At 71.8% G+C, this 56394-nt stretch carries 52 protein-coding genes and 1 tRNA gene (2 of these 53 cut by a window edge); 24 read left to right on the top strand and 29 right to left on the bottom strand.

The annotated features are described in order from the left end of the window. Positions 1-754, bottom strand: partial view of a hypothetical protein gene (locus tag DEJ48_RS31600; protein ID WP_150219582.1) — the 5' portion only. It extends 14 nt beyond the left edge of the window; only the first 754 of its 768 coding nucleotides appear in the window; the start codon lies at positions 752-754; its stop codon lies off the left edge, out of view. 47 nt (positions 755-801) lie between these two features. On the opposite strand from DEJ48_RS31600, the gene DEJ48_RS31595 reads away from it, so the two are divergent. Then, positions 802-990: a DUF5703 family protein gene (locus DEJ48_RS31595; RefSeq protein ID WP_150219581.1), complete on the top strand. Its 189-nt coding sequence runs from the start codon at positions 802-804 to the stop codon at positions 988-990. A 60-nt stretch (positions 991-1050) separates the two neighbouring features. Here the strand turns inward: DEJ48_RS31595 and DEJ48_RS31590 are convergent, their stop codons facing one another. The 3 genes from DEJ48_RS31590 to DEJ48_RS31580 all read right to left on the bottom strand — a co-directional run bounded on the left by DEJ48_RS31590 (position 1051) and on the right by DEJ48_RS31580 (position 3741). Continuing rightward, the gene (locus DEJ48_RS31590; RefSeq protein ID WP_150219580.1) at positions 1051-1854 is read right to left on the bottom strand and encodes a chaplin; all 804 of its coding nucleotides are present in this window, start codon (positions 1852-1854) and stop codon (positions 1051-1053) included. Between the two features lie 138 nt (positions 1855-1992). Next, positions 1993-2226: a chaplin ChpH gene (chpH, locus tag DEJ48_RS31585; RefSeq protein WP_055565097.1), complete on the bottom strand. Its 234-nt coding sequence runs from the start codon at positions 2224-2226 to the stop codon at positions 1993-1995. A 189-nt stretch (positions 2227-2415) separates the two neighbouring features. Beyond that, positions 2416-3741, bottom strand: coding sequence for a M20/M25/M40 family metallo-hydrolase (locus DEJ48_RS31580; protein ID WP_150219579.1), 1326 nt, complete (start codon positions 3739-3741; stop codon positions 2416-2418). A 188-nt stretch (positions 3742-3929) separates the two neighbouring features. On the opposite strand from DEJ48_RS31580, the gene DEJ48_RS31575 reads away from it, so the two are divergent. Next, a tRNA-Leu gene (locus DEJ48_RS31575) sits at positions 3930-4017 on the top strand. Positions 4018-4069: 52 nt separating this feature from the next. Here the strand turns inward: DEJ48_RS31575 and DEJ48_RS31570 are convergent. Next, the gene (locus DEJ48_RS31570) at positions 4070-5350 is read right to left on the bottom strand and encodes a caspase, EACC1-associated type (protein ID WP_190537717.1); all 1281 of its coding nucleotides are present in this window, start codon (positions 5348-5350) and stop codon (positions 4070-4072) included. 268 nt (positions 5351-5618) lie between these two features. Here DEJ48_RS31570 and DEJ48_RS31565 point away from each other — a divergent pair, with 268 nt between their 5' ends. Together DEJ48_RS31565 and DEJ48_RS31560 are read left to right on the top strand one after the other, a co-directional pair. Continuing rightward, positions 5619-6188 (top strand): SIS domain-containing protein, encoded by a 570-nt coding sequence (locus DEJ48_RS31565; RefSeq protein WP_190537715.1) that lies wholly within the window; start codon positions 5619-5621, stop codon positions 6186-6188. A gap of 50 nt (positions 6189-6238) precedes the next feature. Then, positions 6239-7690, top strand: a complete 1452-nt coding sequence (locus DEJ48_RS31560; protein ID WP_190537712.1) for a trehalose-6-phosphate synthase — start codon at positions 6239-6241, stop codon at positions 7688-7690. Here the strand turns inward: DEJ48_RS31560 and DEJ48_RS31555 are convergent. Next, positions 7687-10035 carry an ATP-binding protein gene (locus tag DEJ48_RS31555; RefSeq protein WP_190537710.1) on the bottom strand — a complete coding sequence of 783 codons (2349 nt, stop codon included), beginning with the start codon at positions 10033-10035 and terminating at the stop codon, positions 7687-7689. The genes DEJ48_RS31560 and DEJ48_RS31555 overlap by 4 nt on opposite strands. A gap of 125 nt (positions 10036-10160) precedes the next feature. Between DEJ48_RS31555 and DEJ48_RS31550 the strand changes: the two genes are divergently transcribed. Then, entirely contained in the window at positions 10161-11537 is a 1377-nt protein-coding gene (locus DEJ48_RS31550; protein WP_150219574.1) for a glucose-6-phosphate dehydrogenase, read from the top strand. Between the two features lie 74 nt (positions 11538-11611). On the opposite strand, the gene DEJ48_RS31545 is transcribed toward DEJ48_RS31550, so the two are convergent. Then, positions 11612-12646 (bottom strand): glucokinase, encoded by a 1035-nt coding sequence (locus tag DEJ48_RS31545; protein ID WP_190537709.1) that lies wholly within the window; start codon positions 12644-12646, stop codon positions 11612-11614. Between the two features lie 126 nt (positions 12647-12772). Between DEJ48_RS31545 and DEJ48_RS39890 the strand changes: the two genes are divergently transcribed. After that, positions 12773-13129, top strand: coding sequence for an effector-associated constant component EACC1 (locus tag DEJ48_RS39890; RefSeq protein ID WP_190537707.1), 357 nt, complete (start codon positions 12773-12775; stop codon positions 13127-13129). A gap of 32 nt (positions 13130-13161) precedes the next feature. Here DEJ48_RS39890 and DEJ48_RS31540 read toward each other — a convergent pair whose 3' ends face one another. The 6 genes from DEJ48_RS31540 to DEJ48_RS31515 all read right to left on the bottom strand — a co-directional run bounded on the left by DEJ48_RS31540 (position 13162) and on the right by DEJ48_RS31515 (position 19072). After that, positions 13162-13830, bottom strand: a complete 669-nt coding sequence (locus DEJ48_RS31540; RefSeq protein ID WP_150219572.1) for a potassium-transporting ATPase subunit C — start codon at positions 13828-13830, stop codon at positions 13162-13164. A 7-nt stretch (positions 13831-13837) separates the two neighbouring features. Then, the gene (gene kdpB, locus DEJ48_RS31535; protein ID WP_150219571.1) at positions 13838-15937 is read right to left on the bottom strand and encodes a potassium-transporting ATPase subunit KdpB; all 2100 of its coding nucleotides are present in this window, start codon (positions 15935-15937) and stop codon (positions 13838-13840) included. Continuing rightward, positions 15934-17613: a potassium-transporting ATPase subunit KdpA gene (gene kdpA / locus DEJ48_RS31530; protein ID WP_150219570.1), complete on the bottom strand. Its 1680-nt coding sequence runs from the start codon at positions 17611-17613 to the stop codon at positions 15934-15936. Before kdpA ends, kdpB begins: the two co-directional genes overlap by 4 nt. Before the next feature lie 8 nt (positions 17614-17621). Further along, the gene (gene kdpF / locus DEJ48_RS31525; protein ID WP_033264828.1) at positions 17622-17711 is read right to left on the bottom strand and encodes a K(+)-transporting ATPase subunit F; all 90 of its coding nucleotides are present in this window, start codon (positions 17709-17711) and stop codon (positions 17622-17624) included. Between the two features lie 250 nt (positions 17712-17961). Further along, on the bottom strand, positions 17962-18663 hold the full coding sequence (locus DEJ48_RS31520; protein WP_150219569.1) for a bleomycin resistance protein: 702 nt from the start codon (positions 18661-18663) through the stop codon (positions 17962-17964). A 10-nt stretch (positions 18664-18673) separates the two neighbouring features. Next, positions 18674-19072, bottom strand: a complete 399-nt coding sequence (locus DEJ48_RS31515) for a cupin domain-containing protein (protein WP_150219568.1) — start codon at positions 19070-19072, stop codon at positions 18674-18676. A 52-nt stretch (positions 19073-19124) separates the two neighbouring features. Here DEJ48_RS31515 and DEJ48_RS31510 point away from each other — a divergent pair, with 52 nt between their 5' ends. Together DEJ48_RS31510 and DEJ48_RS31505 are read left to right on the top strand one after the other, a co-directional pair. Further along, the gene (locus DEJ48_RS31510; protein WP_223832268.1) at positions 19125-20222 is read left to right on the top strand and encodes a GlxA family transcriptional regulator; all 1098 of its coding nucleotides are present in this window, start codon (positions 19125-19127) and stop codon (positions 20220-20222) included. A gap of 73 nt (positions 20223-20295) precedes the next feature. Further along, positions 20296-21861 (top strand): acetolactate synthase large subunit, encoded by a 1566-nt coding sequence (locus tag DEJ48_RS31505; RefSeq protein WP_150219567.1) that lies wholly within the window; start codon positions 20296-20298, stop codon positions 21859-21861. An 18-nt stretch (positions 21862-21879) separates the two neighbouring features. Here the strand turns inward: DEJ48_RS31505 and DEJ48_RS31500 are convergent, their stop codons facing one another. Beyond that, positions 21880-23295 carry a hypothetical protein gene (locus DEJ48_RS31500; RefSeq protein WP_223832267.1) on the bottom strand — a complete coding sequence of 472 codons (1416 nt, stop codon included), beginning with the start codon at positions 23293-23295 and terminating at the stop codon, positions 21880-21882. Next, entirely contained in the window at positions 23282-26170 is a 2889-nt protein-coding gene (locus DEJ48_RS31495) for a peroxidase family protein (protein WP_150219566.1), read from the bottom strand. The genes DEJ48_RS31500 and DEJ48_RS31495 overlap by 14 nt, the downstream gene beginning before the upstream one ends. 420 nt (positions 26171-26590) lie before the next feature. Between DEJ48_RS31495 and DEJ48_RS31490 the strand changes: the two genes are divergently transcribed. After that, positions 26591-27862 (top strand): lipase family protein, encoded by a 1272-nt coding sequence (locus DEJ48_RS31490; RefSeq protein WP_150219565.1) that lies wholly within the window; start codon positions 26591-26593, stop codon positions 27860-27862. Between the two features lie 41 nt (positions 27863-27903). Here DEJ48_RS31490 and DEJ48_RS31485 read toward each other — a convergent pair whose 3' ends face one another. Beyond that, positions 27904-28311, bottom strand: a complete 408-nt coding sequence (locus DEJ48_RS31485) for a YchJ family protein (protein WP_190537705.1) — start codon at positions 28309-28311, stop codon at positions 27904-27906. Positions 28312-28370: 59 nt separating this feature from the next. After that, on the bottom strand, positions 28371-29072 hold the full coding sequence (locus DEJ48_RS31480; RefSeq protein WP_150219563.1) for a FadR/GntR family transcriptional regulator: 702 nt from the start codon (positions 29070-29072) through the stop codon (positions 28371-28373). A gap of 138 nt (positions 29073-29210) precedes the next feature. Here DEJ48_RS31480 and DEJ48_RS31475 point away from each other — a divergent pair, with 138 nt between their 5' ends. After that, positions 29211-29735: a gluconokinase gene (locus tag DEJ48_RS31475; protein WP_150221513.1), complete on the top strand. Its 525-nt coding sequence runs from the start codon at positions 29211-29213 to the stop codon at positions 29733-29735. A gap of 113 nt (positions 29736-29848) precedes the next feature. Beyond that, the gene (locus tag DEJ48_RS31470; protein ID WP_150219562.1) at positions 29849-31246 is read left to right on the top strand and encodes a gluconate:H+ symporter; all 1398 of its coding nucleotides are present in this window, start codon (positions 29849-29851) and stop codon (positions 31244-31246) included. Positions 31247-31377: 131 nt separating this feature from the next. On the opposite strand, the gene DEJ48_RS31465 is transcribed toward DEJ48_RS31470, so the two are convergent. From DEJ48_RS31465 to DEJ48_RS31455, 3 genes are all read right to left on the bottom strand, one after another. Beyond that, entirely contained in the window at positions 31378-32943 is a 1566-nt protein-coding gene (locus tag DEJ48_RS31465) for an APC family permease (protein ID WP_150219561.1), read from the bottom strand. A gap of 43 nt (positions 32944-32986) precedes the next feature. Next, positions 32987-33949 carry a hypothetical protein gene (locus DEJ48_RS31460; protein WP_150219560.1) on the bottom strand — a complete coding sequence of 321 codons (963 nt, stop codon included), beginning with the start codon at positions 33947-33949 and terminating at the stop codon, positions 32987-32989. 198 nt (positions 33950-34147) lie between these two features. Next, on the bottom strand, positions 34148-35803 hold the full coding sequence (locus DEJ48_RS31455; RefSeq protein ID WP_150219559.1) for an FAD-binding dehydrogenase: 1656 nt from the start codon (positions 35801-35803) through the stop codon (positions 34148-34150). 208 nt (positions 35804-36011) lie between these two features. Between DEJ48_RS31455 and DEJ48_RS31450 the strand changes: the two genes are divergently transcribed. The 6 genes from DEJ48_RS31450 (at position 36012) to DEJ48_RS31425 (ending at position 39838) form a co-directional block, all read left to right on the top strand. Then, positions 36012-36905 (top strand): DMT family transporter, encoded by an 894-nt coding sequence (locus DEJ48_RS31450; RefSeq protein ID WP_150219558.1) that lies wholly within the window; start codon positions 36012-36014, stop codon positions 36903-36905. Between the two features lie 146 nt (positions 36906-37051). Continuing rightward, positions 37052-37702: a TetR family transcriptional regulator gene (locus DEJ48_RS31445; RefSeq protein WP_150219557.1), complete on the top strand. Its 651-nt coding sequence runs from the start codon at positions 37052-37054 to the stop codon at positions 37700-37702. Then, positions 37699-38481 (top strand): glucose 1-dehydrogenase, encoded by a 783-nt coding sequence (locus DEJ48_RS31440; RefSeq protein ID WP_150219556.1) that lies wholly within the window; start codon positions 37699-37701, stop codon positions 38479-38481. Before DEJ48_RS31445 ends, DEJ48_RS31440 begins: the two co-directional genes overlap by 4 nt. A gap of 46 nt (positions 38482-38527) precedes the next feature. Continuing rightward, positions 38528-39064: an NUDIX hydrolase gene (locus DEJ48_RS31435; RefSeq protein ID WP_150219555.1), complete on the top strand. Its 537-nt coding sequence runs from the start codon at positions 38528-38530 to the stop codon at positions 39062-39064. Between the two features lie 52 nt (positions 39065-39116). After that, positions 39117-39509 (top strand): YidH family protein, encoded by a 393-nt coding sequence (locus DEJ48_RS31430; RefSeq protein ID WP_150219554.1) that lies wholly within the window; start codon positions 39117-39119, stop codon positions 39507-39509. Further along, complete coding sequence (locus DEJ48_RS31425; RefSeq protein WP_223832266.1) at positions 39506-39838, top strand: DUF202 domain-containing protein; 333 nt, start codon at positions 39506-39508, stop codon at positions 39836-39838. The genes DEJ48_RS31430 and DEJ48_RS31425 overlap by 4 nt, the downstream gene beginning before the upstream one ends. 26 nt (positions 39839-39864) lie before the next feature. On the opposite strand, the gene DEJ48_RS31420 is transcribed toward DEJ48_RS31425, so the two are convergent. Beyond that, the gene (locus DEJ48_RS31420; RefSeq protein WP_150219552.1) at positions 39865-40800 is read right to left on the bottom strand and encodes an NADP-dependent oxidoreductase; all 936 of its coding nucleotides are present in this window, start codon (positions 40798-40800) and stop codon (positions 39865-39867) included. Positions 40801-40931: 131 nt separating this feature from the next. Between DEJ48_RS31420 and DEJ48_RS31415 the strand changes: the two genes are divergently transcribed. The 3 genes from DEJ48_RS31415 (at position 40932) to DEJ48_RS31405 (ending at position 43606) form a co-directional block, all read left to right on the top strand. Further along, positions 40932-41228 (top strand): hypothetical protein, encoded by a 297-nt coding sequence (locus DEJ48_RS31415; RefSeq protein WP_150166017.1) that lies wholly within the window; start codon positions 40932-40934, stop codon positions 41226-41228. Positions 41229-41362: 134 nt separating this feature from the next. Further along, positions 41363-42385: a phosphotransferase family protein gene (locus DEJ48_RS31410; RefSeq protein ID WP_150219551.1), complete on the top strand. Its 1023-nt coding sequence runs from the start codon at positions 41363-41365 to the stop codon at positions 42383-42385. A 6-nt stretch (positions 42386-42391) separates the two neighbouring features. Then, positions 42392-43606 carry an acyl-CoA dehydrogenase family protein gene (locus DEJ48_RS31405; RefSeq protein WP_150219550.1) on the top strand — a complete coding sequence of 405 codons (1215 nt, stop codon included), beginning with the start codon at positions 42392-42394 and terminating at the stop codon, positions 43604-43606. 123 nt (positions 43607-43729) lie between these two features. Here the strand turns inward: DEJ48_RS31405 and DEJ48_RS31400 are convergent, their stop codons facing one another. The 4 genes from DEJ48_RS31400 to DEJ48_RS31385 form a co-directional block, all read right to left on the bottom strand. Beyond that, positions 43730-44326, bottom strand: coding sequence for a TetR/AcrR family transcriptional regulator (locus tag DEJ48_RS31400; RefSeq protein WP_150166023.1), 597 nt, complete (start codon positions 44324-44326; stop codon positions 43730-43732). A gap of 21 nt (positions 44327-44347) precedes the next feature. Then, on the bottom strand, positions 44348-46018 hold the full coding sequence (locus DEJ48_RS31395) for a class I adenylate-forming enzyme family protein (RefSeq protein ID WP_150221512.1): 1671 nt from the start codon (positions 46016-46018) through the stop codon (positions 44348-44350). Between the two features lie 8 nt (positions 46019-46026). After that, entirely contained in the window at positions 46027-46794 is a 768-nt protein-coding gene (locus tag DEJ48_RS31390) for an SDR family oxidoreductase (protein ID WP_150219549.1), read from the bottom strand. A gap of 127 nt (positions 46795-46921) precedes the next feature. Beyond that, positions 46922-47623 (bottom strand): alpha/beta fold hydrolase, encoded by a 702-nt coding sequence (locus tag DEJ48_RS31385; RefSeq protein ID WP_150219548.1) that lies wholly within the window; start codon positions 47621-47623, stop codon positions 46922-46924. A gap of 234 nt (positions 47624-47857) precedes the next feature. On the opposite strand from DEJ48_RS31385, the gene DEJ48_RS31380 reads away from it, so the two are divergent. Both DEJ48_RS31380 and DEJ48_RS31375 read left to right on the top strand, forming a co-directional pair. Further along, positions 47858-49111: an MFS transporter gene (locus DEJ48_RS31380; RefSeq protein ID WP_150221511.1), complete on the top strand. Its 1254-nt coding sequence runs from the start codon at positions 47858-47860 to the stop codon at positions 49109-49111. A 55-nt stretch (positions 49112-49166) separates the two neighbouring features. Next, entirely contained in the window at positions 49167-50432 is a 1266-nt protein-coding gene (locus DEJ48_RS31375; protein ID WP_150219547.1) for a serine-threonine protein kinase, read from the top strand. A gap of 12 nt (positions 50433-50444) precedes the next feature. On the opposite strand, the gene DEJ48_RS31370 is transcribed toward DEJ48_RS31375, so the two are convergent. Further along, positions 50445-53285, bottom strand: coding sequence for a penicillin acylase family protein (locus tag DEJ48_RS31370; RefSeq protein WP_150219546.1), 2841 nt, complete (start codon positions 53283-53285; stop codon positions 50445-50447). A gap of 303 nt (positions 53286-53588) precedes the next feature. Between DEJ48_RS31370 and DEJ48_RS31365 the strand changes: the two genes are divergently transcribed. After that, positions 53589-54197, top strand: a complete 609-nt coding sequence (locus DEJ48_RS31365; protein WP_150219545.1) for a hypothetical protein — start codon at positions 53589-53591, stop codon at positions 54195-54197. A 12-nt stretch (positions 54198-54209) separates the two neighbouring features. Here the strand turns inward: DEJ48_RS31365 and DEJ48_RS31360 are convergent, their stop codons facing one another. Both DEJ48_RS31360 and soxR read right to left on the bottom strand, forming a co-directional pair. After that, complete coding sequence (locus DEJ48_RS31360; RefSeq protein WP_150219544.1) at positions 54210-54728, bottom strand: hypothetical protein; 519 nt, start codon at positions 54726-54728, stop codon at positions 54210-54212. A gap of 146 nt (positions 54729-54874) precedes the next feature. Beyond that, the gene (gene soxR / locus DEJ48_RS31355) at positions 54875-55345 is read right to left on the bottom strand and encodes a redox-sensitive transcriptional activator SoxR (RefSeq protein ID WP_150219543.1); all 471 of its coding nucleotides are present in this window, start codon (positions 55343-55345) and stop codon (positions 54875-54877) included. 111 nt (positions 55346-55456) lie between these two features. Between soxR and DEJ48_RS31350 the strand changes: the two genes are divergently transcribed. After that, complete coding sequence (locus tag DEJ48_RS31350; protein WP_150219542.1) at positions 55457-55921, top strand: MaoC family dehydratase; 465 nt, start codon at positions 55457-55459, stop codon at positions 55919-55921. Here DEJ48_RS31350 and DEJ48_RS31345 read toward each other — a convergent pair. Then, positions 55912-56394 carry the 3' portion of a TetR/AcrR family transcriptional regulator gene (locus DEJ48_RS31345; protein ID WP_150219541.1) on the bottom strand. Its footprint extends 156 nt past the window's final position, so the window shows 483 of its 639 coding nt (coding positions 157-639); its start codon lies off the right edge, out of view — the gene reads right to left on this strand; the stop codon is at positions 55912-55914. The genes DEJ48_RS31350 and DEJ48_RS31345 overlap by 10 nt on opposite strands.

The raw sequence follows: 56394 nt of genomic DNA, 5'->3' as shown, positions 1-56394 counted from the left end.
GCCAGGCGGCGGAACCGCCCCCCGCGGCCCCGTCCCCGTCCTCCTCGGCGTCATCGGTGTCATCGGTGTCGTCGACCGGCACCGGCACGTCCGGGTCGATGTCGATGTCGACGTCGGTGTCCAGGCCGTCGAGCCCTTCGTCGTCCAGTTCGTCGTCGAAGACCACGCTGACGTCGAAGCGGCACACCACCCGGTGCGGGTCGGCCTGGTCGAAGGGAGCGTCGAGCCACTCCCCCGGCTCCGCGGGGGTGTCCACCGCGGTGACCCAGAGCGTGGAGTCGCCCTCCTCCAGACCGAACTCCTTGTGCCGGGAGGAGATTTCGTCCGGTTCGAACTCCCCGAAGAGGACGCCGAGCGCGCTGTGCACGGTGTCCGCCGATCCCGCGCCCCCCGTGCCGCCCGCTTCGAGGTCGGCGACCCGCTGGGCCTGGGCCAGGAGCCGCTGCGGCTCCACCACGGTGTAGTCACGGCGGAGCAGCACGCTCAGCGCGTTGGCTTCGTCGGGGCCCTGGTACGGCGGGAGCGCGTCGTCGGAGCCGGGGATCTCGAAGGGGGTGACCTCGTCGTAGCGGTCGTAGAGGAGTTCGTCGTACTCCTCGGCGGCCGCGGCGAGTTCGTTGAACGCTTCGTAGACGGCCGGATCGTCCTCGCCCGACCTGCGTTCGACCGCGGCCAGGTGGCGGTCGAGCGCGGTCTTGACCGCCTCGGCGGCGGCACGTACCTCGGCAGCGGTGGGCTGCGCAGCATCAGACATAGTGCAGACGCTATCCGTACGAGGCCCGTGCCCGCACAATAGATGCGATGCCGGAATACGAATTTGTCGACGTGTATGTACCGCGCGGGGTCACCCGCAAGGAAGCCACCCGCCTGCTGACGGACCACGCGGAGTACGGACACTGGGAGCTGGACCGCCTGAGTCTGCACCCCGACGGAAGTCGCAGAGTGCGCCTGAAACGGCGCATCATCCGTCAGTTGAGAGCCACCTGGTGAAACGGAGCGGGCCCCGCGACGGCGGGGCCCGCTCCGTTCGGCGTGCTGGTGCGCGGTGGCTCAGGCGGACGCCCGGGCCCTGCGGTAGAGCACGGCGCCCGCGAGCACCGCGCCCGCGCCGACGGGCAGCGCGAGACCGAGCGGCAGCTCACTGCCGGTCGACGCGAGCTGTGACGTCCCCTCGGGCGGGGTGACGACCTGCGCCTGCGGGTTGTTCGGCATGGCGCGGTCCTGGATCGGCTTGACCGGATCGTGCGGGGACTGGGAGCCCCCGGGGGTCTCCGGGTCGCCGGGGTTGCCGGGGTGACCGGGTTCACCTGGGTTGCCCGGCTTGCCGGGTTCCTCCGGGTTGCCGGGGTGTTCCGGCTTGCCCGGCTCCTCGGGCCCGGTCGGGGGCTTCTCGCCGCCCGGCGGGGTGACCGTGGAACCGGATTCGTTGGCGCACTCGTTGCCCATGGCGGGGTTGCCGAGGCCGCCGATGGTGACGCTGTTGCCGCACACGTTCACCGGGGCGTTGATCGGCAACTGCACGTTGTTGCCGGAGCCGACGCCGGGCGAGTCACTGGCGTGACCGTGCGCCTTGGCGCCACCGGACGGCTTGTGCGAACCGCCGCCCTTGTGGCCTCCGTTGGCGCAGCTGTTGCCCATCGCCGGATTGAGGACGCCGACCACGTTCACGGTGTTCCCGCACACGTTGACCGGTACGTCGACGGGAAGCTGGACATTGTTGCCCGACAACACGCCGGGCGAGTTCGTACTGCTTCCCTGGGCACCCGAGTCCGCGTGTGCGTAACCGCCGGTCGCGGCGAGCACGCCGGTCGCGGCCGCCACGATGGTCAGGCCTTTGCGCGTGACCTGTCGCATAGCTGTTCCCTGCCTTCAACCTGCCGAAATGCGTACGGGCCCGCTGCCCGGACGCGGAATGCCCATCGGCCCCGGAGCGCATGGCACGCACTCCGGGGCCGACGGACTCAGACCCTCAAGGGGTGAGGCACAACGACGTCACTTGTTGATGCAGGTGTTGCCGAAGGCGGGGTTCAGCAGCCCGATCACGGAGACCGTGTTGCCGCAGGCGTTCACCGGAACGTGCACGGGCACCTGGATGACATTGCCCGACACCACACCGGGAGAGCCCACGGCGGCACCCTGGGCACCGGCGTCGGCGGTGGCGATGCCCGCACCGGCGAGCACGAGACCACCAGTGGCAGCCACAGCAGCGACGACCTTCTTGATCATTATTCCTCCTTGTTGGCAATGCAGTCCCAGCCGCGGACTGCATGACCTGTAACGAGGAGGAACTCGTGGGGCTACGAGCGCACGCCCCCTTTCACTCTTTTCAGTCAAGTACGCACGCGCTGACGATTGTTGGAGTTTCGTTTCAGCGCATGATGCGGCCGGTTTTCCACCGAATTCCGGCCGCGGTAGTCAGGACGCGTCGATGAACCGGTCGAGCACCCGGACCCCGAACTTGAGGCCGTCCACCGGCACCCGCTCGTCGACACCGTGGAACATGCCGGCGAAGTCCAGCTCCGGCGGCAGCTTCAGCGGTGCGAAGCCGAAGCCGCGGATGCCGAGGTCGTCGAAGGACTTGGCGTCCGTACCGGCCGAGAGCATGTACGGCACGGCGCGGGCGATCGGGTCCTCGGCGCGCAGGGCGGTCTGCATGGCGTCGACGAGCGCACCGTCGAAGGTGGTCTCCAGTGCCTTGTCGGCATGGACGTCCTCGCGCTTGACCCGCGGGCCGAGAATCCGGTCGAGGTCGGCGAGGAACTCCTCCTCGTAGCCGGGCAGGTAGCGACCGTCGACGTGCGCGGTGGCCTGGCCCGGAATCACGTTCACCTTGTACCCGGCGCCGAGCTGCGTGGGATTGGCGGTGTTCTGCAGGGAGGCGCCGATGAGCTTGGCGATGCCGCCGAGCTTGGCGAGCGTCTCGTCCATGTTCTCCGGGTCGAGCTCGGTGCCGAGGGCGTCCCCGAGTTCGTCGAGGAAGTGCCGGAGCGTCTTGGTCACGCGCACCGGGAACTTGTGGCGCCCCAGCCGCCCCACGGCCTCGGAGAGCTCGGTGATCGCGTTGTCCTTGTGGATCATCGATCCGTGGCCGGCGGTGCCGTCCACGGTGAGCTTCATCCAGTGCATGCCCTTCTGGGCCGTCTCGACGAGGTAGAGCCGCAGGTTCTCGTTGACGGTGAACGAGAAGCCGCCGACCTCGCTGATCGCCTCCGTGCACCCCTCGAAGAGACCGGGGTGGTTGTCGACCAGGTGCCGCGCGCCGTACGTGCCGCCCGCCTCCTCGTCCGCGAGGAAGGCGAGCACGATGTCGCGCGGGGGCTTGCGGCCGGTGCGCATGCGCTCGCGGACGACCGCGAGGGTCATCGCGTCCATGTCCTTCATGTCGACCGCGCCCCGGCCCCAGACGCAGCCGTCCGCGATCTCCCCGGAGAAGGGGTGGTGCGTCCAGTCCGCCGCGTTGGCCGGGACGACGTCCGTGTGGCCGTGGATGAGGAGCGCGGGCCGCGACGGGTCCTCGCCCTCGATCCGGGCGACGGTGGAGGCCCGCCCCGGGTGGGATTCGAAGATCTTCGGTTCGAGGCCCACCTCGGCGAGCTTCTCCGCGACGTACTCGGCGGCCTTGCGCTCCCCCGGGCCGGAGTGGTCGCCGTAGTTGCTCGTATCGATCTGGATCAGTTCGCGACAGAGGTCGACGACCTCGTCCTCACCGGTGACGGCCTTGCCCGTGCTGGACCCGCTCACGCTGGCTCCTCCCGCATTCGCTGCTGGTGGTCCCCCTCATCCTCTCTCTCCGCGGCTCCGCGCCCAAGGGCGGGCGGGTGTCGTCATCCGCAGTTCACGAGGGGTGGCGGGGGTGATCGGGGACCCCTGGAAGCCTGGTAATGTTCTCTGTGTCGCCGCGGGAAACGCCCCGCGAAGACAGACACCTTGTCCGGGTGGCGGAATGGCAGACGCGCTAGCTTGAGGTGCTAGTGCCCTTTATCGGGCGTGGGGGTTCAAGTCCCCCCTCGGACACCAGCCGAAGGGCCCCAGTCGAGAGACTGGGGCCCTTCGCGTTGCGTACGCGCACTCATGCCGGTCCTGCCGCGTCCCGCCAGTACACGTGGTTGCGGCGGGCCGCGCGCGTGTCGTCGTGCCGCGCGCCCAGCGAGGAACGGTAGTTCTCGGCGAGCTCGGCGAAGGCCGCCGCGGCCCGTTCGGGGTGGCCGCTCACCCCCAGCCAGTGGGCGTGCTGCCACCGGCAGCTGAGCGCGCGCACGTCCCCGGGGCCCAGCGCCCCCGAGGCGTCCACTGCGAGCTCGGCGAAGAGGTCCGCGGCGGCCGCGGCGTCGCCGCCGATGCCCGCCCAGCGGGCGTGCTCGTGGCGCACCTGGAGGGTGTCCGGGTGGCGTGCGCCGTGCTCGACGGCCAGCAGCTCGGCGAGGTGCTCGTACCGCGCGGCGGCGGCCGCCGCCCGGCCGCTCTCCCCCTCGGCGTGCGCCAGGGCGCGGTGCGTGAGGAGGGTGAGCTCGTGGTGGGCACCGAGCACCCGGCCGCACTGCTGCGCGAGGACGTCCAGGGCTTCCAGCGCTCCCGCCAGGTCCCCGGCCTCCCCCAGCTCGACGGCGCCGCTCAGCCGCTCGGGCACGTCCTCGGCGGTGAGCCTGCGGAACGCGGTGTTCGCGGCCAGGGCCAACTGGTCGCTCGTCCCGGTGCCGCACCGCTGGGGCCTCGGCTCGCCCTTGGCGGCGAGGACGCGGGCCGTGTGGCGGTAGGCCGCGCCGAGGGTGAGCAGCTCGGGCTCCGCCGCGGAACCGTCGCGCAGGAACTTGATCAGCTCGCCCGTGAACAGCGTGTGGCGGTCGCCCAGGGGCGCGCGGGCGGGGGCGTTCGCGGGGGCGGAGGCCAGGACGAACGTACCGGCGATCTCCAGCTGGCCGAAGTAGAGCGACGCGGTGTCGCCCATGGCTTCGATGGCCCGGCCGGAGAAGCAGCAGTCGAGGAGCAGGACGCGGTTCCTGGCGGGTGCCGACGCCATGGTCTGGCGGATGAGGTCGAACGGCAGGCTCGTCCAGCCGAGCAGCCGGGTCTGGGTTCCGGAGAGCAGGAGGTGGAGCAGTCCGCGTTCGTCCAGCGCGCCGTGGCCCGCGAAGTAGACGAGGAACATGTCGTCCACGCCGCTCGCCGCGCGGCTGAGCGCCGCACCGACCGTGTGCGGTTCCCGCACGTCGCGCAGGAGCGTGCAGCGCTCCTCGGGGAGTGCGACGTTGCGGGGGCCGGTGAGCAGGGACCGCAGGTCGTCGAGGTTGTTGCGGACCGCGGGGAGCGGCGGCAGTCCGTCGTCGTCGTAGCTGCCGCAACCGATGAGCACTGCATGCGAGTTCGAACCGCCGGCCAACCGCACTTGGTCCCCCTCTTGCTGCGCCGCACCGCTGCCCAAATGATAGCGACGCAACTCATTTGAGGGGTGGCGCTCTTACCGCCGTCCGAGGTTTCGGGCATGCTGGCCAATCCGAAGTCGGCTGTGACGCGTGGGGGTTGGTATGGGGCGCTCGGACGTGCGGGACGACGCGAACGCGTTAGACGGCAGGGGCGGTGCGCACCGAGCGACCGCAGTCTGTACGGCGTTCCAGAATCTGGTGGCCGACGCCGCTCTCGCGGTGGAGCCGAACGAGTTCGCGTCGGCGGTCCGGCTGCTCGACTCGGTCAGGACGAACGGCAACTGTCTCTACGCGATCGGCAACGGCGGAAGCGCCGCGACGGCGGGCCACTTGGCGTGCGACCTCGCCATGACGTCGGGCCCGCAGGTCGCGGGGCTGCGGACGAACGCACTCACCGGCAACACCCCGCTGCTCAGCGCGCTGGCCAACGACATCGGCTACGACCGCGTGTTCTCCGAGCAGTTGGCCCGCCTGCTCACGCCGGGCGACGTCGTGGTGGCCATCAGCGTCAGCGGCAACTCGCCGAACATTCTGGAGGGCCTGAAGACGGCGCGGGCGCGCGGGGTGCGCACGGTCGGGCTGCTCGGCGGCTCGGGGGGCAGCGCGGCCGCGCTCGTCGACGTGCCGCTGCTGGTCGACAGCGACGTGTACGGCGTGGTGGAGACCGTCCATCTGGGCCTCGTGCACTCCTTGGCGCTGGCGCTGGGCACGGGCAGAGGGCGCTCCCAGGACATTCTGGAGTCCTCTCTCAACGGAACGCAGGGCTGACGGTGGCCCTGCGGTCCGCGCGGGGGGCGCGTACGGCCGATGTGGTGCTGGTGTCCGACCGGGGACCCGTGACGTTCCGGGCCACCCCGTCGGGTCCGACCCCGGAACGTCGCACGGGCAGTGTGACGGCGCTGCTCGACCGGTCCGCGCGGGCGCTCGACGGCGACGTGTACTGGCTGGCTCCTTCGGCGAGCGAGGAGGACCGCGGGGCGGTCCGGGACGGCCGGTTCGCCGGGCTGGGGCTCGGTTACGAATTCCGGCCGGTGCCCTTCCGGGCCGCGGACTACCGGCGGTACTACGAGGACGCGGGCGTACGGGGGCTCTGGTACGCGCTCCACGACCTGTGGGCGGACCTGCCGCGAGGCCTCGACGACGGGGGCCCGGGGCCACTCGGCGACGGCGCGGCGCTGCGGGCGTACCAGCGGGTGAACCGTGGTGTGGCCGCGGCGGCGGCGACGTACTGCCGTCCCCGTACCGTCGTCTGCTTCCAGGACTACCAGTTCGCCACGGCGCCCGGTTTCCTGCGCTCCCTGCTGCCCACGCAGACCGTGGGCCTCTTCGTGCACGCCGCGTTCGCCGGTCCCTCGGCGCTCGCCGCGCTGCCGGACGCGGCGCGCGGGCTGCTCCTGCGCGGCATGCTCGCGGCGGACGTGCTGGGCTTCCAGTGCGAGCGGTGGGCGGACTCCTTCCTGCGGTTCGCCGGGGAGGCCGGACACGAGGTCGACGCGGCGGCCGGCACGGTCCGGCACGCGGGAGGGCGGACGCTGGTCCGCCGCTATCCGGCGCCGCCCGACCAGGAGTACCTGTCCGGTGTGTTCGGCGCGGCGGACGCGGACCGGTGGTCCGGTGTCTTCGGGCGGCTGCGGGAGGGGGCGGGGCGCGGGGCGCGGCTGCTGGTGCGTGTCGACCGGCTCGATCCCGCGAAGAACGTGCTGCGGGGCTTCGAGGCCTTCGCGCTGCTCCTGGCGGAGCGCCCTCGGCTGCGGCACAGCGTCAGGTTCGTGTGCTGTCTGACGCCTTCCCGGCCCGCCGTGCCCGAGTACGCGTGGTACGCGGCCCGGGTGCGGGAGGCGGTCGCCGCCATCCAGCGGGACCATCCCGGGGTCCTGACCGTGTACTGGGAGGAGGACCGGGTGCGGGCCATGGCGGCGCTGCGCGAGTACGACGTCCTGCTGGTCAACTCCGTGCACGACGGGATGAATCTGGTCGCCCAGGAAGGGGTCCTGGTGAACCGGCGGGACGGGGCGGTCGTCCTGTCGGCGCGGACCGGGAGCGCCGAGCGGCTCGGCGCGGGCGCCGTGGTCGTGGACGATCCGCGTGATGTGCGCGAGACCGCGGCGGCCCTCGGGCGGGCGCTCGCGATGCCGCCCGACGAGCGTGCCGCGCGGGCCGGCCGGATGCGGGAACCGCTGCTGGCCACCTCGCCCGAGAGCTGGCTGCGGGCACAGCTCGCCGACCTCGCGGAGGTCAGGGACCGCCGGTTCCAGGGCCGCCGGTCCTAGGGCTCGGGGCTCCAGGGCGCGATGTCCTCGTCCAGGGCACGGATCGCCTCCTTGACCGACTCGGTGCGCGGGTCGCCGAGCCGTTCGAGGTCCTTCAGGGCGAGGGAGTAGTAGACGGCGGCCTCCTTCGGGCGGCCCATGGCGGCCAGTGTCGCGCCCAGGTTGACCGCGGTCGTCGCGGCGCCCGGTTCGTCGCCGAAGGAGCGCCTGATCCGCAGCGCCTCGTCGAACGTCGCCACGGCCTCGTCGTCGCGCCCGGCCGTGCGGTAGGCCTCGCCGAGGTGGTTGAGCGACGTGCCCTGGCCGAAGAGGTCCTTGATCTCGCGCTGGATGACGAGGGCGTCGAGCCAGTAGGCGATCGCCTGCTCGATCCGGCCGAGGTCGCGGTAGGCGGTGCCGAGGCTGTTGAGGTCGATGCCCTCGTTCCAGCGGTCGCGGATCTCCCGGTGGATGGCCAGGGCCTTCTTGGAGCAGCGGATCGAGTCCTCCATGCGGTGCATCCTCCGCAGTGCGCCCGCCAGGTTGTTGAGCGAGGTCCCTTCGCCGTACTTGTCGCCGATCCGGCGGCGGATGGCCAGGGCCTGTTCCCAGACCTCGACGGCCTTGTCGAACTCCAGCGTGCCGCGGTAGGCGTTGCCGAGGCTGTTGAGTGTCCACGCCTCGCCCTTGTGGCAGCCGGAGCGGCGTGCGCCGCGCAGCCCCAGTTCGTGGGTGACGATCCAGTCGCTCATCAGCTTGCGGACGTTGAAGAAGCTCCAGAGGACCACGGGCAGCTGCCAGGCGACGGCGTCCTGCTCGCACGCCACGGCCTGGCGCACGAGGGCGATCAGATGGGTCCGTTCGGTGTCGCACCACGTCAGGGCCTGGGCCCCGTCGGCGAAGCGGAGAGGTTCGCACCGGTCGGGCAGCGCGTCGAGGTCGATGGCGCGCCGGTGGGGCATGAGCTGCCGGTTCGCCGCGTCGGCGGTGTGCAGGTACCAGAGCAGGCAGCGCCTGATGGACTCGTCGCGGGACGCCTGCGACTCCTCCTCGTAGGCGCGCTCGGCGGCGTAGTCGTGGATGAGGTCGTGGAAGCGGAACCGGTCGGGCGCCACCTGTTCGAGGAGATGGCAGTCGATCAGGCCGCGCAGGTACACGTGGGTGCGGGCCCGGGAGTCGCCGGTCGCGGCGGCCGCGGCGAGGAGGCTGAACTCGCCCGTGGGGTGCAGGCCGAGGATGCGGAAGCAGCGGGCGCTGCCGGCGCCGAGCGCGCGGTACGACCAGGAGAATGCGGCCCGCACCTCGCGCTGTTCGGCGCCGGTGTCCTCGCCGTCCGCGGCGAAGGCGTCGAGCCGGTGGCGCTCGTCGCCGAGGCCTTCCAGGAGGTCGGCTATGGGCCACTGCGGATACGCGGCGACGCGCTCGCCCACGATGCTGAGGGCCAGCGGCAGATGGCCGCAGCCGGCGGCGAGTTCCTCGACCGCGCCGGGCTCGTGCAGCACGCGGTCGCCGCCGACGATTCCGGTGAGCAGCTCCACGGACTCGCGCTCGCTCAGGGTGTCGAGGCGGATGCTGCGCGCGCCGTAGGTCCCGACGAGGCCCTGGAGGCGGTTGCGGCTGGTCACGATCACCACGCAGGTGGCGCTGCCCGGCAGCAGGGGCAGCACCTGCGCCGTGTCGCGGGCGTTGTCGAGGAGGAGCAGCATCTTCCGTTCGTGCAGCAGGGTGCGGAACATGGCCGCGCGCGGTTCGAGTTCCTGCGGCACCTTGGGCGGGGCCACGTCCAGCGCGTGCAGGAAGTCGGCGAGGACCTCGGCGGGTTCGAGGGGGATGCCCGGTCCGTAGCCCCGGAGGTTGACGTAGAGCTGTCCGTCCGGGAAGGCGTCGCGCGAGCGGTGCGCCCAGTGGACCATCAGCGCGGTCTTCCCCACTCCGGGGGCGCCGCCGACGGAGGAGATCACGGCGGTGTCGGGGCCCGTGCGCCGGCGCTCGCCCAGCAGCTGGTCCAGTTCGGCGAGTTCGCCGCCGCGGCCGACGAACCCCGGGCGGTCGAGCGGCAGCTGGTGGGGGACGGGGAGCGGCGGCCGGTCCGCGGGCGCCGCCTCGGCAGGACGGAACCGCAGCAGGCCCTCGATCAGCCTGCGGCCGAACTCGGGGTCTTCGGTGACGGCCCGCGACAGCTCGTCGACCGACCCGACCGCGGTCCCGCGGTGCTCCCGCGGGACCGGCGCGTCCCGGCCGGCCCGCCTGCCCGTGCGGTCGTCCACCAGCCTGCGGAGCCCCTCCCAGCTGGTCTGCGAGCCGGTCGTGGGCGCGTCGCGCGACGGCGCGCCCGCGACCGTTCCGTGGATTTCCCCTGCCGACACCGGTCCACCCCCGTGGGTCAAGCCAAGTGGAGGGAATTATACGGCTCGCGAAAGGTTGCGAGACGTGTCCCGGACGGGTGGCTTGGGTATTCTCGCGGGCGTCGGGTTCTCCCTGAGGAGGGTGCGTGGCGAACGCATCGTCAGATGCCTTGGTTCTCTTCGGCGCGACCGGAGATCTGGCGCGACGAAAACTCTGGCCCGCCCTCTATCGTCTGTCACTCTCGCTTTCCGAGCGGTGCACGCCTTTGATCGTCGCGGTCGGTCTGCCCGGTCTCGGCAGGGAGGGCTTCGAGAAGTTCGTGACGTCGGCGGTCCACGACATGTGCGGTCCGTCGGACGGCGTCACGGTCCACGGGCTGCTGGCCAGGACCTGCTACATCGAGGGGGACACGGCCCGGCGCGGCACCATGGAGGACGTGGCCCACGCGCTGCGCACCACGGACCGTCCCGTGTACTTCCTCGGTGTCCCGCCCCCGCTGGCGACCGGCACGATCGCGACGATGGGGGCCGTGCGTCTCCCGCCGGGCTCCGTGCTCGTCGAGAAGCCCTTCGGCAATGATCTCCATTCGGCGCGGGCGCTCAACGAATCGCTGCTCAAAGTATTCTCGGCCGACTCCGTGCTGAGAATGGATCACTACCTCGGCAAGGAAGCGGTCGAGAATCTCCTGGCTTTCCGTTTCTGCAATCCGTTCATCGCCTCCGCATGGGACCGGAACACCATTTCCCGGGTGCAGATCACGCATTGCGAGAGCAGGGGTGTCGACACGCGTGGATCCCTGTACGAGGAGATCGGCGCGGTCCGCGACGTCGTCCAGAGCCATCTGCTGCAACTCGTCGGGATAGTGGCGATGGAGTCGCCCGCCGACGGCACCGCGGAGGCGTTCCGCGAGCGGATCGCGCAGGCCCTGGCCCGGGTGCGCCCGGTCGATCCGGGGCGGCTCGTGCGCGGGCAGTACGCGGGCTACCGGGCGGAGGCGGGCGTGGCCGACGACTCGGCGGTGGAGACCTTCGCCGCGCTGCGCCTCGACGTCGACGCGGAGCGCTGGCGCGGGGTGCCGTTCCTGCTGCGCTCCGGCAAGGGGCTCGCCGCGACGGCGATCGAGGTGGTCGTGGACTTCGTGCCCGCCGGGCACCGGCTCTGGTTCACCCGCGAGGATCCGGGGCCCGCGCGGCTGCGCTTCCGGCTCGGCGGTCACGGCGGGGCCGTGCTGACGGTCAACGCCCGCAGGCCCGGGGCGGATCCCGGGCCGATGCCGGTGGATCTGGCCTTCGACCTGGAGGCGGCCGGGCCGTCGTGGGAGGCGTACACGCACCTGCTGGCGGATGCCGTCCACGGCAGGACGGGCCGGTTCGTGTCGATGCGGACGGTGGAGGAGTCGTGGCGCATCGTGGCTCCCGCGCTGGACGTGCGGGACGCTCCGCTGCCCTACGCGCGCGGGTCGTGGGGGCCGGAGGAGGCCGCGGGGATGCCCGGGGCGGACGGGTGGTGCGCGCCGCTCTAGGACCTGTCCCGTCGTCCGCCCCGACCTGTCCCGCCGTCCGCCCGGAGGGGGGCAGGCGGGGCTTCCGACAGGCCCTAGAACCTCTGGTCCCGCGGCCCCTCCCCGAGCGCGTCCCGCGTCGCCAGGCGGTAGGCGCCCCGCACGCCCACCAGCGGGTCGAGGGCGAGGCGGACAGGGACCTCGGCGAGCAGGTCGTGGTGGCAGGCGCCCGGGCTGATGAAGCGGTCCAGGAACGCCGTCCGCGCGCACAGGAACTCCGCGACCCCTGGCGCCTGCAGCACCCCGCTCGTGAGGGTGACGACGCCGCCCGCGGGCAGGCACACCAGGACGAGACCGCGCAGGTACTGGCCGAAGACGGCGGCGAACAGCCGGACGACCTCGCGGGCGCGGGGGTCGCCGGCCAGCGCCGCCGCGGTGATCAGCGGCGCGACGGGGGCGCCCGTCCCGCGCGCCTCGGTCACCCTGGCGTGCAGTTCGGGGGTGGGCGGCGCCGCGTGACACACGTAGTCGTACATCCGGTCGAAGCCGCGGAGCCCTCCGATGGACTCCTCGACGGTGACGACCCCTGCGCTCCCGGACCTGAGGAAGTCGAGGTATCCCGCCTCGAACGCGTCCACCGGCTGCCACGTGACGTGTCCCGACTCGGACGTGCGCACCGCCCCCTGCCCGTCGAGGAGGGCGCTGCCGACGCCGCTGCCCACGGAGACCGCGAGGAGTTCGTCCGCGCGGGCGGCGGCGTCGTGGTGGGTGAGCGGCCGCACCTCGTCCGGTCCGAGGTCCGCCATGCCGTGCGCGGTCGCCGTCATGTCGTTCACGACGCGGAGCCGGATGCCGTGTTCGGCCGCGAACGCGGCGCTCTCGAACAGCGGCCAGTGCGGCAGGTTGGTCATCTGTACGTCGCCGTGCGCGGGGACGCGTCCCGCGACCGCGAGCACCACGGCCTCGGGGCGCAGGCCCGCCTCGCCGAGGGAGGCGGTCACGAGGTCCCCAAGCGACGGGAAGTCGGCGGTCCGCACCTTCCGCTCCGTGTACTCCGGCTCGCCGGCCCAGCCGCCGCGCAGCCGGGAATTGGTACCACCCACGTCGAACGCGGCCACCGCTGTGCGCACTGCCTCACCACTTCGTCTCGGGTCGGCCCAATTCTCCCCCGTACGGACCGAGTTGTCGTGGGGCACAGTATGAGAGACGTCCATGCGGACGCGTACGCACGACGCGGGAGGGGATGCGGTGATGTCATGTCGGTACTGATCGAGGTGGCGGGCCCGGCGGGGTCCGACACGGCGCTGGTGCGGGATCTGCACGCCTGGCTGCAGCGGGAGGACGACCTGCGGGGCCGGGTCCGGCTCGCGGGCGGAACGCCGGAGCCCGGCCAGATGGGGACCGTGTCGGAGCTGGTCCTGACCACCGTCAGCAGCGGCACGGTCGCCGCGCTGGTGGCGTCCGCGCAGCTCTGGATCAAGCAGCGGCGCGCGAACCTCTCCATCGTCGTCCGGCACCCGGACGGCAAGGAGGTGGAGATCGACGCGGAGCAGATCTCGGGCGCCGAGGAGTTCATCCGAACGGTACTGGGGGACGCGGACCCGGCGCCCTGAGACCGGCCCCTCCGGGCCGCCGGGCCGTCCGGTCATCCCTTGCCGGTGAGTTCCCCGAGGGCGATGTTGAGCTGGAGGACGTTGACGCGCGGCTCGCCGATGAAGCCGAGGGTGCGCCCGTCGGTGTGGTCGTCGACCAGCTTCTGGACCTGTCGTACGGACAGGTGGTTCTCGGCGGCCACGCGACGGACCTGGAGATCCGCGTACTCCGGGGAGATGTGCGGGTCGAGGCCGGAGCCGGAGGAGGTGACCGCGTCGGCGGGCACGTCCGAGGGGCTGATCCGGTGCCCGGGGGTGGAGTTGTCCTCAATGACGGCCGCCTTGGCGTCCTTCACCTGCCGGATCAGTTCCTTGTCGGCACCGGAGAGGTTGGTGGCGCCGGACAGGAGCAGCTTGTACTGGGTGTTGACGCTGTTCTCGCCGAGGCCGTTGGAGGGGCGGGGCTGGAACCACTTGAGGTCAGGATCTGCCGTCTCCTGGCCCTTCTTCAGCGGCAGGTCGTAGCGCTGGCCGATGAGTTCGGAGCCGACGGTCCTGCCGTCCGCCGTCACCTCGGAGCCGTTGGCCTTGCCGGGCAGGAGGGCCTGGGCGACGCCGGTCACGGCGAGGGGGTAGAGGACGCCGCAGATGACGGTGAGGACGAGCAGGGCGCGCAGGCCCGCGCCGATCAGCCGGGCGGTGTTTCCTACGGAGTTGTTCATGGCTGCGTCACCCAATGCCGGGGATGAGGGAGATGAGTACGTCGATGATCTTGATGCCGATGAACGGGGCGACGAGCCCGCCCAGGCCGTAGAGGCCGAGGTTGCGCCGCAGCATCTTGTCGGCGCTCATCGGCCGGTACCGGACACCCTTGAGGGCGAGCGGCACGAGCGCGACGATGATCAGCGCGTTGAAGACGACCGCGGAGAGGATCGCGGACTCCGGCGACGACAGGTTCATGATGTTGAGCTTGTCGAGCGACGGATAGGCGACCGCGAACATCGCCGGGATGATCGCGAAGTACTTCGCGACGTCGTTGGCGATCGAGAAGGTCGTCAACGCCCCTCGGGTGATGAGGAGTTGTTTGCCGATCTCGACGATCTCGATGAGTTTCGTCGGGTTGGAGTCCAGGTCGACCATGTTCCCGGCCTCCTTGGCGGCGGAGGTGCCGGTGTTCATGGCGACGCCGACGTCGGCCTGGGCGAGCGCGGGGGCGTCGTTGGTGCCGTCGCCCGTCATCGCGACCAGCTTGCCGCCCGCCTGCTCGCGCTTGATCAGCGCCATCTTGTCCTCGGGCGTGGCCTCGGCGAGGAAGTCGTCCACGCCGGCCTCGTCCGCGATGGCCTTGGCGGTCAGCGGGTTGTCACCCGTGATCATGACGGTCTTGATGCCCATGCGGCGCAGTTCGTCGAACCGTTCCCGCATGCCTTCCTTGACGACGTCCTTGAGGTGGATCACTCCGAGGACGCGCGGGCCGTCGGCGTCCTCCAGAGCCACGAGCAGCGGTGTGCCGCCGGCCTGCGAGATCCGGCCGCCCAGCTCCTGTGCGTCCTCGGCGACCTCGCCACCGCGTTCCTTCACCCAGGCGATGACCGAACCGGTCGCGCCCTTGCGCACCTTGCGTCCGTCGACGTCCACGCCGGACATGCGGGTCTGCGCGGTGAACGGCACCCACTCGGCGCCGGTCAGCTCGCCCTGGTGGCGCTCGCGCAGGCCGTACTCCTCCTTGGCGAGTACGACGACGGAGCGGCCCTCGGGCGTCTCGTCGGCCAGTGAGGAGAGCTGGGCGGCGTCGGCGACCTCGGCCGCGGTCGTGCCGCGCACCGGCAGGAACTCGGCGGCCCGGCGGTTGCCGAGGGTGATGGTGCCCGTCTTGTCGAGGAGCAGCGTCGACACGTCGCCCGCGGCCTCGACGGCCCTTCCCGACATGGCGAGGACGTTGCGCTGGACCAGGCGGTCCATGCCCGCGATGCCGATCGCGGAGAGCAGGGCGCCGATGGTCGTCGGGATCAGACAGACGAGCAGCGCCGCGAGGACGATCAGCGAGGTCTGGTCGTCGGCGCCCGCGTAGATCGCGAAGGGCTTGAGGGTGACGACGGCGAGCAGGAAGACGATGGTGAGGGACGCCAGGAGGATGTTCAGGGCGATCTCGTTGGGCGTCTTCTGCCGGGCCGCGCCCTCGACCAGGTTGATCATGCGGTCGATGAACGTCTCGCCCGGCTTCGTCGTGATCTTGATGACGATGCGGTCGGAGAGGACCTTCGTGCCGCCCGTGACGGCGGAGCGGTCGCCGCCGGACTCGCGGATGACGGGGGCCGATTCGCCGGTGATCGCGGACTCGTCGACGGAGGCCACGCCTTCGACGACGTCACCGTCGCCGGGGATGATGTCGCCGGCCTCGCAGACGACCAGGTCGCCGATGCGCAGCTCGGTGCCGGCCACGGACTCCTCGGCGGCGCCCGTGAGGCGGCGGGCGACGGTGTCGGTCTTGGCCTTGCGCAGGGTGTCGGCCTGCGCCTTGCCGCGGCCCTCGGCGACGGCCTCCGCGAGGTTGGCGAAGACCGTGGTCAGCCAGAGCCAGGCGGTGATCGCCCAGCCGAACCAGTCCCCGGGGTCCTTGAGCGCGAGCACGGTGGTGACCACCGAGCCGATCAGGACGACGAACATGACGGGCGACTTGACCATCACGCGCGGGTTCAGTTTGCGGAAGGCGTCCGGCAGCGACTTCAGGAGCTGGGCCGGGTCGAAGAGGCCCGCGCCGACCTTGCCGGAGTCTCCGGCGGCGGGCTCGTGGCCGGTGGGGACGTCCACCTTGGTGTCTGTGCTCATGCTGCGAGTCCCTCGGCAAGCGGTCCCAGCGCGAGCGCGGGGAAATAGGTCAGACCGGTGATGATCATGATCGTGCCGACCAATAGACCGGTGAAGAGCGGCTTCTCGGTGCGCAGGGTGCCCGCCGTCCTGGGGACGGGCTGCTGCTCGGCCAGCGATCCGGCGAGCGCGAGGACGAACACCATCGGCAGGAAGCGGCCGAGCAGCATCGCGAGCCCGATCGTGCTGTTGAACCACTGCGTGTCGGCGTTCAGGCCCGCGAAGGCGGAACCGTTGTTGTTGGCCCCGGAGGTGTAGGCGTAGAGGATCTCGGAGAAGCCGTGCGCGCCGGTGTTCGTCATGGAGTCGCCCGGTGTGGGCAGGGCCATCGCGACGGCCGTGAAGCCGAGGACGAGCGCCGGGGTGACGAGGATGTAGCAGGCGGCCAGCTTGATCTCGCGGGTGCCGATCTTCTTGCCGAGGTACTCGGGGGTGCGGCCGACCATCAGTCCGGCGATGAACACGGCGATGATCGCCATGACGAGCATGCCGTAGAGGCCGGATCCGGTGCCGCCGGGCGCGATCTCGCCGAGCTGCATGCCCAGCATCTGGATGCCGCCGCCGAAGCCGGTGTACGAGGAGTGGAAGGAGTTCACCGCGCCGGTGGAGGTGAGCGTGGTGGCCACGGAGAAGATCGACGACCCCGCGATGCCGAACCGGTTCTCCTTGCCCTCCATCGCCCCGCCCGCGAGGTCGAAGGCCGGGCCGCCGTGGTGGAACTCGGTCCACATCATCAGCGCGGTGAAGCCGAGCCAGATCGTCGCCATCGTGGCGAGGATCGCGTAGCCCTGCCGGAGGGAGCCGACCATCCTGCCGAAGGTCCGCGTCAGCGCGAACGGGATGAGCAGGATCAGGAAGATCTCGAAGAGGTTCGAGAGCGCGTTGGGGTTCTCGAAGGGGTGGGCGGAGTTGGCGTTGAAGTAGCCGCCGCCGTTGGTGCCCAGCTCCTTGATGACCTCCTGGGAGGCGACGGCTCCGCCGTTCCACTGCTGCGTGCCACCCGTGCTGTGCCCAGTCAGGAATTGCCCGACCTCGTGGATGCCGGAGAAGTTCTGCAGGGCGCCGCAGGCGACGAGGACGAGCGCGCCGATCACGGAGATCGGGAGCAGGATGCGGACGGTGCCGCGCACGAGGTCGGCCCAGAAGTTGCCGAGCTCACCCGTGCGGGACCGTGCGAAGCCGCGTACCAGCGCCACCGCGACGGCGATGCCGACGGCGGCGGAGACGAAGTTCTGCACGGCGAGGCCGCCGGTCTGCACGACGTGGCCCATGGCCTGTTCGCCGGAGTACGACTGCCAGTTGGTGTTCGCGACGAACGACGCCGCGGTGTTGAACGCCTGGTCGGGATCGATGGACTTGAAGCCCAGCGAGCCGGGCAGCGAGCCCTGGAGCCGCTGCAGCAGGTAGAGAAAGAGGACGCCGGCGGCGGAGAAGGCGAGGACGCCGCGCAGGTACGCGGGCCAGCGCATCTCCGTGTCGGGGTCGGCGCCGATGGCCCTGTAGATCCACTTCTCGGCACGGAGGTGCTTCTTCGAGCCGTAGACGTGGGCCATGTAGTCGCCGAGCGGTCGGTATGCGAGGGCGAGCGCCGCCACGAGGGCGAGCAGCTGGAGCACACCGGCAAGAACGGGGCTCATATCCGTACTCAGAACCTCTCCGGGAAGACGAGGGCGAGGACGAGATAGCCAAGGAGGGCGACGGCCACGACGAGGCCGACGATGTTCTCGGCGGTCACAGCTTGGTCACCCCCTTGGCGACGAGGGCCACCAGCGCGAAGACCGCGAGCGTGGTGACGACGAAGGCCACGTCGGCCATCGTGAGCTCCTGAAGGAAGTGGATGGTGCAGTAGTTGCTCGGACGGTTAGAGGTAACCGCCCTTTTCGCCGTCCACGGCCGGCGTTGACACCCTCCATACGGCGCGTTCGGCCGTCTTGACGGCTCTCATACGGAGGGTGCCTGTCCACGTCCGCCAGGGGGGCCGGCCGCTATTCCCGCAGCTCGGCCAGGCGCGCCAGGGCGTCCCGCGCGGACTCCCGCTCCGCGTCGGCGAGCGGAACGGCTGCGGCGCGGGCCAGGAGCCGGTCCGCAAGGCCGTCGTCGCCGAGGCGGCGGGCGAGGTCGGCGCGCAGGACCAGGAGGCGCAGCTCCTGCTCGGGGGTCGGGCGCTCGTCGGTGAGACCGAGGGCCCTGTCGATGATCTTCGCGGCGCCGGGCAGGTCCTCCTTGGAGTCGACGAACAGGTCGGCCATGTGCAGGGCCCGCGCGAAGGTCCCCTTGGGGACGGGGCGCATCGACTGGTCCTCGCTGATCTGCTGCCCGACGCGGATGCTGTTGCCGCCGGGGTCGGTCATCAGGAACTGCCGCATGCCGTACGACATGTCCTTGAGCGGGCCGATGCGGGGCAGGCCGCGGGAGGGGATCCTGCCGTACGCCGCCTTGAGCCCGGCACGGAAGGCGGCGTACAGCGTCTCGACGTCGTCGGTGACGACGTAGCACCCGGAGTAGGACTGCTGGGGGTCGTACTCCTTCATGGCGAAGAACTGCAGCTCGATGCGGCCGCGCTCGACGACGGCGTACGGATAGGGGCTCTTCTGGAAGAAGGTCGTCTCGAAGCCGAGGGCGGTGTAGAAGTCGACCACCGGCTGGACGGTGCGGCACGGGAGGAGCGGAATCATCTTCTCGGGCATGCGCCCCAGTCTAGTCAAATTTGAATAGGCGTCCCGTCGTCGCGTGCACGTGGTCGGGGATCTCGTCGTGGCGGTCGCCGACCGTCGGGGTGCCGGTGGGCTCGAAGAGGAGGATGCGGGCGCCCTCCGGGGCGTGGGGCCGGTGCTCGACGCCGCGCGGGACGGTGAAGACGGAGCCCTGCCGGAGGGTGACCCGGCGCTCCCCCGCGGGCTCGCGCAGATCGATGTGCAGCTCCCCGTCGACCACGAGGAAGAACTCGTCGGTGTCGTCGTGGACGTGCCAGATGTGTGCGCCCTCGACCTTGGTGACGCGGACGTCGTAGTCGTTGACGGAGGTGACGATGCGAGGGCTCCACAGGGCGTCGAAGGAGGCGAAAGCCCGGTCGAGAGCGATGGGTTCGGTGTTCATGCAGTGATCCTGCGACGTGGCCCGCCCCTGCCACGAGTGCTAGAAATCGCACATGACGCAAGGATCCTCGCACCCGGTCACCCCGCACCCGTTCACCCCGCACCCGTTCACCCCACACTCGCCCGCCGCGCACTCGCCCGCCGCGCGGCCTCCGCACCGCGTCGTCGTCATCGTCGACGAGAACTCCAACCCCTTCGAGCTCGGCTGCGCGACGGAGGTGTTCGGCCTGCGCCGACCCGAACTCGGCCGCGACCTGTACGACTTCACGCTCTGCTCGCCCACCCCCGGCACCCTGATGCGGGACGGCTTCTTCACGCTCACCGGCGTGGCCGGACTCGACGCCGCCGACCGCGCGGACACCCTGATCGTGCCCAACCGGCCGGACACCGACGTGCCGCGCCGCCCCGCCGTCCTCGACGCCGTCCGCCGCGCCCACGCGCGGGGCGCCCGCCTGGTGGGGTTCTGCAGCGGGGCGTTCACGCTCGCCGAGGCCGGGGTGCTCGACGGGCGGCGGGCCACCGCGCACTGGCAGTGGGCCGACTCCTTCCGTGAGCGGTTTCCGGCCGTGCAGCTCGAACCCGACGTGCTGTTCGTGGACGACGGCGACATCCTCACCGCGGCGGGCAGTGCGGCCGCCCTCGACCTCGGTCTGCACATCGTGCGCAAGGACTTCGGGGCGGAGGTCGCCAACTCCGTGAGCAGGCGGCTCGTGTTCGCCGCCCACCGCGACGGCGGGCAGCGGCAGTTCATCGAACGGCCCGTCCCCGCGGTGCCGGACGAGTCCCTCGCCCCGGTCCTCGCCTGGGCGCAGGAGCGGCTCGGCGATCCCGTGACCGTGACCGGTCTCGCCGCGCGCGCCGGGGTCAGTCCCGCCACCCTGCACCGCCGCTTCCGCGCCCAGCTCGGCACGACCCCGCTGGCCTGGCTGACCGGTGAGCGCGTGGCGCTGGCCTGCCGACTCATCGAGCGCGGCGAGGAACGCCTCGACGTGGTCGCGCACCGCAGCGGCCTCGGCACCGCCGCCAATCTGCGGGCCCGGCTGCGCCGCGAGACGGGGCTCAGCCCGTCCGGCTACCGGCGCAGGTTCGGGCCCGGCGCGCCCGCACCGGCTGGCCGGATCCCGGCTGCCGCCACGGCCCGGACCCCGTGAAGACTGGCCTCCCCCACGCGCCGGGCGCCGTCGCCCACCGCGCGCCCTCGCCACCGAGCAGAGGCGGACCGCCATGCCGACCGGAGCGCAGATCCTGATCAACGGACTCGTGGACGGAGGCGTCCGCGCGTGCTTCGCCAACCCCGGCACCTCCGAGATGCACTTCGTGGCCGCCCTGGACGAGACGCCCGAACTGCGGCCCGTGCTCTGCCTCTTCGAGGGCGTGGCCACGGGCGCCGCCGACGGCTACGGACGGATGACACGGCGCCCCGCGTGCACGCTCCTGCACCTCGGCCCCGGCCTCGCGGGCGGCCTGCCCAACCTGCACAACGCGCGCCGGGCCGCCACCCCCGTCGTCAACGTCGTGGGCGACCACGCCCTGCACCACAAGCGGCTCGACGCGCCCCTGGAGTCCGACATCGGGGCGCTCGCCCGCACCGTCTCGGCCTGGACGCGGCGCACCTACTACGCCACCGAACTCGCCGGTGACGTGGCCGCCGCCGTCACCGCGGCGACCGGCCCGCCCGGCGCCGTCGCGACGCTGGTCGTGCCCGCCGACGTGTCCTGGTCGCAGGCGGGCGGCGCCCTCACCGGACCGCAGCGCCCCGCCCCGGCGCGGCACGGCCTGGTCTCCGTGGACGCCGTGACGGGCGCGGCCGGGGCGCTGCGGTCCGGTGAGGGCGCCGCCCTGCTGCTCGGCGGGGACGCCGTGCGCGGGGCCGGTCTCGAGGCGGCGGGGCGGATCGCCGCGGCGACCGGCGCCGAGCTGCTCTGCGAGACCTTCCCCGCCCGCATGGAGCGGGGCGCGGGCCGACCCGCCGTCGAGCGGCTCGCCTACCTGGCGGCCGGTGCGACGCGCCAGCTGGCGGGCGTACGGCACCTGGTGCTCGCCGGAGCCGCGTCGCCGGTGACCTTCTTCGCGTATCCCGGGCAGGGCGGCGCGCTGGTGCCGCAGGGCTGCGCGGTGCACACGCTCGCGGCGGGCGCCGAGGACGTGACGGCAGCGCTCCAAGGGCTCGCCGAAGTGGTGGGGCCCGGCGCGCGGCGCGTCCGGGCGCAGGCGGCACGGCCCGCGCTGCCCAGCGGTGAGCTGACGGCCGAGTCGGCGGCCGCGGTGATCGGGGCGCTGCTGCCGGAGGGCGCCGTCGTCGTCGACGAGGCGAACACCTCGGGGCTGTGGCTGCCGGGCGCGACCGCGGGGGCGCCGCCGCACGACTGGCTGACGCTGACCGGCGGCGCCATGGGACAGGGGCTGCCGCTCGCGGTGGGCGCGGGGGTCGCCTGTCCCGACCGGCCCGTGCTGGCGCTGGTCGGGGACGGCGCGTCGATGTACACGCTGCAGGCGCTGTGGACGCAGGCGCGGGAGGGGCTCGACGTCACGACGGTCGTCTACGACAACGGGTCGTACGCGATCCTCAACCTGGAGCTGGAAGCGGTGGGGGCGGTGGCGGGCGGGGAGCGGGCGCGGCGGCTCCTCGACCTGTCGGGGCCGCCCCTCGACTTCGTCGCGCTGGCGCGCGGGATGGGCGTGCCGGCGGAACGGGCGGCCACGGCCGAGGAGTTCGCGGCGCTCCTGAAGCGGGGGCTCGCGGAACCCGGACCCTCCCTGATCGCCTGTACGGTCCCGCCGCTGGCGTGACGGCCCGGCACCGGCGTGTCACGTGTCCCACAGTGCTTCGTGGCGGCGGTGGGCGTCCGTCAGGCCGTCGGCGAAGAACCGGTCGTAGTAGTCGGTCTCGACGTGGTGGACCTGGAGCCAGACGCCGGGGACGTGGATCGCGTCGGTGTGCGCGGGGAAGCGGCGGTGTGTGCGCAGGATGTACGCGCAGATGTCCCGCGCGCACTCCACGACCCGGTCCTCGTACTCGCTCGCCTCCGCGAGGTACCGCTGCCCGTACCCCTCCTTGTAGATGCGGGAGAAGACGTCCTTGTCGCCGTACGTTCCGCCGGGGCCGAACTTGGCGCGGATCACCGCGTCGACCGCCGCCGCCATGGTGCGGTGCGCCGGCGGGCACGCCGCCTCGATGAGCGGCTCGCCCTCCGGGGACTTCAGGCCGACGGGGTGCGAGCGCAGGTCGGCGTACTTGGGGAGCGGGACGTGCCAGCGCCACACGTCCGGCAGGCGCCAGCGCGGGGTGACGAAGGTGAAGCCCAGCATGCGGCCGTAGGCGCGGGAGAACTTGGGGTCGCCCAGGGCGATCTGGGGGCTGATGGAGGCGTGGATCCACGCGCCGAGGCCCATCGCCTCGGCGGTCAGCATCAGGTTCTGCAGGAGCAGGTCCGCCTCGATCTGGGTGCGCAGCGGGCCGAGCGCGCCGAGCGGCAGCTTGATGTCGCCGTTCAGGAACCCGTTGCGGACCCATTTCTTGACACCCGCCGGGCGGTAGAAGTTGCGGTCGTCGACCAGGGTGGGGCGGACGTCGTCCGGCTGGGTGAGCAGGTACATGAGGGCGTTGATGTACTGGTGGGAGAGGTCCACGACGGGGAACAGGACGGTGGTTCCCGGCAAGTTGGACAGGAAGCGGTTGGAGTCGAGGTAGGCCGGGAAGTCGCGCATGCCATCGGCGACGTCCAGGCGGTGGTCGAGGACGCGGACCTTGGCCTGCCGTGCCCGCTCCACCAGGGCGGTCGCGTCGAGGGGCGTGGAGGGGGCCGGGGGCAGCCGGCGCAGGAAGTACGTGCCCGAGTCGTTGATCAGGAAGAAATGCGTGCCCTGAGCGTTGTCGGGGCTGCCCGCGGTCCGGCCCGCCATGGTCATGTTGGGCTTGGCCATGATGGGCTTGCCGTCGCGCGGATCGTCGAAGGGGCGGTCCGGCATGGTGAGTCCGGTGCACCCCGTCAGCGCGACGAGCACCGCCTCCTCCAGCTCGGACAGCGGCCGCGGCTCGTGCGGCGACCGGTAGCTCATCGACCCGGCGGGCACGGCGGCACCGCGGCTCACCCGGTGCGTACGCCGCCGCCAGACGGTCTCCAGGAGGGGCCGGGCGAAGAGATCGCCGAGCCCGGGGTGGCCGGGGCCGGGGCCGGTGGTGCGCTCGCCCCGGCCCCCCGGTCCGGCCTCAGCCGTCGGCACGTCCGCCCTCGTCCCCGTCGGTCGTCTGCTGTACCTGTCGCCACGGTGCGAACGCGCTCGCCCCGCGCGGGAGCAGGCCCGCGAGCTCCGGGCAGTGGCGCAGCAGCACCGAGTTCATGCCGCCCTTCTGCACCCAGTCGATGCCGAGCGGCGTGTAGATCTCGGGGCGGAAGTCGACGGTCAGGAAGCGGTCGCTCTGCAGGCGCCGCGTGGCCATCAGGATGAAGATGCGGAACGCGGTGTCGCTGAAGCCGAATCCGTGCGGCGGGTTCTCGGCGAACAGGCCGACCACGGTGTCGATCTCGTCGACGGAGCGGTAGACGTCCTTGAGGCGGGCCACCGTCTCGGGGTCCTGCGACAGGTCCTCGAAGCGGCGGATGCGCTGCTTGTGCAGGCCCTCGCGGAAGTCGTTGTAGCGGGGCACGCCGCGCCTGCGGGTGCGGACGAGGTCGACGACGGACAGGTCGATGAGTTCGCCGTCGCGCTCGAACCGCTGGAGCGCGCGCGGGAAGTTGTGCAGGGTGATCGCGCCGGGGTGGGCGATGCCGAAGGAGTAGAGCGTGTCGGCGAGGCCCGTCTTGCGGATGGCGCCCTCGGCGGCGCGCCCCTGGATGTCGTTGAACCCGAGGGTTTCGAGGCGCTGCCCGAAGCGGTGCTCGCGCAGTTCGTAGTCGTCGGGGATGAGCGGGTGCATGCGGTAGACGGTGACGAAGTCCTCCGTCAGGGAGTACGGCGCGCTGTGGTGGTCCGGCAGCGTCGCGGGAATGCCGGTCAGCGAGTGGGCCTCCAGGAGCCAGAGGCCGAGCTTGTTCAGCCAACTGTTGGGCGGTCCGTCCCAGTTGGTGTGCAGGCCTATGTCGATGGCCTCGGTGGCGAGGATCGCCGGGGTCCACTCCACCGTGTGGATCTTCGCGATGAGTGCGGAGACGACGAGACGGGCGGTGTGGTAGACGCTCTCCTGGCTCATCGACGGGTAGGCGTGGCGCAGCGCGTCGCAGACCGCGTTGTGCTCGCGGGCGAAGAGCGTGTGCATGGCGCTGAGGCCGAGCCACCAGTTGTCGGCGAAGCCGGTGAGCGGGACGCCGTTCTGCGCGATCGGCAAGTGGCCCTCTTCGAGACGGAGTTTGGCGCCGCCGTCGGGCTCGCGCAGGAACCGGGCGGTGTGTTCGTTCTCGCCGTACACCTCGGAGCCGTCCCACCAGTGCGACGCGGTGTTGGCGAAGAGGACGGGCGGCTGGTCGCCGGGGAGTTCGATGCCCTCGTTGTCGGCGAAGCGCATCACGTGCTCCGCGGGCCCGCCGGGGGTGTTGTGCCAGCTGGTGCCGGGCGGCAACGGCACCTCGACGGACTTGCCGCCGGGCTTGTACCGCCGGTGGTTGACCCAGTCGTGGACCTGGAACTGGATCCAGGCGGCGGCGAGGACGTTCAGTGACGTCGCGGGCAGGAACGTGTCGCGGTGCAGGAGCTGCCGGCTGACGGTGACGGGGTTCGGGACGTCGAAGAGGTCGGGCCGGTAGACGGGCTTGAGGTTGCGGCCGAAGGCGGCGCCCACGGCTCCCATCGAGGGCTTCGAGAGGTCGTTGTACGTTCCGTCGTAGGACCGGGCGGTGCGCAGCTGCTCGTCGACCGGCGCGGGCACCCGCGTCGTCCTGGGCGGCGCCTCGTGCACGTCGGTGTCGACGAGGTTGAGGCGGCGCAGCGCCTTGCGGAGGAAGACGAGGTTGAGCAGGCCCGCCTCGACGGGCAGCTTGTGCCAGGGCACGTACCGGTTCAGGAGCCGGAAGGCGGCGGCCACGGGCACGCCGAGGACCGTGTTGCGCAGCGGTTCGCCGGTGACGAAGCGCAGGCCGTGGCGGTGTGCGGCGCTCGCCTCGTACGCGGACTTGCGGGCGCGGTTGAGGTTGCCGAGCGGACGGAACTCGTCCGTGGTGAACCACGGGTTGAAGCCGGTCACTTCGACGCGGCCGCCCGCGGCGCGGGCCTCCGCCGTGTCGAGGTCCTGGCTCGGCACGGTGAGGGTGGCCACGGACACGGCGGGGGCCACGGACTCCAGCCATTCGACGGAGCCGTCCTCGACGGGGGTACGCCGCTCGTCGACGTACCGCTGGAGGCACAGGTCGAAGGTGACGTCCTGCCGGGCGAGCCGGGTCTCGAGCTCGCGGCGCAGGTACTGCGGGTCGCGGCGCTCGGGGTCGGAGCGGGTGGCGGTGGCGCTGCCGCCGGAGGGCCGCAGCAGGTAGCGGACCGGTCCGGCCTCGCCCCACAGGATGGCGCTGCGGCTCCAGTACGTCTCCGCGGCGAGGCTGTTCACGGTGTGCCGGGCGGCGGCCTGCACGTTGCGGCGCATACGGGTGGCGGTGGCCACGCCGACGGCGAGCGGCAGCTTCACGAAGAGCCCGACGGCCTTCTGGAGCGTGGTCGTGGCGCCCGCCATGGCCTTCGCGAAGGCGACGAACTCGCGGGCGTCACGGGCGTGCGAGACCGGGTGGTTGGTGGCGAGCAGGTCGTGGCTCTCCTCGGCGGAGACGGTGACGCGCACGGCGGCGCCGCGCAGGTCGGGCGCTCCGTCGGCCTGGCGGATGCCGCTCGCGTTGGAGAGCCGCACGGTCGCCGGGTACTCGGCGCCGGGCTGCGCGAAGCCGCCGCGCAGCGAGGCCGGCAGGTCGTCGTGGAAGCGCAGGCGTGCGTTCTCCACGCCGAGTGCGGCCTTGGCGTGCAGGGCGCGCTCGGGTGTGGCCGCCCGTGCCGCGCGCCGGTTCTTCTCCTGGACCTTCATCAGTTCCTTGGCCAGGCGCTCGAAGAGGCGTCGCTCCGCTTCCGGGCTGCCGCCCATGTAGCGCTCGTAACTCTGCTGGTGCTGTCCGGTGTCGGCCATCGGGCGCCTCTTCCTTCGCACTGCTGGGCTGCGCGGGACTGCGTACGGGACTCCACTGCGTACGGGACAGGGGGCAGGCAGACGCTACTGGCGGCGCCGGTCGGCCGCAGCGATGGTTCCCGCCTATGTGCGCGGCCGCCCCGGGGCGTCGAACAGGCGGGCGGGCCAGGGCGTTTGGGCCCGTGGGCGGCGGTTCGCCGGGTGCGCCGAGCCGGGCCGGTCGGCCGGTTCACACCCCGTGTGAATCTCCGCTTCCCACCAGCCCCATGTGCGGGGCGGGCACGGTGGCCGGGTCCCGTCGGGTGTCCGCCGTGCGGGAGCCGCCGAGTTGACGGTGCGCCGGGCCGGTGGTGTGCTCGCAAGTCCGGTGCGGCCGCCGCTCGTCGCGGGGGCGGCCACCGCTCGCCGTGGGGGGACGCCATGCGGGACGACTTCGCCAGGGGACCGCGCTTCGCCGATCTGCGCCCGCTCAAGGAGCCCACCGCGGGCGGGCCCGGCGGCTTCCCCGTCCACCGGGATCTCGTGGACCGGCTCGCCGCGGAGAAGGGGCCGCCCGAGACGGAGGGACCCGTCCCGCACACCATGGCGACCTGTGCGGCGTACGCGTACGCGGGGGTCGGCCGGGTGGGCGACCCGGACACCGTCGCGATGATCATGTCGAGGCTCGGTCTGGAGGAGAACCGCTGCCGGGTCTTCGAGCAGCGCGTCGACGCCATGTACATCGCATCGGCCGCCTATCTGATCCAGGACAAGGACCGGCGGGTGGTGATCCTCTGCTACCGCGGCACTCAGCCCGAGGACATCATCAGCATCCTCACCGATGCCGACGTGCGCCCCGAGACACTCTCCGTGGAGCTGGCCGGCACGCGCCACCAGGTCCACGCCGGTTTCTACCGCAACATGCGCGCCACCCGTCACCTCATCATGCAGGCCCTGGAGCGGGCCGCGCGCGGCGAGTCGGTCGACCCCTCGGAGACGGGCGTGCGCGGCGACGGCATGGAGGCGCTGTACATCACCGGGCACAGCCTGGGCGGCGCGATGGCCGCGCTGATGGGCGTGGTCCTGACCCACGAGAAGCGATACCGGCTCATCGCCGAACGTCTGCGGGCCGTCTACACCTTCGGCCAGCCGCTGCTCGGCGGCCCCGAGTTCGCCGAGGCGTGCGCGGCGGCGACCGACCACCGCGGCGAGCACGTCCTGCGCGACCGGCTCCTGCGCTACATCTTCGACCGCGACGTCGTGCCCGCGCTGCCGCCCCGGCCCGTCGGCCCTTACGCCCCCTTCGGCCGGGAGTTCCACTACCGCAGGCCGCGCGGCGTACCGGAGGGGGCGCTGGCCCTCGCCGCGGAGACGGCGATCGACGCGGTCTCGCTGCCGGGCGACCTGCTCCGCGGGCAGCTGCGCCGCAACGCGGGGCGCAGGGCGCGGGCCGCGGGGCGCTCGCTGTCCGAGCTCGCGCGGGGGCCCCGGGCGGGCGGCTGGGCCGAGGTGCACGACCCGGGCCTGCACTATCCGCAGATGGACAGCCTCGCGGGGCTCGCGGTGGTGGCGCCGCTCGCGTTCTTCGCGGCGCGTCTGGCGCTGACGCGGACGATCCCGTTCACGTACTCCTTCGAGGACCACGGGCCCGGCCACTACGTCAACGCGCTGGCTCCGGAAGGGGCCGTCAGCGAGTACGGGGACGTGCTGTGACCGCCGTGCTGTGAACGTCCCGGTCGCGGGCCGATCCTTGCTCAGTCGATGAAGTCGCCGTCCACGTACAGCCACGAGCCGTCCACGCGCTCGAACCTGCTCTTCTCGTGCAGGGCGTCCGGGCGGCCGCTGTCGGTGTACCGGGCCCGGAACGTCACGGTTGCGGTGGTGTGGAACGCCGAGCCCTCGGTGGTGTCCTCGATCTCCAGGCCGACCCAGCGCATCGCCGGGTCGAACTCGACGCGGGGCGGCCGGGTGCGGGGGTGCCAGGTGCGGAGCAGGTACCCCTCGTCCTGTACGGCGAAGGCGCTGTAGCGGGAGCGCATCAGCTCTTCGGGGGTGCTCGCGGCGCTCTCGCCCCGGTGGAGCCTTCCGCAGCACTTGTCGTACGGCTGGGGGTGCCCGCAGGGGCAGGACGTGGCGGCGGGGCGGCGGGCGCGTCGGGACATGGCGCCCATTGTCGCCGACGCGTGGCGCGCCCCCGACCTCAGGGGACGGTCCCCGTGCCTCAGGGCGCGAGGATGTCCAGCTCCTCCAGGGCGCCGAGCGCGATCTCCCGTGTGAGGGCCTCCGCGCGGACCGCGTCGCCCTCCCTGACCGCCTCGGCGACCCGCACGTGCAGGGTGACGGCGGGCGGGTCCGGGTCCTCGAACATCACCTGATGCGCGGTACGTCCCGTCAGGACCTCGGCGACGACGTCCCCGAGCCGGGCGAACATCTCGTTGCCGGACGCGTTGAGGATCACCCGGTGGAAGGCGACGTCGTGCTTGAGGTAGCCCTCCAGCTGGTGTCCCCGGGAGTGGGCGACCATGCCGAGCGCGCACTCGGTGAGCTCCGCGCACTGCGCCGCCGTGGCGTACCGCGCGGCGAGTCCGGCGGCGACCGGCTCGACGGCGGACCGCAGGACGGTCAGGGAGCGCAGCTGTCGCGGCCGGTCGGCGCCGGCCAGCCGCCACCGGATGACCTGCGGGTCGTAGACGTTCCACTCCTCGGCGGGCAGCACGGTGACGCCCACGCGGCGGCGGGACGCGACGAGGTGCATGGACTCGAGGACCCGGACGGCCTCCCGCATCACGGAGCGGGACACCTCGAAGCGCTGGGCCAGCTCGTCGGTGCGCAACACGCTGCCCGGCGGGTACTCGCCCGCGGTGATGGCGGGCCCGAGGCTTTCCAGTACGCGGGAGTGCAGCCCTCGGGCCAGTGCGGTCATGACGGAAGCCTACGAGGAGCACGCCGCGAACAATAAGTCAGACTTTTATGTCACAGGCTCTTGAATTTGTCAGACCTAATGGGTTTCAGTGACGTGAACAACCGACCGATGTCGATGAAGACAGCGAGGCAGGACGCGATGCAGGAACGGCGCACCCCCCACGTCGTCGTAGTCATGGGCGTGGCAGGGACCGGCAAGACCACGATCGGCCCCCTGCTCGCGGACCGACTCGGCGTTCCGTACGCCGAGGGGGACGACTTCCACCCGCCGGAGAACATCCAGAAGATGTCGTCCGGCACGCCGCTCACCGACGACGACCGGTGGCCCTGGCTCGACGCGATCGGGTCCTGGGCGCACGGGCGTGCCGGGCTCGGCGGGGTGGTCAGCAGCTCCGCACTGAAGCGCAGCTATCGCGACCGGCTGCGGGCGGCCGCGCCCGACGTCGACAGCCTCGTCTTCGTACACCTCACCGGTGACCGGGCCCTCATCGAGGACCGGATGTCGCATCGGCAGGGTCACTTCATGCCGACGGCGCTGCTCGACTCGCAGTTCGCCACGTTGGAGCCTCTCGGGGCGGATGAGGTGGGCGTCGGCGTCGACGTCGCCGGGTCCCCGGAGGAGATTGCCGACCGGGCCGTCGTGGCCTTGAGGGACCTCGACTAGGCACTTCGTCTGCGGGCCGCATGTGGCTGGTCGCGCCCACGCGGCGGAGCCGCATATGTAACAGCCCCGCGCCCCTATCGGGGCACGACCCACCCACGTACAAGGAAAGCACCGTGACCCATCTCAGCGTCGAGATGTTGGCAGCGGACCCCGTCGAGCCGATCACCTCGGCGGGCCATGCCCAGCTGGGGATCGCCGTCCTCGCGGGCATCGCCGTCATCGTCCTGCTCATCACCAAGTTCAAGCTGCACGCGTTCCTCGCGCTGACCGTCGGGTCGCTCGCGCTCGGGGCCTTCGCGGGCGCGCCGCTCGACAAGGCCATCACCAGCTTCACCGCCGGGCTCGGCTCGACGGTCGCGGGCGTCGGCGTGCTCATCGCGCTCGGCGCGATCCTCGGCAAGCTGCTCGCGGACTCCGGGGGCGCCGACCAGATCGTCGACACGATCCTCGCGAAGGCGGGCGGGCGCGCCATGCCGTGGGCGATGGTCCTCATCGCCTCCGTCATCGGCCTGCCGCTCTTCTTCGAGGTCGGCATCGTGCTGCTGATCCCGGTCGTCCTGATGGTCGCCAAGCGCGGCAACTACTCGCTGATGCGGATCGGCATCCCGGCCCTCGCCGGTCTCTCCGTGATGCACGGGCTCATCCCGCCGCACCCCGGCCCGCTCGTCGCGATCGACGCGGTCAAGGCCAATCTCGGCGTGACGCTGGCGCTCGGTGTCCTCGTCGCCATTCCGACGGTGGTCATCGCCGGGCCGCTGTTCTCGAAGGTCGCGGCGCGCTGGGTGGACGTCCCCGCCCCCGAGAAGATGATCCCGCAGCGTCCCTCGGAGGACCTGGAGAAGCGCCCCGGCTTCGGCGCGACCGTGGCCACCGTGCTGCTGCCCGTCGTCCTGATGCTGGCCAAGGCGCTGGTGGACATCGTGGTCGACGACCCCGAGGCCACCGTGCAGCGGGTCTTCGACGTCATCGGGTCGCCGCTGATCGCGCTGCTCGCCGCGGTGATCGTGGGCATGTTCACGCTGGGCCGCGCGGCCGGGTTCACCAAGGACCGCCTGTCGACGACCGTCGAGAAGTCGCTCGCCCCGATCGCGGGCGTCCTGATGATCGTGGGCGCGGGCGGCGGCTTCAAGCAGACGCTCATCGACGTGGGCGTGGGCCAGATGATCCTGGACTTCTCCAAGGACTGGTCGATCCCGGCGCTGCTCCTGGCCTGGCTGATCGCGGTGGCGATCCGGCTCGCTACGGGTTCCGCGACGGTGGCGACGATCTCGGCGGCGGGCCTGGTGGCTCCGCTGGCCGCGGACATGTCGACGTCGCACACGGCCCTGCTCGTCCTCGCCATCGGTGCGGGCTCGCTGTTCTTCTCGCACGTCAACGACGCGGGATTCTGGCTGGTCAAGGAGTACTTCGGCCTGGACGTCGGCCAGACGATCAAGACGTGGTCCGTGATGGAGACGATCATCTCCGTGGTGGCGGGCGGCCTGGTGCTGCTGCTTTCACTGATCATTTAGCTGCGCCGGGGAACACCGGAACACGACTGCGGCCGCGCTGGAGATTCCAGCGCGGCCGCAGCGAGTTCGGCCCGTCCGGCGATGGAGGACGAACTCGGCGGAGCCGGTGATCACCGAGCCCCGTGGGACCGCTACGCCCCCGGCGAGGAGCGCGCCTTCTCCAGCTGGAACGCCTCGTTGCCGAGGCCGATCCGCGCGTGCGCCGCCGGGTTCCTGGCCCGCAGGACCGCCCCGTAGACCACGCCCACCACGGCCGCCAGGAAGATGATCCCCGGCAGCGCCCAGCTCAGCGCCGAGTCGGGGCCCGCGCCGACCAGGACGTCGAAGTCCTTGACGGTGTAGCCGGCGATGATCAGGAGGCCGATCGCGGCGAGCGCGGAGGCCGTGATGCGCCAGGCCTGGGCGCGGGCCGCGCCCCTGCGGGCGAAGAAGACGATGACGGCGACGGACGCCGTGGCCATCAGCAGGATCACGCCGAGCGCGCCGATGTTGCCGCCCCACGTGAACAGGTGCAGGACGGGCGCGGTCGGATCGCCCGCCTTCCCGTCGTCGGCGAGTGCGAAGCCGATCACCACCACGACGGAGACGACGGTCTGGAGCAGCGAGCCCGTGCCCGGCGCGCCCGTGGACGTGTTCGTGCGGCCGAACGCGGCGGGCAGCAGCCCCTCGCGGCCCATCGCGAACGCGTACCGCGCGACGACGTTGTGGAAGCTGAGGATCGCCGCGAACATGCCGGTGACGAAGAGGACGTGGAGCACGTCGGTGAACGTGCCGCCGAGCCGGGACTCGGTGAGGCCGAAGAGCAGCCCCGCGCTCTGTTCCTGTGCGGCGGGCACGATGCCGGAGGGGCCCGCGGCGACCGTGAGCGCCCAGGAGCTGAGGGCGAAGAAGACGGCGACGAAGCCGACGGCGAAGAACATCACGCGGGCGACGACGACCTGCGGGCGGCTGGTCTCCTCCGCGTACACGGGGGCCTGCTCGAAGCCGGTGAAGGCCGCGATGCAGAAGCAGAGCGAGGTGGCGACGCCCGCGCCGGTGAGCGTGTCCGGGTTGAACGCGTGCAGCGACAGGCCTTCCTTGGCCGGGTCGACGACGGCGGCGATGTCGAAGATGACGACGAGCGCGACCTCGATGAGGAGCAGCACGCCGAGCACGCGCGCGTTGAGGTCGATCTTCATCCAGGCGAGGACCGCGACGACGGCGACGGCGACGAGCGCGGGAACCCACCAGGCGACCTCGACCTCGAAGTACGTCTGGAGGAGACCGGACACCTCGAAGCCGAGCAGCCCGTACAGCCCCGCCTGCAGGGCGCTGTAGGCGACGAGCGCGACCAGCGCGGCGCCCGCGCCCGCCGTGCCGCCGAGGCCGCGGGATATGTACGCGTAGAACGCGCCGGCGTTGTGCACGTGGCGGCTCATCTCGGCGTACCCGAGGCTGAAGAGGGCGAGGACGACGCCGAGGATGAGGAAGAGGAGCGGCTGTCCGACGATGCCCATCACGCCGTACGTGGTGGGCATGACGCCGGCGACGACCATCAGGGGGCCGGTCGCGGCGAGCACGGAGAGCAGCAGCCCCGCGGTGCCGAGCCGGCCCGCGCGGAGGGCCTGCTCCTGTCCCTTGTACGTGCTGATCCCGGTGGCGCCCGCCGGTTCGCCGGGGGATCTGGTGCCGCTCGGGGTCGAACTTCCCGTCGCCATGGCGCGGTTGTCCTTTCAGGGGTTGCGGAGAAAGCTTCAGGCTTCAGGCCGAGCCGTACGCGGCGGCCCGTGCGGCGGTGAACGCCGGGTACGGGTCCCGGTCCGGGTACGACCAGGGGGCCGGGGTCGCGTGCCGTCCGATGCGGTGGAAGAGCGCGGCGGCTTCGGCCGCCCTGCCCTCGCAGGACTTCGCGTGGGCAAGGAAGTTGAGGTCGACGTGGCAGCGGGGGTGGCCGGGCTCGTCGGGTGCCTCCCACTCCAGCCACCAGTCGAAGGCGGCTTTCATGACGCCACGGGCGCGGCGCCCGACCCAGTGCCCGGACGCGGCCGGGTCGGCGGGTTCGAGGCCCGCGTGGGCGAGGACGCGGTAGCGCTCGGCGTGCGCGACGACGGGCAGGACGGCGAGCGGCGAGTCGGCGGGGGCCTGTTCGGCGGCCCAGGACGCGAAGTCGTACACCTCGTGCATGGGGTCCTGGCCCGCGCCGGGGCGGCGCTCGGCGAGGCGGGCCACCATCAGGTGGTGGGCGTGGTGGTGTTCGGGGTGGCGGTGCCTGATCTCGTCGAAGAGGCGGACGACGTCCTCCTCGTGGCCCAGCGCGCGTTCGAGCATGAGCAGCGCGAGCCACGGCGTGGGGTCGGCGGGCACGCGGGCGGCGGCTTCGCGGCACCGCTCGCGCACCTTGCCCGAACGTTCCTTCCCGCGCAGCGCCTTGTGCACGGCGGCGAAGGCGAGCAGCACCTCGGCGTCGTGGCTCTCGGGCTCGGCGAGCCGCCAGTCGCGCGCCCACGCGGTGGTGGTGGGTTCCTGCGCGAGGACGTCGAAGCGGTGCCCCCTGCGGTCCCAGTCGTCGCCGGTGGCGGCGAGCAGCGCCCGGACCTCGGTCCAGCGGCCCTGCGCCAAGGCCGCGCGGGCGGCGACGAGTTCGGCGTCGTCGAGTGCGGCGTCGAAGGCGTGCCCTGCGGCCTTCTTGCGGGAACGGCCCAGTGGGGGCGGGGGTGGTGACACCGCGGGACGTCCTCCCCGAGGCGGCTTGCGTACGGATGATCACGCACAGCAAAGCGGTAGGCACTGCCCCCCGTCAAGGCCCGGTGGTCTCAGCGCCTTCACCAACTCGTCTCAGAATGTGCAGACTTCATCCTTCACCTGGGCGAACTCCCCTACCACCCCGTACTGGAGAAACGCTCGAAGCGTGCTGGACCGCGCTCACCGCACCGCGCGGGCGGCGGCGCGGCCCGCCGTGCGGCCCGAGAAGAGGCAGCCGCCGAGGAAGGTCCCTTCGAGCGAGCGGTAGCCGTGCACTCCCCCGCCGCCGAATCCGGCGGCCTCCCCGGCCGCGTACACACCCGGCAGGGGCTCGCCGCCCTCGGTCAGGACGCGCGAGGAGAGGTCGGTCTCCAGGCCGCCGAGCGTCTTGCGGGTGAGGATGTTGAGGCGGACGGCGACGAGCGGGCCCGCCTTCGGGTCGAGGATGCGGTGCGGGGCGGCGGCCCGGATGAGCCGGTCGCCGAGGAACTTGCGGGCGCCCCGTACGGCCATCACCTGGAGGTCCTTGGTGAAGGGGTTGGCGATCTCGCGGTCGCGCGCGGCGATGGTGCGGCGCAGGGTGTCCTCGTCGATGAGGGGCTTCTCCGTGAGGGCGTTCATGCCGCGCACGAGGGCGCCCAGGTCCTTTTCCACGACGAAGTCGACACCGTGGTCCATGAACGCCTTGACGGGGCCCGGCACTTCGGAGCGGGCCCGGTCGATGACGCCGCGCACGGACTTGCCGGTCAGATCGGGGTTCTGCTCCGACCCGCTGAGGGTGAACTCCTTGCCGATGATGCGCTGGTTGAGCACGAACCACGTGTAGTCGTGCCCGGTGCCCATGATGTGTTCGAGGGTGCCGAGCGTGTCGAACCCGGGGAACAGCGGCACGGGCAGGCGGTCGCCGCGCGCGTCGAGCCAGAGCGAGGAGGGGCCCGGCAGGATGCGGATGCCGTGCCGGTCCCAGATGGGGTTCCAGTTCTGGATGCCCTCGGTGTAGTGCCACATGCGGTCGCGGTTGATGAGGTGCGCTCCCGCGTCCTCGGCGATGCCGAGCATCCTGCCGTCCACATGGGCCGGCACGCCGGAGATCATCCTCCGGGGCGGGGTGCCGAGGCGCTCGGGCCAGTTGGCGCGGACGAGGTCGTGGTTGCCGCCGATGCCGCCGGAGGTGACGATCACCGCCTGCGCACGGAACTCGAAGTCGCCGGTCACCACGCGGCTGCTCGCCTCGCCGCGCTCGACGGCCGACGGTTCGAGCACCTCGCCGGTGACCGTGTCGACATCGCCCGCGCTGCGCGAGAGACCCGTGACGCGGTGCCGGAACCGCAGCTGGACGAGACCGCGGTCGACCCCGGCCCGCACCCGCCGCACGAACGGGGCGAGCAGTCCCGGGCCCGTGCCCCAGGTGATGTGGAAGCGGGGCACCGAGTTGCCGTGGCCCTGGGCGTCGTAGCCGCCGCGCTCCGCCCAGCCCACGACGGGGAAGAACCTGACGCCCTGCCCGTGCAGCCAGGACCGCTTCTCGCCGGACGCGAAGTCGACGTACGCCTGGGCCCACTTGCGCGGCCAGTGGTCCTCCGGGCGGTCGAACGCCGCCGCCCCCATCCAGTCCTGGAGGGCGAGGGCGTGCGAGTCCTTGATCCGCATCCGCCGCTGCTCGGGCGAGTCGACGAAGAACAGACCGCCGAAGGACCAGTGCGCCTGACCGCCGATCGCGTGCTCGGGCTCCTGGTCGACGAGGACGACCCGGCGGCCCGCGTCGACGAGCTCCGCGGTCGCCGCGAGTCCGGCGAGCCCTGCCCCGATCACGATCACATCTGCGTCGTACGCCATTGAGGTCGTCCTCCTCGACAAGGTCCCGCAAGGTTACTGGTGGGTCATCTCGCACCCAGGTCAGATCCTGGATAGCGGAGTGACGGACGTCAACCGACAGGGCGGGGAAGTTCGTCAAGCTCCGGTACGCGGGGTCTGCGGGCGGCGGTTATCGTCGGCCTGATCCCTTGCCCTCATCCAAGCTCCGCTCGTCGGTCCGGTAGGTGACGTGTCGCTCCTGGTTCTCGTCCTAGCCGTCGGCGCCGCCTGCTGCCTCGGCGTCGGCTTCGTCCTCCAGCAGAACGCGGCGCGCCACGCCCCGCTGGGCGACTTCCTCTCGCCGCGGCTGCTCCTCGACCTGGTGCGGGTGCCGCGGTGGCTCGCCGGGATCGGCCTGATGGTGTGCGGCATGGCGCTCGGCGCGGTCGCCCTCGGGCGCGGCGAGATCTCGCTCGTCGAACCGCTCCTCGCCACGAATCTGCTCTTCGCCCTCGGCCTCTCCCGCCTGCAGACCAAGCAGCCGCTGGGCCGCCAGGGCTGGGCTGGCCTCGCGCTGCTCGCGGGCGGCGTCACGGCGTTCATCGTGGCCGGTGAGCCACGCGGCGGCGAGGCGGTGACCGATCCTGCGCGGCACTGGCTGATCGTCGGCGCGATGATCGGCGGGGCGCTGCTCCTGACGGCGTACGCGAAGAAGTCCCGTCTCCATGCCGCCCCCGTGCTGCTCGCGGTCGCGGCCGGGCTGCTGTACGGGGTGCAGGACGCGTTGACGCGGGTCAGCGGACAGCGGTTCTCCGAGGGCGGGTTCGCGGAGCTGTTCGGCGGATGGCAGCCGTACGGGGTGCTCGTGCTCGGCGTGGTGGGCCTCGTCCTGGTGCAGAGCGCGTTCGAGACGGCGCCGCTGCGGATGTCGCTGCCCGCGCTGACGGCCGCGCAGCCGCTGGCCGGCATCGCCTGCGGCGTCGGCTTCCTCGGCGACCGGCTGCGCGCGGACACGGGGGCGCTCGCCTGGGAGGCGGCGGGGCTCGCGGCGATCGTGGCGGGGGTGGTGCTCTTGGGGCTGCATCCGGCGATGCCTGGTGCCGGGCGGCCCGAGCGGATTCCTCACGTCACCGTGCGGGACTGACCTCCGGCCGAGGCCCCGTCGATCGCCGGCTCCGCCTGGCTCGTCCTCAAACGCCGGACAGGCTGAAACACCTGCCCGACGGGCTGCTGCCATCGCGGATGCCGTTTCGCTCGCTTTTTAATAATGGGCAGCATTAGTATCAATCCATGGCCAGAACCTCAGGTCCCGAGACCCGGGAGAAGCTCATCCGTGCCGGGGAAGAGGTCTTCGCCGCCCAGGGCGTGGACGGGGCCCAGCTGCGGGACATCGTGCGGATCGCGGGGCAGAGCAACCCCTCCGCCGTCCAGTACCACTTCGGCTCGCGGGCCGGGCTCCTCGACGCCGTGATGGCCGCCCGCCAGCACCGCACCGAGCAGGTCCTCACCGCCGAGCTCGACCGCGCCGGCGACGACAGCGGCCTGCGCGGGCTCCTCACCGCCCTCGTCCGCACCGAGGCCACCGAGCTCCGCACCGAGCGCGGGCGGCGCTGTCTGCGGATCTCCGCCCAGCTCAGCCACGAGAGCGGCGTCCGCACCCGTACCCCGCACCCCACCCTCGACGGCACCGTCTACTGGACGCTGATCGGGCGGATCGAGGACTGCCTCGTCTCCCTCGCCCCCGCCCTGCCCGAGCCGCTCCGCCTGGAACGGCTCGACCTCGCGCTCACCGTGGTCGGCGCCGCGCTGGGCGACCGCGCACGCCAGTACCTGGCCGACGCCACCCCTCTGACCGGCGAGGACGTCTTCCTCGCCGATCTCGTCGAGACCACCGCAGCGCTGCTGCGGGCCCCGCATCGCACCCCTGGAGACACCGCATGAGCCAGCACGACAGCCGGCACGACCTCACCGGCCGCACCGTCATCATCACCGGCGCCGCGCGCGGCCTCGGCGCGGAGGCGGCCCGCCAGGCCGTCGCCGCGGGCGCCAACGTCGTCCTCACCGACGTCCTCGCGGACGAGGGCGCGGCCACCGCCGCCGAGCTCGGCGAGCGCGCCCGGTTCGCGCGCCACGACGTGACGTCGGAGGAGGACTGGCAGCGCGTCGTCGACCTCGCCGTCACCGAGTTCGGCGGCCTGCACGGCCTGGTGAACAACGCCGGGATATCCACCGGCCAGTTCCTGGAGTCGGAGTCCGTCGAGCACTTCCGCAAGGTCCTCGACATCAACCTCACCGGCGTCTTCATCGGCATGAAGACCGCCGTGCCCGCCATGAAGGAGGCCGGGGGCGGCTCCATCGTGAACATCTCGTCCGCCGCCGGTCTGATGGGCCTCGCGCTGACCGCGGGCTACGGCGCGTCCAAGTGGGGCGTGCGCGGCCTCACCAAGATCGGCGCGGTGGAGCTCGGCACGGCCCGCATCCGCGTCAACTCCGTCCACCCCGGCATGACGTACACCCCGATGACCGCCCAGGTCGGCATCGAGAAGGGCGAGGGCAAGTACCCCAACACCCCGATGGGCCGGGTCGGCGAGCCGCACGAGATCGCCGGAGCCATGGTCTTCCTGCTCTCCGACGCCGCCTCCTACGTCACGGGAGCCGAGCTCGCCGTCGACGGCGGCTGGACGGCCGGGCCGACCGTGAAGTACGTCATGGGCCAGTGACCGCCCCTCCGGTCCCGTCGCACGGGGGTGGGGTTGGATGGGGCGCATGACCGCCGACAGCGGGCCCGCGCCCGACCCCAGCGAAGAGCTGATCACCATCGTCGACGAGCACGACGAGGTGGTCGGCGAGGCCCGGCGCGGCGAGGCGTACGCGCGCGGGCTGCGCCACCGGTGCACGTTCATCCTGGCGCGCGACGCCGAGGGCCGCGTCTTCGTGCACCGCCGCACCCCGACCAAGCTCGTCTTCCCCTCGCTGTACGACATGTTCGTCGGCGGCGTGGTCGGGGCCGGGGAGTCCTACGACGACGCGGCGCTGCGCGAGGCGGAGGAGGAGCTCGGCGTGCACGGACTGCCGCGCCCGACCCCGCTGTTCAAGTTCCTGTACGACGACGGCGCCGGGAAGTCCTGGTGGTCGTACCTCTACGAAGTCCGCTGCGAGCTGCCCGTGCGGCCGCAGGTCGAGGAGGTCGCCTGGCACGCCTTCGTCCCGGAGGAGGAGCTGGAGCGACGGCTCGACGAGTGGGAGTGGGTACCGGACGGACTCGACGCCTACCACCGGCTGCGGGCCTTTCGGGCGGCGTGACCGACGCGGTGCGGATCGGCGCGGCTTGATCGAGACCGCCTAGGGTGCGGCCGTGAGCAATTTCGTACAGAGCCTGAGGCTGTGGTTCGCGCCAGAGCGGATCCGCGAGGACGGCGACACCCCCGACTACCGCTTCTCCCTCGCCAACGAACGCACCTTCCTCGCCTGGCTGCGCACCGCGCTCGCGCTGATCGGCGGCGGCTTCGCCGTGGACCAGTTCCTGCCGGACCTGCGCTGGGGGTGGCGGATCGGGCTCGCGCTCGCGCTGCTCGTCTCGGGCGTCCTGTGCTCGCTGCGCGCGGTCAACCACTGGGTGCGGTGCGAGCGGGCCATGCGGCGCGGCGAGGACCTGCCGTCCAGCCGCTTCCCGACGGTGCTGAGCCTGGCCGTCGCGGTGGTCGCGGTCGCCATGGTGGTGGTCGTGCTGTTCGGGTGGGAGGGGTGACGGAGGGGGCCGGGTCCGGGGCCTCGCGGGTCCGTGATCCCGGACTGCAGCCGGAGCGCACCCGTCTCGCGTGGCGGCGTACGACCCTGTCGTGCACGGTGGCCGCGGTGCTCGCGGCCCGCGCGGTTCTGCACGGCGGGGCCACGGCGTTCGGCGTGCTCGCGTGCGCGCTGTGCCTGCTGCTCTGGCTCGGCTTCCTGGCGGTGGCGCACCGCCGGATGGTCACGCTGACGGCGCCCCGGCCCCGGACGATGTCGCTGCGGGCGGCACGGGGGGCGGCACTGTGCACGGTGGCGCTGGCGCTGTGCGCCGTGGTGATGCTCCTCTGAGGAGCATCACCACGCGAAGCCTGCCTTCAGTCCGCCCACTCCACCGTCACCACGATCTTCCCCCTGGTCCGCCCCTCCTCGCTCAGCCGGTGCGCCTCGGCCGCCCGCTCCAGCGGGAACGTCTTGTCCACGTGGACGGTCACGACGTCCTGCTCGGCGAGTTCGGACAGGCGCTGGAGGTCCGCGGCGACGGGGCGTACGAAGCAGTAGTGGCCGCCGAGGCCGATCACCCCGCCGTCCGCGATGGACGCGAGGCGGCCGCCGGGCGAGAGGAGTTCGGCGGACGCCTTCAGCGTGTCGCCGCCCACCGTGTCGAACGCCGCGTCGACGCCCTCCGGGGCGAGCCCGCGGACCCGGTCCACCAGGCCGTCCCCGTACGTGATCGGCTCGGCGCCCAGCTCGCGCAGGTAGTCGTGGTTGCGTTCGCTCGCGGTGCCGATGACGCGGGCGCCCGCGTGCCGGGCCAGCTGCACGGCGATCGAGCCGACGCCGCCCGCCGCCGCGTGCACGAGGACGACGTCGCCCTCGGTGACCTCAAGGGCCTGGTTGACGACCTGGTACGCGGTCAGCCCGGCGAGCGGCAGCCCCGCGGCCTCCTCGAAGGTGAGGTTGCGCGGCTTGCGGGCGAGGGTGCGGATCGGCGCGGCGACGTACTCCGCGAACGTGCCGCGGGAGAGGAAGTCCTCGCGCACGTAGCCGATGACCTCGTCGCCCACCGCGAACTCCGGTGCCGCCGCGCCCGGTTGGACCACGACGCCGGAGACGTCCCAGCCGGGGATCACGGGGAAGACGGGGTCGAGGAGGCCGTCGAGGTGGCCCTCCCTGCACTTCCAGTCGACGGGGTTCACTGCGGCGGCACGGACCTTCACCAGGACGGAGTCGGGGCCGACCTTCGGGTCGCGCACCTCTCCGTACTCGAGGACTTCGGGCCCGCCGTAGCTGCGGTAACTGATCGCCTTCATGAGGGGTCGCCTTCGCGGAGGTCAGGGGAAACACCGACGAGACTGACAAGACTCGCATAAAGGAAATAAAGGGGCATCGGGGGCTAGCCTGAGAGGGTCACCCCTCCCCGAAGCCACAGAAGGTGCGCGCCATGACCACCCTCCACCACGAACACCCGGTGCACGACCACGTCCACGGCCCGGCCTGCGGCCATCCGGAGGTGCCGCACGGCGACCACGTCGACTACGCGCACGACGGACACATGCACCGCCTGCACTCCGACCACTACGACGAGTGCGAGCCGACCGGCCACACCGCCCACCAGGGCCACGACCACCAGCATGGCGACGGCTGCGGCCACGACTCCGTGACCCACGGCGACCACGTCGACTATCTGCACGACGGCCACCGGCACGCGTCGCACGACGGGCACTGGGACGACCACTGAGATCACTCCCCCACCTCCCGCCCGCGCCCCGCGACGGGGCGCGGTAGCCTCTGGACGGCATACCGACTGGTCGGCATCATGTAGGGCAGCCAGCAAGCAGTGGCACGCCACCACCACGCCGATCAGGAGCGAAGATGAGCTCAGACCACCCGCCGGGCCTCGACCTCGACCAGTTGCGCGGCCACCTCGACCGCGAGCGGCCCGGCCTGGTCGGCGGCCCGCTCTCCGCCCGGCTCATCGAGGGCGGCCGGTCCAACCTCACGTACGCCGTCACGGACGGCACCTCCCGCTGGGTGGTCCGGCGCCCGCCGCTTGGCCACGTCCTCGCGACCGCGCACGACATGAAGCGCGAGCACCGGGTGATCGCGGCACTGCATCCCACGGACGTGCCGGTGCCCGCGCCCGTCCTGCTCTGCGAGGACGAGACGGTCATCGGGTCGCCGTTCTACGTGATGGAGTTCGTGGACGGAACCCCGTACCGCACCGCGGAGGAGCTGGCGCCGCTCGGCCCCGAGCGCACCCGTGAGGCGGTGCTCGGCCTCGTCGACACCCTCGTCGACCTGCACGCCGTCGACCCGGCGGCCGTCGGGCTCGGCGACTTCGGTCGGCCGGAGGGCTTCCTCGACCGGCAGCTGCGCCGTTGGGGCAAGCAGCTCGACGCCTCCCGCAACCGCGAGCTCGCCGGCATCGACGAACTGCACGCGGCGCTCGGACGCTCGCTCCCCGACTCCCCCGCGCCCACCGTCATCCACGGCGACTACCGCCTGGACAACGTCCTCATGGGCGACGACGGCCGGATCAGGGCCATCCTCGACTGGGAGATGTCCACGCTCGGCGATCCGCTCACCGACCTGGGCCTGCTCGTGATGTACAGCGCGAAGCTGGAGGTGCCCGAATCCCCCGTCAGCACCACGGCGGGCGCGCCGGGCCACCCGGACCCGGCCGAGCTGATCGAGCGGTACGCCGCACGCTCGGGGCGCGACGTGTCGGCCGTCTCCTGGTACACGGCGTTCGCGTGGTTCAAGCTCGCCGTGATCCTGGAGGGCATCCACTACCGCTACACACTCGGCCAGACGGTCGGCGCGGGCTTCGACCGGATCGGCGAGCTGGTGCCCGTGTTCGTCCGGCACGGGCTGACGACCCTTCAGGAAGGCTGATCCTCCGTGGACTTCGCATTCGACGCCCGCACCGAAGAGCTCCGCGACAAGCTGCTCGCCTTCATGGACGACCACGTGTACCCGGCCGAGGCCGTCGCCGACGAGCAGCGCGCCGCGCTCGCCTCGCCGTGGGACACCCCCGCCGTGGTCGGCGAGCTGAAGGCCGAGGCGCGCAGGCAGGGGCTGTGGAACCTGTTCCTGCCCGATGCCGAGCACGGCGCCGGGCTCACCAATCTCCAGTACGCGCCGCTCGCCGAGATCACCGGCCGCTCACCCCAACTCGCCCCCACCGTGCTGAACTGCGCCGCGCCCGACACCGGCAACATGGAGGTGCTCGCGCAGTTCGGCAGCGAGGCGCAGCGCAAGCAGTGGCTGGAGCCGCTGCTCGCCGGTGAGATCCGCTCGGCGTTCGCGATGACCGAGCCGGAGGTCGCCTCCTCCGACGCCACGAACATCACGACGCGCATCGAGCGCGAGGGCGACGAGTACGTCATCAGCGGCCGCAAGTGGTACATCTCCGGGGCGATGAACCCGGACTGCAAGATCTTCATCGTGATGGGCAAGACCGACCCTGACGGCGCGGACATCCGCCGCCAGCAGTCGATGGTGCTGGTCCCGCGCGACACCCCCGGGCTCGAAGTCCGGCGCGCCATGCGGGTGTACGGCTACGAGGACCACTATCACGGCGGTCACGCCGAGGTCGTCCTCGACCGCGTCCGCGTCCCCGTGGCCAACCTGATCGGCGAGGAGGGCGGCGGCTTCGCCATCGCGCAGGCGCGGCTGGGCCCGGGCCGCATCCACCACTGCATGCGGCTGATCGGGATGGCGGAGCGCGCCATCGAGCTGATGTGCCGGCGGGCCGTGTCGCGTACGGCGTTCGGGAAGCCGCTCGCCCAGCAGGGCGTCGTGCAGGAGTGGATCGCCGACGCACGGGTCGCCGTCGAGCAGCTGCGCCTTTTGGTCCTGAAGACGGCGTGGCTGATGGACACCGTCGGCAACAAGGGCGCGCACACGGAGATCCAGTCCATCAAGATCGCGACGCCGCGCGCGGTGGTGGACATCCTCGACCGTGCGGTGCAGTTGCACGGGGCGGGGGGTGTCAGTCAGGACTTCCCGCTCGCGGAGCTGTGGGCCGCGGCGAGGACGCTGCGCTTGGCGGATGGTCCCGATGAGGTACACCAGCGATCGCTGGCGCGGCGCGAACTCAAACGGTACGTGTAGCGCGCCCAAGTGGCGCGGGGAACTGCGCGCTCAGCCCCCGCCGGGGCGCGGTCGCCTCTGCCGCGGCAGGTCCTGCGGCGAGTGCGGCTCGTCGAGGGCCGCTCGCGCAGTTCCCCGCGCCCCTCAAGGGGCGCGCAGCGCCCTCAGGAGGAGGTCGGCCAGGTGGTCGGCCACCTGTTGAGGAGAGAGCGGGCCCTCCGGGCGATACCACGTGGACAGGTGGTGGACGGAGCCGAAGTGGTAGTCCACCACCAGGTCGGCCGGCGTCGCCGTGGAGAAGACGCCCGACTCCTGGCCCTCCTCGATCAGCGCCCGGAACCGCTCGTGGTAGCGGCGCCGCTCCGCCCGGACCTGCTTGTTCTTCTCCGGTCCGAGATGGTGCATGGAGCGGAAGAAGATCGACGCGTCGTCGAGGTTGTCGATCGTGCTGACCACGACGTCCGCCGCCGCGTCGCGCACCCGGTCGGCGACCGGCGCGTCCGCGTCGGCGATGGCGTCGAGCCGCTCCTGCTGGACGCGGAGCAGCCGGGCGTAGACCTCGTGGAGCAGGTCGTCCTTGGAGCCGAAGTAGTGGTAGAGCGCGCCCTTGGTGACGCCGGCGGCCTCCACGATCTCCTGGACCGACGTGCGGTCGTAGCCCTGGTCGGCGAAGAGCCTGGTGGCGGCGGCGAGGAGTCGCTGCGGGACGGGCGTGCCGTCACCGTCCGTCGTTCTGGCCACTGCCGCCACCTGCCTTTCGCGTCACTTGCTGTCGGTCGGGCGGGAACGCAGTTCCCGCCGGAGGATCTTCCCACTTGTCGTCTTCGGCAACTCCTCCAGTACCTCGACCGCGCGCGGATACTTGTACGCGGCGAGCCGTTCCTTGCAGTACGCGGTCAGGTCGTCGGGCCCTGTGTCGCTGCCGGGGCGGAGGCTGACGTACGCCTTCACGGTCTCGCCGCGGTAGCTGTCGGGGACACCGACGACGGCCGCCTCGCGGACCGCGGGGTGGGTATAGAGGACGTCCTCGACCTCGCGGGGCCACACCTTGAAGCCGGACGCGTTGATCATGTCCTTCTTGCGGTCGACGACGTAGAGCCAGCCCGCCGGGTCCATGAACCCGATGTCGCCGGTGCGCAGTTCCCCGTCGGGGAAGGCCTCGGCGGTGGCGTCGGGGCGCTGCCAGTAGCCGGGGACGACCTGGGGGCCGCGGACGACGATCTCGCCGTGCTCCCCGAACGGCACCTCAGCGCCGAGGTCATCCAGGATGCGCACGACCGTCTCGGGACCCGGGACGCCGACGGCGAGGGTGCCCGAGACCGGGTCGACCGGGGCCTCCTGGCCGGGCGGCACGGATGCGCAGGGGGCGGTGCACTCGGTGAGGCCGTACCCGTTGTGGAGGTAGGGGCCGAAGGAGGCGCGGAACTTCTCGACGAGGGCCGGGGGCAGCGGCGCGCCGCCGGAGGAGATCATCGCGAAGGAGTCGAAGTGGGCGCGGGTCACCGAGGGGTGGGCGGCGAGCGCCATGAAGGCGGTGGAGGGGCCGACGGTGTACGCGGGCCGGTGCTCGGCGAAGGCGTCGAGGACCACGCCGGCCTCGAAGCGGTAGGCGAGCGCGAGCGTTCCGGCGTTGGCGATGCAGGCGGCGACCTGCGCGACCATGCCGGTGATGTGGAAGAGCGGCGCCATCGCGAAGTAGCAGGCGCCTTCCGGTATGCCGGATCCGGTGCGCTGGCGTTCCGCGTTGTAGGTGATGTTGCCGTGGGTGTTCATGGCGCCCTTGGGGGTGCCGCTGGTGCCCGAGGTATAGCTGATCAGCGCCACGTCAAAGGGGGCGAGGGCGCGGTCGGCCGGGGCGGGGAGTCCCCGGCGTGCGACGGCGACGAGGTCGTCGGCGTCGTCGGCGACGGGCAGGCGCTCGAAGTCGAGGACCCGGGTGTCGTTCCGGGTTTGGAGGTCGAGCTGGCAGGCGGTGAGGACGACGCGGACCGGCGATTCGGCGACGGTGTCGCGCAGGTACGTCTCCCAGGCGCGGTCGGAGCAGATCAGTGCGGTCGCTCCGGCGTCGGCGAGGACGTGGCGCACCTCCGCCGTGCGGTACATGGGGTTGACGGGGACGACGGTGGCGCCGGCCTTCCAGGCGCCGAGGAGCGCGAGCACGAAGTGCGGGGTGTTCTGCAGGAGGATCGCGACGCGGTCGCCGCGTGCGACGCCCCGCGCGGCGAGGTGTCCCGCGACGGAGTCGCTGAGGGCGTCGGTCTCGCGGTAGGTCAGGCGTCCGTCGAAGTAGGCGAGCGCGGTGTGTTCGGGGGCCCGCTCGACGGCGGCACGGAACGCGTCGGGCACGGAGGGCGCGGGGTGGACGGGGGCGCGCTGGGCGTCGTTGAGCCGGGCCAGCCAGGGCTTGGCGGCGTACGGGGACCCGGTGGGCATGGAGTCGTTCACCGCTCGTTCTCCTCCCACTTCCGCTGGATGTGGTTCATGCCCTTCAGCCACTTGTCGGGGGTCTCGGCGCGGGCCCGGTAGAACGCGGCCACCTCGGGGTGCGGCAGGATCAGGAAGCGGTCCTCCGCCATGCCGGCGAAGAGCGCGGCGGCGACGTCGTCCGGCTCGATGGCGGTGGGGGTGAGCACGAGGTCGCCCGCGGTGCCGGTGGCGGCGAGCATGTCGGTGCGGACGCCCTGCGGGCAGATCGCGTGGACCTTGACGCCGCGGTGGCGGTACGTGAGGGAGAGCCACTCGGCGAAGGCGTACGCGCCGTGCTTGGTGACGCTGTAGGGCGCGGCGCCGATCATGGTGAGCAGGCCGGCCGCGGAGACGGTCGAGACGAAGCGGCCGCTGCCGCGCTCCAGCCAGTCGGGCAGCAGCGCGTGGGCCGCCCGTACGTGGGCCATGACGTTGACGTCCCAGGCCGCGGCCCAGACCTCCTCGGGCGCGGCCTCGCTGCCGCCGGAGCCGAGCCCGGCGTTGGCGCAGTACACGTCGACGGTGCCGCCGAGCGCCTCGCGGGCCTCGGGCACGACCGCGGACGCGTCGCCGGGCACGGCGATGCCGCCGATCTCGTCGGCGACGGCCTTCGCCTTGGTGCCGTCGAGGTCGTTGACCACGACGCGCGCCCCTTCGGCGGCGAAGCGGCGGGCGAGCGCCGCCCCGATGCCGCCTCCCCCGCCTGTGACGACGACTCCCTTGTCGTGCAGGGTTTCCACGATCGTTCTCCTTCGCCCGCGGCTCGGACCGGCTCGCCTCAGCTGGCTACGCCAGCAGACTAACCAGTCGGTATGTCGCGGCGAAAGAGGGGCGGAGGGCCGGACCGCGGTCCGGGAAGCCCCGGCAGGCCTAGGGCCTGCCGGTCGCGCTCGCGTGCAGGATGCGGGCCAGTTCGCGCGGCTGGGAGAACATCGGCCAGTGCCCGGTGTCCATCTCGACGAGCCGCCAGCGCTCGCTCTTGAGCAGGTCGGTCACGTCGTCGGACGGCTCCTCGCCGTCCAGCAGGCACTTGACGTACGTCGCGGGGAGCTCGCCGAGCGAGCGCTCCAGGACGGCGGACTCGGTCAGGGTGGCGCCCGGATGCGGTGTCCCGCCGCTCGCGATTCTGGCGACCTGCTCGCTGTCGAGCCCCTGCCCGTCGAACTCCGCCGCGTTCAGCAGCCACCAGCCGTCGCCGTCGTCGAGGATGCCCTCGAACGCCTGCCGGCCCTGCCACCACAGGGAGGCGAACGACTCGCCGTCGACGGGCACGACCGCGTCCACGAACACGACGCGGGCCAGCCGGTCGCCGATCCGCTCGGCCGCCTGGCCGACGGGGATGCCGGCGTAGCTGTGCCCGACGAGGACGACGTCGCGCAGATCGAGGCGTTCGACCTCGTCGACGATGTCGCGCACGTGGGTCTGCTGCCCGGCGGGGACGTCCTGCTTGTCGGCGAGGCCGGAGAGGGTCAGGGGGTGGGCGCCGTGTCCGGCGGCCCGCAGGTCCCGCGCCACGTCCTCCCATACCCAGGAGCCGAGCCACGCGCCTGCCACCAGTATGTATTCCGCCATGGCGGAGAACGTACACGCTCGGGGCGAAACGGGGCAGACCCCTCCGGTGGCCCTCGTCGCACGTACGTCTCAGTGACCGAGACCAGCCGTATCAGCTATTGACTGCCCCCTACACCCACCACAAGAGTGCCGCTCGTGCACAGCGAAGCGACTCAGACACCGAAACAGCAGGTCCGCGCCGTCGACGTGGGCACGGACGACACCGGGAGCGGCGGGGACGGCGGCGGCGAGAGCATGCGCCGTGTGGCCGTGGCCTCGTTCATCGGAACCGCCATCGAGTTCTACGACTTCTACATCTACGGCACGGCCGCCGCCCTCGTCCTCAACGAGGCGTTCTTCCCGACCCTCGACCCGGTCAACGCCACCCTCGCGTCGTTCTCCACCTACGCGGTGGCGTTCGCGGCCCGCCCCATCGGCTCGGTGATCTTCGGGCACTTCGGCGACCGCGTGGGCCGCAAGTCCGTCCTGGTCGCCTCGCTGCTCCTGATGGGCCTCTCGACCGCCCTAGTCGGCCTCCTGCCCGGCTACGGCACGTGGGGCGTCTGGGCGCCGCTGCTGCTCATCCTGCTCCGCTTCCTGCAGGGCATCGGGCTCGGCGGCGAGTGGGGCGGCGCGGCGCTCCTCGCGGTGGAGCACGCGCCGCGGAAGAAGCGCGGGATGTACGCGGCGTTCCCCCAACTCGGCCCGTCCGTCGGGTTCTTCGCGGCGACCGGCGTCTTCTGGCTGCTCTCGTCGACGCTCTCCGACGACGCGTTCCGCTCGTGGGGCTGGCGCGTGCCGTTCCTGCTCTCCTTCCTGCTGGTCGGCGTCGGCCTCTTCGTGCGGCTGCGGATCAGCGAGACACCGGTGTTCGCGAAGGTCATGGCAGCGCAGGAGGCGAGCAAGGTCCCGACGCTCGACGTGCTCCGCCGCCACCCGCGCGAACTGCTGCTCGGCGCGGGCGGCATGGTCGTCGCGTACGGCCTCTTCTACACGGCCACGACGTACTGCCTCTCGTACGCCACCGGCACCCTGCGCATCTCCCGCGACACCATGCTCGGCCTCTCCCTCGTGGCCTGCCTCTTCCTCGCCGCGGGCACCTGGCTCGCCGCGACGCGCTCCGACGGGGCGGGCCGCCGCAGGCTGGTCCTCGTGGGCTCGGCGCTCGCGGTGGTGTGGGGGCTCGTGCTCTTCCCGCTCCTGGACACCGAGCAGCCGGTGCTCGTCGCCCTGGCGATCGGCGGCGCGCTGTTCTGCATGGGCGTGGTGTACGGCCCGATGGGCGCCTACCTGCCCGAGCTGTTCGGGGCGAACGTGCGCTACTCGGGCGCCTCGCTCGCGTACAACCTGGGTGGTGTCCTCGGCGGCGCGGTCTCGCCGCTGGTCGCGACCCGGCTGCAGTCGGCGTTCGGTTCGTCGTCGGTGGGCTGGTACGTGAGCGCGATGGCGGTGGTGTCGCTGCTGTGCGTCCTCGCCCTGCCCGAGACGCGGGAGCGGGAACTCGCGTGAACGCGCCCCTGCCGCGCATCTGGCCAGGTGGCCCGGGCGGCAGGACCATACCGGCGTGGAGCCCTACTGGGAATTGACCTTCGACGCCGACGGCGACGTCGACACCGAGCAGCGCGCGCAGCTGCTGTCCGGCACGGAACGCGAACGCGTCACCGATCTGCTGGTCTTCGCGCACGGCTGGAACAACGAGAAGAAGGACGCCCGGAAGCTGTACGGGCGTTTCTTCGGCCCCTGCCAGGATCTCGCGGGCACGGACGTGCGCCTCGGCTACGTGGGAGTGCTGTGGCCCGCGATCCGCTTCCCCGACGAACCCATCCCCGACTTCGACCCGTCGGCCGCGCCCGTCGCCGCCACCCCGCCGGGCGAGCCCGTCCTCGACGCGACCACCCGGGAGGCGCTCGACCGCGCCTTCCCCGACCACGCCACGACCCTCGACCGGATCGCCGAACTGCTCGCCGAGCGCTCCGAAGTACCGACCCGCGTCTATGAGTTCGGGCGCCACGTGCGCGAGCTGGTGTCCCTGCGCGAGACCCATCCGGCCCGGCACTTCGGCCAGGACACCGGGGCGGGCGAGCCCGCCATGCTCACCGACGACGCGGTCAAGGTCTGCGAGGTGTTCGCCGCCGCACGCGCGGACACCGGCCGGCCCCTGCTCCTCAGCGACCTGCGCAACCGACTGTGGGACGGCGCGTACGAACTGCTGCGCCAAGGCACGTACTACGCGATGAAGCGCCGTGCGGGCGCCGTCGGCCAGCTGGGGCTCGGGCCCGCCATCGGTCTGCTCGCCGCGGACGTGCCGAGGGTGCGGGTGCACCTCATCGGCCACAGCTTCGGCGGCAGGCTCGTGTCGTACGCGCTGCGCGGGATGCCCGCCGACGTGCGCGCGGTGAAGTCGGTGACGCTCCTGCAAGGCGCCTTCTCGCACTACACGTTCGCCGAGCGGCTGCCGCACGACAAGTCACGCGGCGGGGCGCTGCACGGCATGCAGAAGCGGATCGACGGGCCGCTGGTCTCCTGCTACTCGCACCACGACGACGCCCTCGGCCGCATGTACCCCCTCGCGTCGAAACTGGCCGGGGACTCGTCGAGCTTCCTGAACCTGTGGGAGCGGTGGGGCGCCATCGGCTACAACGGCGTCCGGTCCGTGGCCGGCACCAAGCGCATCAAGCTCGGCGAGAAGGTGCCGGCCAAGGGCTGCGTCAGCATCGACGCGGCGTCGGTGGTGCGCCGGGGCGGTCCGCCCTCCGGCGCGCACAGCGACGTGTGCCACGAGGAGCTGGCACGCGTCGTGTTCGCCGCGGGGCGGATCGCCCGGTCCTGACGCGCATGCGGCCTACCGGTGGCGGGGGAACTCGACGACCTGCTGGTACGTCGGGCGGTTCTGCCACTGGATCGGCTTGTGCGTGATGCCGCCGAGCGCCCGGTGGATGACGGAGTCCGCGCACCACTGGTCGCCCGCCTTGCACGAGTCGTCACCGGGATAGACCTCGGCGGCCGGCTCGGCGACGGCCTGCCCGAGGGCGGTGAGCAGGGCGTCGCGGCAGGCGTCGAGCTTGCCGCCGCCGCAGTAGGTGTCGGCGAGCTCGCCCTTCACCGGCTGCCCGAGGACCTTGCGCAGGTCCTTGTCGGCATAGCCCCACCAGCCGTACTGGAACGCCGATCCGGCGTGCGCCCCCGTCGGCCCGTGCCCGGCGGAGGGTGCCTCGTCGGTGGCGAGCTGGGAGGTGAGGGCGGCGTACAGCTCCTTGCCGAGGCCCGGCTCGAACTCGGCCCGGACCAGCCGCGGCCACCAGGCGTCCATGATGCGCACGGCGTCGGGGTGGGCGTACGTCTTGGAGCCCGCCGCCGTCTGGTTGCGCTGGGCACCCGCGGCCCGCCAGGCCTCCAGCTGCTGGACGGCCTTGGCCAGCTGCGGGTCGGTGACCGGCTTGCTGCGCAGCACCTTCAGGAGCTCCGGCAGCACCTGTTCGCCGCGCAGGTCGGTGACGGCGGCCTCGGACATGGCCTGGGTGAGCGAGGCGCGGGTGACGCCGCCCTCCTCGGTGAGCTTCTTGACGCGCCCGTCGAGCAGGTCGCCGCGGTGCACCGCGCTGACGCCGAGACCGGCCGTGCTGAAGTCCTTGGCCTGCTTGTTGTTCCAGGAGATGTAGTAGTCCTGGTTGACGGACTGCGGGTGCTCGGCGGGCGGGGTCTGCGCCGAGGTGTTGTCCTCGGGGTCGAAGTCGCTCCATTCGAGGTCCTGTTGGGCCCTGACCGGCAGGGCCGGATCGACGCTTTCGGCGCGCTCGGGGTTGGCGCCGCTGTTGTAGTACGCGATGTCGCGCGAGTCGGCGTAGAACCAGTTGAAGGCGTAGCTGATGTTCTGCGCGGCCTTCTTGAACGTCGCGGAGTCCTTGACGTACGTGGGGTCGTTCAGCATCTGGAAGCCGATGATGGAGTCGGCCTCGTGGCGGTAGGTGGAACGCAGCGAGACGTACGCGACGGGTTTGCCGTCGACGCTCGCGCGGTGCGTGACGATGCCGTACTTCGTGCGGAAGACCTGCATGCGGTAGGAGCCCGCGGCCGTGGAGTCGGCGACGGTCGGCTTCCAGGCGTTCTCGCGCTCCATCTTCTCCATGGGTGTGCAGGTGCCGCGGTACAGGTAACCGGCCGACTGCTTCGTGGGGGCTCCCCCGCCCGGCTCGCACAGCTCCACGGCGTACGTGTCGGTGATGTCCTGCCCGGCTGACGTGGCCGACCAGGCGTAGTCCTGGCCGCGCCCCAGCTGGACGTACATGCCGACGCCCGCGAAGGAGACGCCTCGCGCGCTGATGCCGGGACCCTGGAGCTCCTGCTGCATGAGGAGCTGCGGTGCGAAGTAGCCGGTCTGCGGGCCGAAGACGGCGACGGGGTTGCCGCTCGCGGTGTGCTTCCCGGAGACGAGCAGGGCGTTGGACATGCCCTTCTTATGGCCGTCGGCCCGGAACAGGTCCGCGGGCAGGACGCCCTTGTCGTACATGCCCTGCGCCGGCTTCAGCTTCTTCGGCGCCTTCACCGGGTCCTTGGCCCCGGTCCTCGCGCCGCCCTCCTTGTCGTACACGAGCTGCTCGCGCTCGACCGAGCCCGGGTCGGGCATGGCGGTGCCGCGCGCCTTCTCCGGCTTGCCCGCGTACGGGAAGCTCGTGCCGTCGTGGATGGTCTGGACGGCCTCGGGGTCGTTGCGGGCGCGGAAGGACTCCCAGACCTTCGTGCCCTTCTCGACGCCGTACTTCTTCTGGGACTCCAGGAGGGAGAGGGCGGACTCGACCTCTCCGCCGCCGCCGTTGCCGAAGAGCCCGCCGACCACGGAGGCCAGCGCGATCATGTCGGTGATCTTGAAGGGTTCGATCTCGCCGACGTTGGTGATCGCGTCTATCTTGCCGGTCAGGACGTACTCACCGGGGAAGTAGCGGCCGTTCTTCGACTTGGTGCGGTACGCGTTGAGGCCGTCGATGTAGGCCTGCGCGTCCTCCATGGCCTGCTTGCCGCGCTCGCCCTGGGTCGTCCTGATGTACTCGACCTGCTTCTCCAGGTCCTTCTCCGTGTACGGGGCCTGCGGCCAGAACTGCTGTTCGAGGCCCTGGTTGGCGGGGGCGCCGCCCGCGAACGAGGTGAGCCGGCCGCGCCCGATGTGCCGGAACAGGTCGATGAGCCAGAGCCGGTCCTGCCCGGCGGCGAAGCCCGCGCCGAACTCGGTGCCGTAGCGCGTGGTGCCCTTGATGTGCGGGACGCCGTACTTCTTGTCCCGGGTGATCGTCACGTCGTCGCGCGGCTTGGTCACCGAGGCGACCTGGTCGCCGGGCACCCCGAAGGAGGCGTCGTCGAAGAACTCGGTGAGCTTGTCGTCGGTGAGCGACGGATAGCCGGAGGAGAGTTTGTCGTAGGGGCCCAACTGGTCGTCGGCGTGCGCGGGTCGGGTGCCGAAGACACGGTGGGCGAGGATCTCGGCGAGCGTGGCGTTGCCGTTGGCGCCGGGGGGCAGCACGTCCGCGCACTGGCCCCCGCAGAAATCCGTGTCCTCGGCTGCGGACCGCTCCTTCGGGGCCGGCTCCCTCGGGCCGGCGACGGCGCCCGGCAGAGGCGCGAGCAGGGAGGCGCCGAGCGCGAGCGCCGCCCCCGCGGTGAGTGTTCTGAGCCTGACGATGCGTCGTCGCATGGGTGCTCCTCCGGTTCCTGCGGAAGACCGATGCGGCGGAGGCTACTGGCGGGTTGCCCATCGTGAAAGATGAACAAGCGTCGCCTTTTCCGAATCACCACAACGCGCCCCCCATGCGCCTGCATCACCCCAGCTCGTGCGGGCAGGCGAAAAACGGTCGCGCGATGAGGGAGCCGAATCGCGTGTCGATACGTCTACTCGGCGACGTCGTGACGAACTCGATGGACTCGGTTCGACATCGACGCCGCGGAATGCGGAACACGGGTACCAGTACGGAAGTACGTGTGACGGAGGTGCAGGGCGATGGCCGGATTCCGGAGTCTCGCGAGACAGGTGCGTGATCCGAAGAGCGACCTGGCACTGCGGCGGTACTCGCTGCGCAAGTGCCTGGAGAGGTTCGCCCCCTACGGCCACCGGGCGACCTGGGACCATCTGTGCGCCCGGGCGGGGTTCGGGCCCGAGGACAGGTCGCCCGACCCGGTGCGGCTGGTGGCGGCACTGAACGAACTGGAAGCGGCACGGGCGGTGTGGCTCGCCTACGAGGCGGGCTTCGCCGAACGCCGCCGCAAGGAGAAGCACGACGGGCTCAGGCGCCCGGGCAGCGTCGACGACTGGCACCGCTGCACCTGGGGCGGATGCGGCGTGGCCTGGTGCGACGACCCCGACATCCACCCGGACGAACCCCTCGCCGAGGTCCTTCGCCGGCTCATCGCGGCGCTGGAGAGGGAGCCGGGCACGACCTGCCCCGTCTGTGCGGACACCGCCCTCACCTGGAAGCACGGCCTGGCCCACGAGCCGTCGTCGGGAGCGGTCTGCACGGGCTGCGGCATCGTCGTGCCCGGCCCGGTCCTCACGGCCGACGCCGTGGACCGGGCGCGCGCGAGGCGGCTGCGTCCGCTGGTGTCGGCGTGAGGAAAGGCGCGGTCAGGGCGTGACCACATCCGTGTGGATCGCCAGCTTGAACTGGGCGTGGATCAGCGGCGTGCGGAGCTTCACGTCTCCCGCGCCGCGTGCCGAGACCTTCAGCCCGAGCGGCGTGCCCGGGTGCACGAACATCTGCCAGAGGTAGGTCCTGTACTGCCCTCCCCTGGTCGGCGCGGAGTCGGTCGTCGCGGTCGAGTCGTACCCGGTCGAGAGGCCGAGCGGGTCACGGACGTACCGCGAGCGGAACTCGGTCGCCTTCGCGTCGGGCTCCCAGAAGACCATCGCGGACAGCAGGCCCCACCCCTCGTGGCTGGGCCATATCAGCCCCGAGCGCGCGTCCGGGTACTCCGAAGGGGTCGTGAACCCCTTCGCCGGGTCGTGCATGTGCCACGGATCGTAGGACTCGGCACCCGCGGCGTACGGGAAGCGCACCAGGTGGTAGCCGTCACTGTCGTACTTGACGGTCTGCCGTCCGTGGCGGGCGGCGTCCCACAGCAATGAGCAAATGGCGACGGACATCGGCTCTCCCCCGTTCTGCGTCGACGTACTTCCTTACGTAGAACACACGTTGGTACTCCGGGCCGGGTTGCGGCCAGACGTAGCACAGGGAAATTCCGGGGGTCACGCCGTTTTGTGAGCTCCGGATGTACGGGGCCCCGCGGACGTCACTTGTCCCGGGGGCCGCGGTCCACCAGGAGCCGGGAGCCGCTGTGCCGCTCGCCGAAGACGTCGTCGGGGTTGGAGAGCACGCAGGTGTCCAGGGAGAGACAGCCGCAGCCGATGCAGTCCGTGAGGTGGTCGCGCAGCCTGCCGAGTTGCTTGATGCGCTTGTCCAGCTCGGAGCGCCAGCCCTCCGAGAGGCGCGCCCAGTCCTCGCGGTTGGGCGTGCGCTCCTCGGGGAGCGAGTCCAGGGCCTCGCGGATCGTGGAGAGCGGGATGCCGACGCGCTGGGAGGCGCGGATGAAGGCGACGCGGCGGAGCGTGTCCCGGTGGTAGCGGCGCTGGTTGCCGGAGGTGCGGCGGCTGGTGATGAGGCCTTTGGACTCGTAGAAGTGCAGGGCGGACACGGCGACGCCGCTGCGGTCGGCGAGCTGGCCGACCGTGAGTTCGTGAACCTTCTCCGGTATCTGATGCACGCTCCAAACCTACTGGCTGGTCCGTTGACACGCGTCGGCCCACACACCATGCTGAGCAAGCGCTTAGTCTGCATACGTGCTGAGTCTGCATACGTCTAGGAGGCCAGGGACATGGCGGAGCCGAGGATCTTCACGTCGCCCGAGGAGCTGCGCGCCGGTGTCGGCGAGCAGCTCGGGTACAGCGACTGGCTGGAGATCGACCAGAAGCGGATCGACCTCTTCGCGGAGGCGACCGGCGATCACCAGTGGATCCACGTGGACGCGGAGAAGGCCGCGCAGGGCCCCTTCGGGACGACCATCGCGCACGGCTACCTGACCCTGTCGCTGCTGCCGATCCTGGTGCCGCAGACGATGCGGGTCGAGGGCATGAAGATGGGCCTCAACTACGGCACGGAGAAGGTCCGCTTCCCCTCCCCCGTGCCGGTCGGCTCGAGGCTGCGCGCGAGCGCCGTGCTCACGGACGTCACGCCGACCAAGGACGGCGGCGTGCAGGTGACGGCCAAGGTCACCGTGGAGCGCGAGGGCGGCGACAAGCCCGCGTGCGTGGCGGAGTCGGTGTCGCGCTACTACTTCTGAGGCTCCGCGGGCCGGGCGCCCACCATCCGCAGCACGAGGTCGGCGTAGAGCGCGCCGACCTCGTCGGGCGTCCGGTGCCCCGCCACGTTGAACCAGCGGGCGACGTCGATGCAGAGCGACAGGACGGCGAGCGTGGTGCCCGGCACGTCGGGTACGTCGAACTCCCCCGTCCGCACACCGTCGTTGATGATGTCCCGCACCGCCGCGTCCGACTTGCGGCGCAGCGCCACGATCTCCGTGCGGTGCTCGTCGCCGAGCGCGTCCAGCTCGTACTGCACGACGCGGGCGGTCGTGTGGTGCGCGGCGTGCCAGCCGACGAAGGACCGCACGGCCGCCTCCAGGCGCTCGGCGGGGCCGCCCTCGCCGTCCGCCGCGGTCCGCAGGATCGCCAGGGCCTTGTCGTGGCCGATCCTGCTGATGCGGTGGAGCAGCTCTTCCTTCGTCTTGTAGTGGATGTAGAGCGCGGCGGGGCT

The organism is Streptomyces venezuelae, assembly GCF_008642315.1.
GTDB classification, from domain to species: Bacteria; Actinomycetota; Actinomycetes; order Streptomycetales; family Streptomycetaceae; genus Streptomyces; species Streptomyces venezuelae_D.
The sequence above is the reverse complement of the archived record's forward strand: the minus strand, read 5'-3'. Positions and strand labels throughout refer to the sequence as shown.

What these genes read in the sequence shown, in the direction of transcription:
- DEJ48_RS31510 (WP_223832268.1), top strand. Translation starts at nt 19,125, where the DNA reads ATGACGCAAGGATCCTCGCACCCGGTCACCCCGCACCCGTTCACCCCG.
- DEJ48_RS31445 (WP_150219557.1), top strand. Translation starts at nt 37,052, where the DNA reads ATGGCCAGAACCTCAGGTCCCGAGACCCGGGAGAAGCTCATCCGTGCC.
- DEJ48_RS31480 (WP_150219563.1), bottom strand. Translation starts at nt 29,072, where the DNA reads ATGACCGCACTGGCCCGAGGGCTGCACTCCCGCGTACTGGAAAGCCTC.
- DEJ48_RS31365 (WP_150219545.1), top strand. Translation starts at nt 53,589, where the DNA reads ATGGCCGGATTCCGGAGTCTCGCGAGACAGGTGCGTGATCCGAAGAGC.
- DEJ48_RS31350 (WP_150219542.1), top strand. Translation starts at nt 55,457, where the DNA reads ATGGCGGAGCCGAGGATCTTCACGTCGCCCGAGGAGCTGCGCGCCGGT.
- DEJ48_RS31495 (WP_150219566.1), bottom strand. Translation starts at nt 26,170, where the DNA reads ATGGCCGACACCGGACAGCACCAGCAGAGTTACGAGCGCTACATGGGC.
- chpH (WP_055565097.1), bottom strand. Translation starts at nt 2,226, where the DNA reads ATGATCAAGAAGGTCGTCGCTGCTGTGGCTGCCACTGGTGGTCTCGTG.
- DEJ48_RS31475 (WP_150221513.1), top strand. Translation starts at nt 29,211, where the DNA reads ATGCAGGAACGGCGCACCCCCCACGTCGTCGTAGTCATGGGCGTGGCA.
- DEJ48_RS39890 (WP_190537707.1), top strand. Translation starts at nt 12,773, where the DNA reads ATGTCGGTACTGATCGAGGTGGCGGGCCCGGCGGGGTCCGACACGGCG.
- DEJ48_RS31435 (WP_150219555.1), top strand. Translation starts at nt 38,528, where the DNA reads ATGACCGCCGACAGCGGGCCCGCGCCCGACCCCAGCGAAGAGCTGATC.
- DEJ48_RS31385 (WP_150219548.1), bottom strand. Translation starts at nt 47,623, where the DNA reads ATGGCGGAATACATACTGGTGGCAGGCGCGTGGCTCGGCTCCTGGGTA.
- DEJ48_RS31380 (WP_150221511.1), top strand. Translation starts at nt 47,858, where the DNA reads ATGCGCCGTGTGGCCGTGGCCTCGTTCATCGGAACCGCCATCGAGTTC.
- DEJ48_RS31440 (WP_150219556.1), top strand. Translation starts at nt 37,699, where the DNA reads ATGAGCCAGCACGACAGCCGGCACGACCTCACCGGCCGCACCGTCATC.
- DEJ48_RS31415 (WP_150166017.1), top strand. Translation starts at nt 40,932, where the DNA reads ATGACCACCCTCCACCACGAACACCCGGTGCACGACCACGTCCACGGC.
- DEJ48_RS31490 (WP_150219565.1), top strand. Translation starts at nt 26,591, where the DNA reads ATGCGGGACGACTTCGCCAGGGGACCGCGCTTCGCCGATCTGCGCCCG.
- DEJ48_RS31465 (WP_150219561.1), bottom strand. Translation starts at nt 32,943, where the DNA reads ATGGCGACGGGAAGTTCGACCCCGAGCGGCACCAGATCCCCCGGCGAA.
- kdpB (WP_150219571.1), bottom strand. Translation starts at nt 15,937, where the DNA reads ATGAGCACAGACACCAAGGTGGACGTCCCCACCGGCCACGAGCCCGCC.
- DEJ48_RS31360 (WP_150219544.1), bottom strand. Translation starts at nt 54,728, where the DNA reads ATGTCCGTCGCCATTTGCTCATTGCTGTGGGACGCCGCCCGCCACGGA.
- DEJ48_RS31540 (WP_150219572.1), bottom strand. Translation starts at nt 13,830, where the DNA reads ATGAACAACTCCGTAGGAAACACCGCCCGGCTGATCGGCGCGGGCCTG.
- DEJ48_RS31595 (WP_150219581.1), top strand. Translation starts at nt 802, where the DNA reads ATGCCGGAATACGAATTTGTCGACGTGTATGTACCGCGCGGGGTCACC.
- DEJ48_RS31455 (WP_150219559.1), bottom strand. Translation starts at nt 35,803, where the DNA reads ATGGCGTACGACGCAGATGTGATCGTGATCGGGGCAGGGCTCGCCGGA.
- DEJ48_RS31485 (WP_190537705.1), bottom strand. Translation starts at nt 28,311, where the DNA reads ATGTCCCGACGCGCCCGCCGCCCCGCCGCCACGTCCTGCCCCTGCGGG.
- DEJ48_RS31370 (WP_150219546.1), bottom strand. Translation starts at nt 53,285, where the DNA reads ATGCGACGACGCATCGTCAGGCTCAGAACACTCACCGCGGGGGCGGCG.
- DEJ48_RS31520 (WP_150219569.1), bottom strand. Translation starts at nt 18,663, where the DNA reads ATGCCCGAGAAGATGATTCCGCTCCTCCCGTGCCGCACCGTCCAGCCG.
- DEJ48_RS31515 (WP_150219568.1), bottom strand. Translation starts at nt 19,072, where the DNA reads ATGAACACCGAACCCATCGCTCTCGACCGGGCTTTCGCCTCCTTCGAC.
- DEJ48_RS31505 (WP_150219567.1), top strand. Translation starts at nt 20,296, where the DNA reads ATGCCGACCGGAGCGCAGATCCTGATCAACGGACTCGTGGACGGAGGC.
- DEJ48_RS31395 (WP_150221512.1), bottom strand. Translation starts at nt 46,018, where the DNA reads ATGCCCACCGGGTCCCCGTACGCCGCCAAGCCCTGGCTGGCCCGGCTC.
- kdpA (WP_150219570.1), bottom strand. Translation starts at nt 17,613, where the DNA reads ATGAGCCCCGTTCTTGCCGGTGTGCTCCAGCTGCTCGCCCTCGTGGCG.
- DEJ48_RS31590 (WP_150219580.1), bottom strand. Translation starts at nt 1,854, where the DNA reads ATGCGACAGGTCACGCGCAAAGGCCTGACCATCGTGGCGGCCGCGACC.
- DEJ48_RS31420 (WP_150219552.1), bottom strand. Translation starts at nt 40,800, where the DNA reads ATGAAGGCGATCAGTTACCGCAGCTACGGCGGGCCCGAAGTCCTCGAG.
- DEJ48_RS31410 (WP_150219551.1), top strand. Translation starts at nt 41,363, where the DNA reads ATGAGCTCAGACCACCCGCCGGGCCTCGACCTCGACCAGTTGCGCGGC.